Origin of the sequence: Aeromonas sp. s11 (genome assembly GCF_040907945.1) — a bacterium.
Lineage (GTDB): Bacteria > Pseudomonadota > Gammaproteobacteria > Enterobacterales > Aeromonadaceae > Aeromonas > Aeromonas veronii.
The window spans coordinates 1-42,694 of record NZ_JBFOCU010000013.1 but is presented as its reverse complement, the minus strand read 5'-3'; the positions used below and the strand labels follow the sequence as shown (position 1 = coordinate 42,694).

Annotated in this window: 37 protein-coding genes, 1 tRNA gene and 1 riboswitch; of the genes, 14 read left to right on the top strand and 24 right to left on the bottom strand. The window is 60.1% G+C overall.

Annotated features, from left to right (window positions below; all coding sequences use genetic code 11):
* The first annotated feature begins 176 nt into the window (after positions 1-176).
* On the top strand, positions 177-554 hold the full coding sequence (locus tag AB5Y84_RS02905) for a CesT family type III secretion system chaperone (RefSeq protein WP_019446305.1): 378 nt from the start codon (positions 177-179) through the stop codon (positions 552-554).
* 126 nt (positions 555-680) lie between these two features.
* The gene (locus AB5Y84_RS02900) at positions 681-1,175 is read left to right on the top strand and encodes a DM13 domain-containing protein (protein WP_236354627.1); all 495 of its coding nucleotides are present in this window, start codon (positions 681-683) and stop codon (positions 1,173-1,175) included.
* Positions 1,176-1,249: 74 nt separating this feature from the next.
* Here AB5Y84_RS02900 and AB5Y84_RS02895 read toward each other — a convergent pair whose 3' ends face one another.
* On the bottom strand, positions 1,250-3,514 hold the full coding sequence (locus tag AB5Y84_RS02895; RefSeq protein ID WP_349930912.1) for a methyl-accepting chemotaxis protein: 2,265 nt from the start codon (positions 3,512-3,514) through the stop codon (positions 1,250-1,252).
* A 251-nt stretch (positions 3,515-3,765) separates the two neighbouring features.
* Positions 3,766-4,770, bottom strand: a complete 1,005-nt coding sequence (locus AB5Y84_RS02890; protein ID WP_005355925.1) for a substrate-binding domain-containing protein — start codon at positions 4,768-4,770, stop codon at positions 3,766-3,768.
* Positions 4,771-5,204: 434 nt separating this feature from the next.
* Here AB5Y84_RS02890 and AB5Y84_RS02885 point away from each other — a divergent pair, with 434 nt between their 5' ends.
* The 7 genes from AB5Y84_RS02885 to glpG all read left to right on the top strand — a co-directional run bounded on the left by AB5Y84_RS02885 (position 5,205) and on the right by glpG (position 11,345).
* Positions 5,205-6,326, top strand: coding sequence for a branched-chain amino acid ABC transporter substrate-binding protein (locus AB5Y84_RS02885; RefSeq protein ID WP_021229257.1), 1,122 nt, complete (start codon positions 5,205-5,207; stop codon positions 6,324-6,326).
* 66 nt (positions 6,327-6,392) lie between these two features.
* Complete coding sequence (gene livH / locus AB5Y84_RS02880) at positions 6,393-7,319, top strand: high-affinity branched-chain amino acid ABC transporter permease LivH (RefSeq protein ID WP_005339439.1); 927 nt, start codon at positions 6,393-6,395, stop codon at positions 7,317-7,319.
* Positions 7,319-8,587, top strand: coding sequence for a high-affinity branched-chain amino acid ABC transporter permease LivM (locus tag AB5Y84_RS02875; RefSeq protein ID WP_064339037.1), 1,269 nt, complete (start codon positions 7,319-7,321; stop codon positions 8,585-8,587). The genes livH and AB5Y84_RS02875 overlap by 1 nt, the downstream gene beginning before the upstream one ends.
* Positions 8,584-9,357, top strand: a complete 774-nt coding sequence (gene livG, locus AB5Y84_RS02870) for a high-affinity branched-chain amino acid ABC transporter ATP-binding protein LivG (RefSeq protein ID WP_368176325.1) — start codon at positions 8,584-8,586, stop codon at positions 9,355-9,357. The genes AB5Y84_RS02875 and livG overlap by 4 nt, the downstream gene beginning before the upstream one ends.
* A 10-nt stretch (positions 9,358-9,367) precedes the next feature.
* A complete protein-coding gene (locus AB5Y84_RS02865; RefSeq protein ID WP_005339433.1) occupies positions 9,368-10,069 on the top strand; it encodes an ABC transporter ATP-binding protein in 702 nt (233 codons plus the stop codon).
* A gap of 122 nt (positions 10,070-10,191) precedes the next feature.
* Entirely contained in the window at positions 10,192-10,515 is a 324-nt protein-coding gene (gene glpE / locus AB5Y84_RS02860; RefSeq protein WP_368176324.1) for a thiosulfate sulfurtransferase GlpE, read from the top strand.
* Positions 10,512-11,345 (top strand): rhomboid family intramembrane serine protease GlpG, encoded by an 834-nt coding sequence (gene glpG / locus AB5Y84_RS02855; RefSeq protein WP_021229252.1) that lies wholly within the window; start codon positions 10,512-10,514, stop codon positions 11,343-11,345. The genes glpE and glpG overlap by 4 nt, the downstream gene beginning before the upstream one ends.
* A 66-nt stretch (positions 11,346-11,411) precedes the next feature.
* Here glpG and AB5Y84_RS02850 read toward each other — a convergent pair whose 3' ends face one another.
* The gene (locus AB5Y84_RS02850) at positions 11,412-13,856 is read right to left on the bottom strand and encodes a VolA/Pla-1 family phospholipase (protein ID WP_368176323.1); all 2,445 of its coding nucleotides are present in this window, start codon (positions 13,854-13,856) and stop codon (positions 11,412-11,414) included.
* Positions 13,857-14,156: 300 nt separating this feature from the next.
* Between AB5Y84_RS02850 and AB5Y84_RS02845 the strand changes: the two genes are divergently transcribed.
* Complete coding sequence (locus tag AB5Y84_RS02845) at positions 14,157-14,414, top strand: accessory factor UbiK family protein (protein ID WP_005339429.1); 258 nt, start codon at positions 14,157-14,159, stop codon at positions 14,412-14,414.
* A 54-nt stretch (positions 14,415-14,468) separates the two neighbouring features.
* Here the strand turns inward: AB5Y84_RS02845 and AB5Y84_RS02840 are convergent, their stop codons facing one another.
* The 6 genes from AB5Y84_RS02840 to trxA all read right to left on the bottom strand — a co-directional run bounded on the left by AB5Y84_RS02840 (position 14,469) and on the right by trxA (position 20,947).
* Positions 14,469-15,482: a sensor domain-containing diguanylate cyclase gene (locus tag AB5Y84_RS02840; protein ID WP_216954706.1), complete on the bottom strand. Its 1,014-nt coding sequence runs from the start codon at positions 15,480-15,482 to the stop codon at positions 14,469-14,471.
* Positions 15,483-15,701: 219 nt separating this feature from the next.
* Positions 15,702-16,400 carry an NAD(P)H-flavin reductase gene (fre, locus tag AB5Y84_RS02835; RefSeq protein ID WP_042054686.1) on the bottom strand — a complete coding sequence of 233 codons (699 nt, stop codon included), beginning with the start codon at positions 16,398-16,400 and terminating at the stop codon, positions 15,702-15,704.
* A 146-nt stretch (positions 16,401-16,546) separates the two neighbouring features.
* On the bottom strand, positions 16,547-18,016 hold the full coding sequence (ubiD, locus tag AB5Y84_RS02830) for a 4-hydroxy-3-polyprenylbenzoate decarboxylase (RefSeq protein WP_005339421.1): 1,470 nt from the start codon (positions 18,014-18,016) through the stop codon (positions 16,547-16,549).
* A 33-nt stretch (positions 18,017-18,049) separates the two neighbouring features.
* Positions 18,050-19,042, bottom strand: a complete 993-nt coding sequence (locus AB5Y84_RS02825) for a hypothetical protein (protein WP_368176322.1) — start codon at positions 19,040-19,042, stop codon at positions 18,050-18,052.
* 108 nt (positions 19,043-19,150) lie between these two features.
* Complete coding sequence (gene rho / locus AB5Y84_RS02820) at positions 19,151-20,416, bottom strand: transcription termination factor Rho (protein WP_005339417.1); 1,266 nt, start codon at positions 20,414-20,416, stop codon at positions 19,151-19,153.
* Between the two features lie 204 nt (positions 20,417-20,620).
* On the bottom strand, positions 20,621-20,947 hold the full coding sequence (gene trxA, locus AB5Y84_RS02815; protein ID WP_005339416.1) for a thioredoxin TrxA: 327 nt from the start codon (positions 20,945-20,947) through the stop codon (positions 20,621-20,623).
* A 113-nt stretch (positions 20,948-21,060) separates the two neighbouring features.
* Between trxA and rhlB the strand changes: the two genes are divergently transcribed.
* From rhlB to AB5Y84_RS02800, 3 genes are read left to right on the top strand one after another with little or no spacing between them, the layout of a single operon-like run.
* Positions 21,061-22,350, top strand: coding sequence for an ATP-dependent RNA helicase RhlB (gene rhlB / locus AB5Y84_RS02810; protein ID WP_005339414.1), 1,290 nt, complete (start codon positions 21,061-21,063; stop codon positions 22,348-22,350).
* An 11-nt stretch (positions 22,351-22,361) separates the two neighbouring features.
* Positions 22,362-23,852, top strand: coding sequence for a guanosine-5'-triphosphate,3'-diphosphate diphosphatase (gppA, locus tag AB5Y84_RS02805; RefSeq protein ID WP_005355894.1), 1,491 nt, complete (start codon positions 22,362-22,364; stop codon positions 23,850-23,852).
* A gap of 30 nt (positions 23,853-23,882) precedes the next feature.
* Positions 23,883-24,137: a Rho-binding antiterminator gene (locus tag AB5Y84_RS02800; protein WP_279497177.1), complete on the top strand. Its 255-nt coding sequence runs from the start codon at positions 23,883-23,885 to the stop codon at positions 24,135-24,137.
* Between the two features lie 70 nt (positions 24,138-24,207).
* On the opposite strand, the gene AB5Y84_RS02795 is transcribed toward AB5Y84_RS02800, so the two are convergent.
* The 3 genes from AB5Y84_RS02795 to prlC all read right to left on the bottom strand — a co-directional run bounded on the left by AB5Y84_RS02795 (position 24,208) and on the right by prlC (position 29,822).
* Positions 24,208-24,960, bottom strand: a complete 753-nt coding sequence (locus tag AB5Y84_RS02795; RefSeq protein WP_236323282.1) for a class I SAM-dependent methyltransferase — start codon at positions 24,958-24,960, stop codon at positions 24,208-24,210.
* Between the two features lie 62 nt (positions 24,961-25,022).
* Positions 25,023-27,572, bottom strand: a complete 2,550-nt coding sequence (locus AB5Y84_RS02790) for a putative bifunctional diguanylate cyclase/phosphodiesterase (RefSeq protein ID WP_368176321.1) — start codon at positions 27,570-27,572, stop codon at positions 25,023-25,025.
* Between the two features lie 207 nt (positions 27,573-27,779).
* Complete coding sequence (prlC, locus tag AB5Y84_RS02785) at positions 27,780-29,822, bottom strand: oligopeptidase A (protein WP_042054692.1); 2,043 nt, start codon at positions 29,820-29,822, stop codon at positions 27,780-27,782.
* A 437-nt stretch (positions 29,823-30,259) separates the two neighbouring features.
* Positions 30,260-30,345, top strand: a riboswitch (cyclic di-GMP riboswitch).
* A gap of 50 nt (positions 30,346-30,395) precedes the next feature.
* Between prlC and AB5Y84_RS02780 the strand changes: the two genes are divergently transcribed.
* Positions 30,396-32,588 (top strand): immunoglobulin-like domain-containing protein, encoded by a 2,193-nt coding sequence (locus AB5Y84_RS02780; RefSeq protein ID WP_368176320.1) that lies wholly within the window; start codon positions 30,396-30,398, stop codon positions 32,586-32,588.
* A gap of 83 nt (positions 32,589-32,671) precedes the next feature.
* Here the strand turns inward: AB5Y84_RS02780 and hemB are convergent, their stop codons facing one another.
* From hemB to AB5Y84_RS02720, 12 genes are all read right to left on the bottom strand, one after another.
* Complete coding sequence (hemB, locus tag AB5Y84_RS02775; protein ID WP_005357271.1) at positions 32,672-33,688, bottom strand: porphobilinogen synthase; 1,017 nt, start codon at positions 33,686-33,688, stop codon at positions 32,672-32,674.
* A 3-nt stretch (positions 33,689-33,691) separates the two neighbouring features.
* On the bottom strand, positions 33,692-34,477 hold the full coding sequence (locus tag AB5Y84_RS02770) for a TatD family hydrolase (RefSeq protein WP_266135495.1): 786 nt from the start codon (positions 34,475-34,477) through the stop codon (positions 33,692-33,694).
* Positions 34,478-34,665: 188 nt separating this feature from the next.
* On the bottom strand, positions 34,666-35,421 hold the full coding sequence (gene tatC, locus AB5Y84_RS02765; protein WP_368176319.1) for a twin-arginine translocase subunit TatC: 756 nt from the start codon (positions 35,419-35,421) through the stop codon (positions 34,666-34,668).
* The gene (gene tatB / locus AB5Y84_RS02760) at positions 35,418-35,882 is read right to left on the bottom strand and encodes a Sec-independent protein translocase protein TatB (RefSeq protein WP_113740661.1); all 465 of its coding nucleotides are present in this window, start codon (positions 35,880-35,882) and stop codon (positions 35,418-35,420) included. Before tatB ends, tatC begins: the two co-directional genes overlap by 4 nt.
* A gap of 3 nt (positions 35,883-35,885) precedes the next feature.
* Entirely contained in the window at positions 35,886-36,137 is a 252-nt protein-coding gene (gene tatA, locus AB5Y84_RS02755) for a Sec-independent protein translocase subunit TatA (RefSeq protein ID WP_103251634.1), read from the bottom strand.
* Between the two features lie 42 nt (positions 36,138-36,179).
* Positions 36,180-37,820, bottom strand: a complete 1,641-nt coding sequence (ubiB, locus tag AB5Y84_RS02750) for a ubiquinone biosynthesis regulatory protein kinase UbiB (protein WP_005339383.1) — start codon at positions 37,818-37,820, stop codon at positions 36,180-36,182.
* Complete coding sequence (locus AB5Y84_RS02745; RefSeq protein WP_368176318.1) at positions 37,820-38,428, bottom strand: SCP2 domain-containing protein; 609 nt, start codon at positions 38,426-38,428, stop codon at positions 37,820-37,822. Before AB5Y84_RS02745 ends, ubiB begins: the two co-directional genes overlap by 1 nt.
* Positions 38,429-38,436: 8 nt before the next feature.
* Positions 38,437-39,189, bottom strand: coding sequence for a bifunctional demethylmenaquinone methyltransferase/2-methoxy-6-polyprenyl-1,4-benzoquinol methylase UbiE (ubiE, locus tag AB5Y84_RS02740; RefSeq protein WP_368176317.1), 753 nt, complete (start codon positions 39,187-39,189; stop codon positions 38,437-38,439).
* A 65-nt stretch (positions 39,190-39,254) separates the two neighbouring features.
* Positions 39,255-39,632, bottom strand: a complete 378-nt coding sequence (crcB, locus tag AB5Y84_RS02735; RefSeq protein WP_005339378.1) for a fluoride efflux transporter CrcB — start codon at positions 39,630-39,632, stop codon at positions 39,255-39,257.
* 95 nt (positions 39,633-39,727) lie between these two features.
* A complete protein-coding gene (locus tag AB5Y84_RS02730) occupies positions 39,728-40,993 on the bottom strand; it encodes a cytosine deaminase (protein WP_368176316.1) in 1,266 nt (421 codons plus the stop codon).
* Positions 40,987-42,231 (bottom strand): cytosine permease, encoded by a 1,245-nt coding sequence (codB, locus tag AB5Y84_RS02725; protein WP_069556499.1) that lies wholly within the window; start codon positions 42,229-42,231, stop codon positions 40,987-40,989. Before codB ends, AB5Y84_RS02730 begins: the two co-directional genes overlap by 7 nt.
* Before the next feature lie 254 nt (positions 42,232-42,485).
* A tRNA-Thr gene (locus AB5Y84_RS02720) sits at positions 42,486-42,561 on the bottom strand.
* Positions 42,562-42,694 lie beyond the last annotated feature (133 nt).

Below are 42,694 nucleotides of genomic sequence, written 5' to 3'. Positions count from 1 at the left end.
TTCGCCGCCAGTCTAGGAGAGGCCATCAACAGGGACTATCGGGATTGGTCGCGATTTTTGTACTGAGCGCGGCGTGCTATCTCGCTGACCGAAAAGCTAAAAAAAGAGAGCCACCATTAACAGTGCCGCTGGCGGTGACCTGCTCTAATGGCGCCATCATCAATCTGGAGCCATCAATGAACTCTCTTTATCACGCCGCCATCCACCAGCTGTTTCTCTCCCTCTCCCTGCCTGCGCCGCAACAGGAGGAGAGCGTCACCAGCCTGCAGATCGGCGAACTGACCTGTCACCTGACCGAACACCCGGCCGACTATCTGCTGATGTTTACCCGCCTCGATGCGGCCACCAGCGCCCAGGCCGCAGCCCAAAACCTGTTCAGTCAGGACCCGTGCAAACCGGTACTGGGTTTCGATACCGAGAGCCTGACACCGGTACTGTGGAGTCGCCAGCCCTTGCAGCAACTGGATCGCACCCAGATCCACCACCAGCTGGAACAGCTGGTACACGCCGCTAGCGAGATCAACAAAGGCCAGGACGGCACTATCCGGCCTTGAGCCATTGGTGTGACCACACCCCACGTCACCATAGAGGGGTAACTACACCTCTAGCATGAGCAAACTGGGCAGCGGGCCCCCGGACTGGTATGGTTTTGCCATCAATTCATCAACGACCGAGATATCATGAAACGCAAAACCATGGCCCTGCTGCTGGGCACCCATCTGCTGGTCGCGGCGGCAGGCTTTGCCGCCGGTGTCTACACCCTGCCGATCCTGATCGCGCCACCCGCCCCTGATACCGAGCAGGTAGCGGCCAGCCAGCAGCAAGCGAGATTCCACGGCACCTTTCGCCGGGATCTGAAAGACAGCGATCGGCTGCACTGGGGGGAAGGCAAGGTGAGCATAGGGCCGGATGCCATCAGTCTGATGGGCAAGCTGGCCCCCGGACCGGACTACCAGCTCTACCTCTCCCCCGAGTTTGTCGAGACCGAAGCCGATTTTGCCCGCCTCAAGGATCAGATGGTGCAAGTAGGGCCGGTGAAGACCTTCGACAACTTTATTGTGCCGCTGCCCGCCACGATCGACCCGGCCCGCTACAGCAGCGTGATCGTCTGGTGTGAAACCTTCAGCCAGTTCATCACCGCCGCCCGTTATCAGGATCTTCGTCCGGAGCAGTAACCTCGCCCCTGATCCGCACCATGAAAAAGGGCTGGCATCGCTGTCAGCCCTTTGGCTATACGATCCGCTCGTCATTAACGCTCCGGCTTGGTCATCTCCCGCAGCAACTGATCGATGCAGCCCACTACCTGCTCTGAGTTCTGCTCGATCTCGCGGTAGAGCGCCTCCGCCTCTTCATGCTTGTGCTGATTTTTCAGCTCGATAACCTGCTGGATCACCTGATGCAATCTGGCGTGCGGGGCGGCCATCGCCCTGAAGGCCGGTTGATCGCCGCAGCATGCCTGCCCTTCACTGAAGTACCAGTGACCAAGGCGGCACTCCTTGTCACTGACCGCCTCGCTGCGCGACAGCCCCTCCTGCCCATCCAGATAGGCTCGGACACGGGTCTTCCAGCCCATGTGAGCGGCACGGGCGCGACTCAGCACCATCCGCACGTTGGAGCCATCCTGGAACTGTCCGGCCAGATCCCCCAGCTTGTCCACCAGGGTCGCCACATGGCTGGCGATATGGGCGGTATCCCGCGCCACCAGCGTGGTGGCCTGGGAGATCTCGTGGACGCTGACGATATTGCGGGTGATCTCGTCGCTCACCGAGGATTGCTCCTCCGAGGCAGCGGCGATCTGGGTGTTCATGTCGCGAATGCTGTTGACCGCCCCCTTGATCCGGCCGAGGGCTTCTCCTGCCTGATTGGCCCGCTCCACCGACTCCCCCGCTCGCGAGACGCTGTGTTCGATCATGGTCACCGTGGTGCCCACCGCCCGTTGCAACTGCTCTATGGTGCCGCGGATCTCGGCGGTGGAGTGCTGGGTGCGCCCGGCCAGCGAGCGCACCTCGTCGGCCACCACCGCAAAACCGCGCCCCTGTTCCCCGGCCCGGGCCGCCTCTATGGCGGCGTTGAGGGCCAGCAGGTTGGTCTGCTCGGCGATGGACTGGATCACCGCAAGCACCGAGCCAATCTGCTCGCTGGCCTTGGCAACCTCTTTCACCGTGTTGCCCGCGCTGGCGATCTCCACGGCCAGCTGTTCGATCATGTTGACGCTCTGCTGCACCACCTCATCACCGGTGACCGCCTGATTGTCCGCTTCGTTGGCCGCTTCGGCCGCCTGCGCCGTGTTGTTGGCCACCTCGTGTACCGTGCTGGTCATCTCGGTCATGGCGGTGGCGAGCTGGGTGGTCTGCTCCTGCTGGCGCGTCATGCTGCCAAGATTGCCGGCCGCACTGCGCGACAACCGCTCACTCTCGCCAGCCAGTTCGCCCAGTGTCGCGGTGAGCTGGCTGATGGTGTCGCGGATCTTGGCAACAAAGCCATTGAACGCCGACCCGAGGCGGCGGATCTCCTCCGGCCCCGCCACCGGCAGCTTGCTGCCGAGATCGCCGGAGCCATTGGCCAGCGCCTCCAGCGCCTTGACGCTGTCGAGCAGCGGTCGATTGATGCGATTGAGTGCAAACGCCATCACCATGGCAATCACCAGAGCCCCTATCAGAGAGATGATCGCCATCTGCCAGCCCTGACGCGCCAGATCGGCCGCGACCAGACTGTGATCCCGGGTCAACTCGATGATACCGACCGCCTTGCCGGAGTAATCGCGCAGGGGGGCCGCCATCACCAGCAAATCACTTCCCTGCTGCGTCATATTGACGAAGCGTTCCTCACCGGCCAGTACCGGCTGATACCACTCCATCGCCTCACCAAGCCGGGATGTGCCAACCAGCGTCACCAGTTTGCCCTGCTCAAACAGATAGATGGCGAGCTGCACCTGCTTGTCCAGCAGTTGGCCAAACAGCTTTTCATCTAGGGCACGACCAAACTCCACCGAACCGACCGGCTGCCCGTTGAAGGTGACCGGCACGACCCCGCGCAAACCGGTACCAGCCACGCCAATCTCCAGCCCGCCAACGGCATGATGCTCGCGATTCACCTCAACCACAGTGGGGCGAATGGCAGATAGGTCATCACCGTTTTTTTCAGGCTTGTGTACCCGATAGAGGGAAGTGGCTGGCGGCAAGTGGAACTGGAACTGCTCGATCCCCTGCGCCTTGATAGCGGGCCAGAGCGGATCAAACAGATTGGCGAGGGTCTGCCAATCCTTGTCGGCCACCGCCTTTGCTGCATCCGCCCGCTGGGCGATCAGGGTCGCCGCCAGCACGGTTTCATGGCTGGTGTTTTTGATCACCGCTTCCACGTTCTGGAGCTGACTCCGCAGTGCAGCCTGCTCGGCCGCGAGCGCCCGCTGGCGATTTTCAAACAGATTAAAGGTAAGCAGCACCACGGCGAGCAATACGATGCCGCCGATTGCCAGCAGCGTGATCTGGTGACCCAGCTTGCGAGGGGGGAACATAAGACACCATCCTTGACAGTCATACCCAACCTACAGGATGGAACGGTTAAGTCGGGAGTCCATCAGAACTTAACCCTTTGTTGATATTGATCAAACGATTAACAAGCAAAATGCGAGGTGGGTCAAACGGGGGGGATATTCACTCACAAGGCCGAGATCGGCACTGCGAGCCACAGGTTGAAAGTAAACCGCCCATAAACAAAAACCCCCTCGTGACAGAGGGGGTTTTTCGTGTTGGCAACGGGTGCGGATTAACGCAACGGTTTGACCGAGCGACGGACGATCAGCTCGGGCTGTACTGTCATCGATTCCACTTCCAGCTCCTTGTTGCGGATCCGGCTGACCAGATGCTTCACCGCCAGCTGGCCCAGTTCGGCCTTCGGGTGACGGATGGTGGTCAGCGGCGGGCTGGAGAAGCGCGCCATCTCCACATCGTCGTAGCCGATGATGGAGATATCGTCCGGCACCTTGACTCCCGCTTCCCAGGCAGCGCAAATCGCGCCGATCGCCATGGGGTCGTCGAAGGCAAAGACCGCGGTCGGACGAGGCTGCAGGGCCAGGATACGCTGCATGGCATCGAAGCCGCTCTGGCTCTCGTAGTCCCCTTCGAAGACCTGTTCATCTTTAAGGGTCAGACCGTGCTCGCCCAGCGCATCACGTACCCCGTCCAGTCGCTGCTGGGTGGTCGGCTTGGAGAGCTGGCCAGTGATGCAGACGATGTCGCGGTGCCCCAGCTCCAGCAGATGGCGTACGGCCATGCGGGCGCCGATGCGGGCGTTGTCGTTGATGACGTTGGCGAAATCGCACTCCGTGCCCCAATCCAGTACCACCTGCGGCACGTTCTTGTGGATGCGCAGCATGTCGCGCAACGGGGTGTCGATATCGGTACCCAATACCAGCAGTCCATCCACCCGTTTTTCCATCAGCATTCTCAGGTAATGCTGTTGGCGAGGCGGCTGGTTTTCGGTGTTGCAGAGGATCAGGCTGTAGCCCTGTTCGAAGCAGTACGCTTCAACCCCTTGCACCACTTCTGCGAAGAAGGGGTTTACGCTGGTGGTGACCAGCATACCAATGGTCTTGGTCGAATTTATTTTAAGACTGCGCGCTACCGAGTTGGGCGCGTAGTTGAGTTCTGCCACCGCCTCAATCACTTTCTGGGTCGCGTCTTCGCTGACCCGCCGAGTGTGGTTGAGCACATGTGAGACGGTGGAGATGGATACGCCTGCGCGCGAGGCGACATCCTTGATAGTGGCCATCTCTGTCTCCTGACTGTCAAAGGCGGAACATTAGCAGATTTCCCGAATAAAGGCTTGGTTTTAACGAGCTCTGCCACGGAATTGTCAATGCCGGCTAATTTAGGCGCTCATTTCTGTTTGCGCAAATGGATTGTGGTCAAAATGGGAGCGCTGTCAGAGTAAAATATCGCCAGATTAATCCTCTGGCGTTTGTCAGAATCGCATCTCGTTACCAAGATGTTAAGTCAACAAATCAAAATTAAGCTCTGATTAGCTGAAAATAACAGGTCATTTATTTCAAAATCCGCCCATCCAACCCCCTCTGGTTAGTATCTTTAACAGCTTGTTATTGCCCCGTGAGGAATGATAGAACCATACCTATAGCCGGATGCACGGGATGTAGATCCGGAATGGTACACGGAAATGAAACAATCCACTGATTAAGGGACGAATCAATGCATAAGTTGAGCAAAATCACAGTTGGCGCAGCGGTTTCTTTGGCTCTGTTTGGATCGATCTCCATCGCCCACGCGGCAGACACCATCAAGATAGGTATCGCAGGCCCGGTTACCGGCCCGGTTGCCCAGTACGGGGACATGCAGTTCACCGGCGGCAAGATGGCGGTAGAGCAGATCAACAAGGCTGGCGGCCTCAATGGCAAGCAGATCGAAGCAGTCGTCTATGACGATGCCTGCGATCCCAAACAGGCGGTGGCCGTTGCCAACAAGGTGGTGAACGATGGCGTCAAGTTCGTGGTCGGCCACCTCTGCTCCGACAACACCCTGCCCGCCTCCGACATCTATGAAGACGAGGGGATCCTGATGGTCACCCCCGCCTCCACCAACCCCAAGATCACCGAGCGCGGTTACCAGCTGACCCTGCGCACCATCGGCCTGGATAGCGATCAGGGCCCAACTGCCGCCAAGTACATCATCGAGCAGGTCAAACCCCAGCGCGTCGCCGTTATCCATGACAAGAAGCAGTACGGTGAAGGGATCGCCTCCAGCGTCAAAGCGGCGCTCGACAAGGCTGGCGTGAAAGTGGTGGCCTTTGAAGGGATCACCGCCGGTGACAAGGACTTCTCCGCCCTGATCGCCAAACTGCAGAAAGAGAACGTCGATTTCGTCTACTACGGCGGCTATCACCCTGAGCTGGGTCTGATCCTGCGTCAGGCTGGCGAGAAGGGGCTGAAAGCCAAGTTCATGGGCCCGGAAGGGGTGGGTAACAAGGATATCTCCGCCATTGGTGGCCCGGCTTCCGAAGGCCTGCTGGTGACCCTGCCGAACAAATACGATCTGGTGCCTGCCAACGCCCCGCTGGTAGCGGCGTTCAAGGCCAAGGGTCAGGACTCCTCCGGCCCGTTCGTCTGGACTACCTATGCCGCGGTGCAAACCCTGGCAGCCGGTATCGCCAAGGCGGGTGAAGATGACCCGGCTGCCGTTGCCGCCGCCATCAAGGCTGCGCCGATCGATACCGTGATGGGCCCCCTGACCTGGGCACCGAACGGTGACCTGAAAGGCTTCGAATTCGGTGTGTTCCAGTGGCACGCTGACGGTACTTCCAGCCAAGTCAAATAATCTGCCGATCGGGGGTGAGTACGCTCACCCCCTCCTCTCTTTGCGGGCAAGTACAGGGAACGCAGTATGTCCGAACACCTCCTCTATCTGGTTCAGCAACTGCTGAACGGATTAACCATAGGCAGCACCTATGCGTTGATCGCCATTGGCTACACCATGGTCTATGGCATCATCGGCATGATCAACTTCGCCCACGGCGAGGTGTACATGATCGGCTCCTATGTCGCTTTTATGGTGATGGCGGGGCTCATGATGATGGGCATCGACAGCACCTTTCTACTGCTGGGAGGCGCCTTCCTGGTCAGTATCATCATCACCGGCACCTATGGCTGGAGCATCGAGCGGGTCGCCTACCGGCCACTGCGTGGTGGCAACCGGCTGATCCCCCTCATCTCCGCCATCGGCATGTCGATCTTCTTGCAGAACATGATGCGGATGGCACAGGGCTCGCGGGATATTGCCATGCCCAGCCTGATCTCCGGTGGCTGGACCCTGGGGGGTGAGGATGGTTTTCAGGCCAGCCTCTCTTATATGCAGCTGATCATCTTCGTGGTGACTTTCATCACCATGCTGGCGCTGACCCAGTTCATCGGCCGCTCCCGCATGGGCCGCGCCTGCCGCGCCTGTTCGGAAGATATCAAGATGGCCAACCTGCTGGGCATCGACACCCACGTGGTCATCTCCATCACCTTCGTGCTGGGGGCCGCGCTGGCCGCCGTCGCCGGGGTGCTGCTCGGCATGTATTACGGCGTCATCAACCCCTACCTCGGCTTTATGGCCGGTCTGAAGGCCTTCACTGCCGCTGTATTGGGTGGTATCGGCAGCATTCCGGGCGCCGTACTGGGCGGCCTGCTGCTCGGCGTGGTTGAAGCGCTCACCGCCGGTTATCTCAGCACCGAGTACAAGGATGTGATGGCGTTTGCCCTGCTCATTTTTGTGCTGCTCTTTATGCCGACCGGCATTCTGGGCCGTCCGGAAGTGGAGAAAGTGTGATGAAACATCAATTTATCCACGCCTGTATCGCCAGCCTGGTGTTGCTGGTGCTCTCTTTCTGGCTGCTCGGCTTCAAGCTGGAGACCGATGGCTCCAGCCTGCAGGTAGTGAGCCGCCTCGATGTGTCGCTGGCCTGGCTGCTGGGGGGCGCCACCCTCGTTTTCTGGTTCCAGATGCTGCGCGGCCAGATTGCCAAGCTGTTTCAGGCCTCCATCAGCGGCTTCTCGGTCGGCTTTACCAAGCTGGTGCTGCCGAGCCCGGAAGAGGCGCCCAAGCTCTATAACCTCACCGCCGTGCTGGTGCTGCTGTTCGCGGTGAGCTGGCCCTTTATGGCTTCTCGCGGCGCCATCGATCTCGCCACCCTCACCCTGATTTACATCATGCTGGGGCTGGGGCTGAACGTGGTGGTCGGCCTCGCCGGCCTGCTCGATCTCGGCTATGTCGGCTTCTACGCGGTCGGTGCCTACAGCTATGCCCTGCTCAACACCTACTTCGGACTGAGCTTCTGGGAGTGCCTGCCCATCGCCGGTGGTCTGGCGGCCCTGTTCGGCTTCCTGCTCGGCTTCCCGGTGCTGCGGCTGCGGGGAGACTATCTGGCCATCGTCACCCTGGGTTTTGGCGAGATCATCCGGATTCTGCTCAACAACATGACCAGCCTGACCGGCGGCCCCAACGGTATCTCCGGCATTCCCAAACCGACCCTGGGGGGTCTGGAGTTCAACCGCACCGTCAAGGATGGGGGCTTTGATACCTTCCACAACTTCTTCGGCATTACCTACAACGCCAACCACAAGGTGATCTTCCTCTACCTGATGGCGCTGGTGCTGGTGGTGGTGACTCTGTTCGTCATCAACCGCCTGCTGCGCATGCCACTGGGCCGCGCCTGGGAAGCGCTGCGGGAGGACGAGATCGCCTGCAAATCGCTGGGGCTCAACCCCACCATCATCAAGCTGACCGCCTTCACCATAGGCGCTACCTTCGCCGGTTTTGCGGGTAGTTTCTTTGCCTCCCGGCAGGGCTTTATCAGCCCGGAATCCTTCGTCTTTATCGAGTCGGCCATCGTGCTGGCGATTGTGGTGCTGGGTGGCATGGGCTCCCAGATCGGGGTGGTGCTGGCTGCCATCGTGATGACGGTGCTGCCGGAGCTGGCCCGCGAATTCAACGAGTACCGCATGCTGATGTTCGGCCTCTTGATGGTGTTCATGATGATCTGGCGGCCACAGGGATTGCTGCCGATGACCCGTCCGCATCTGGAGTTGAAGAAATGAGTACACATCAGAAGTTAATGGAAGTCTCTGATTTGTCGATGCGCTTCGGGGGCCTGCTAGCCATCAACGGGGTCAAACTGGATATCGACAAGGGCGAGGTGATCTCCATCATCGGCCCCAACGGCGCGGGCAAGACCACCATCTTCAACTGCCTGACCGGCTTCTACAACCCGAGCGGCGGCACCATCCGCTACAAGGGTGAGGAGATCCAGGGGCTGCCCGGCCACCTCATCGCCCGCAAGGGGATTGTGCGCACCTTCCAGCACGTGCGGCTGTTCAAGGAGATGACAGCGGTGGAGAACCTGCTGGTTGCCCAACACCAGCATCTCAACACCAGCTTTATCGCCGGTCTGTTCAAGACCCCGGCCTTTCGCCGTGCCGAGCAGGAGGGGCTGGAGCGGGCCGCCTTCTGGCTGGATAAAGTGGGCCTCAAGGATCTTGCCAACCGCGCCGCCGGTAATCTGGCCTACGGTCAGCAGCGCCGCCTCGAGATCGCCCGCTGCATGGCGACCCGTCCCGAGCTGCTGATGCTGGACGAACCGGCTGCCGGCCTCAACCCGAAGGAGACCGACGAGCTGGACGAGCTCATCATGGGCCTGCGGGACGAATTCGGGGTCTCGGTGCTGCTGATCGAGCACGATATGAAGCTGGTGATGGGCATCTCCAACCGCATCTTCGTGGTCAGCCAGGGCACCCCGCTGGCCCACGGCAAGCCGGATGAAATCCGCAACAACCCGGCAGTGATCAAGGCCTATCTGGGCGAGTCGTAAGGACAAAAAGATGTTAGAACTTCGCAACGTATCGACCCACTACGGCAAAATTCAGGCACTGCACGATGTCAGCGTCGAGGTGAAAGAGGGGGAAATCGTCACCCTGATCGGCGCCAACGGCGCAGGCAAGACCACCCTGCTGATGACACTCTGCGGCGAACCCAAGCCCAGCAGTGGCTCAATCTGGTTTGAGGGGGAACAGATCAGCTCCCTCACCACCGCCCGCATCATGCGCAAGGATATCGCCGTAGTGCCGGAGGGGCGCCGTATCTTCGCCCGCCTGACAGTGGAGGAGAACCTGCTGATGGGCGCCTTCTTCGTCGACAAGGCCGAGCAGCATGGCCTGCTGGATCAGGTGTTTACCCTGTTCCCGCGCCTGCACGAACGGCTGGAACAGCGGGCAGGCACCATGTCCGGCGGCGAGCAGCAGATGCTGGCCATCGGCCGTGCCCTGATGAGCAAACCGCGCCTGCTGCTGCTGGATGAACCCTCGCTGGGGCTGGCCCCCATCGTCATTCAGCAGATCTTCGACACCATCGAACAGTTGCGGCAGAAGGGGATGACCATCTTTCTGGTGGAGCAGAACGCCAACCAGGCGCTCAAGCTGGCCGACCGCGGTTATGTGCTGGAGAACGGCCACGTGGTGCTGCAAGATACGGGCGCCGCCCTGCTGGCCAACCCGGCAGTGCGGCAGGCCTATCTGGGCGGTTAACCCACTGCCCCGCATGCCATATCAACAAGGGAGCCGCTGGCTCCCTTATCTTTTGTGGGGTTAGTTTGCGCCCAAGCTTGCGGTACACTGGCCCGTAATCAACCTATTCGCAGGACATCCCGATGGACCAGTTTGCCCATATCAATGCCCATGATGCCTACCAGAAACTGAGCTCGGGTGAAGCCCGTCTGGTGGATATTCGCGACCCGCAATCCTTTGAAGCGGCCCACGCGGTCGGCGCCTTCCACCTTACCAACGGCACGCTGGTGCGCTTTATGAATGAAGTGGATTTCGATACCCCGGTCATCGTGATGTGCTATCACGGCAACAGCAGTCAGGGGGCGGCCCAATACCTGCTGCAACAGGGTTATGACGAGGTCTACAGTCTGGATGGCGGCTTCGAGGCGTGGCGCCGGGAGTTTCCCATCAAGGCAGGCGAGGCATGATCCAGCTGCTGGTGCTCGACAACGCCCGCATGGCGCAGGCGCTGGTGGACTATCTGGCGACCCTGGGCATCTCCTGCGAGCTGACCCAGTCCGAGCTGGGGGTCACCATCTGGCTGGCGGACGAGCTACGCCTTGCCCAGGCCCAGCTGGAGGTGAAGCGCTTTCTGGCCGAGCCGGGCCACCCGCGCTACATGGAGGCCTCCTGGCAATCCGGCCGCGCCGATGCCCGCATCGACTACAGCAAGGGGATGACGGATCCCATCACCGACTTCCTCCATCAGGCAGGGCCACTGACGCTGGTGGTCATCATCGCCTGTCTCGCCATCTACGGGATCGAGGCCATCGGCCTGCCCATTTTTGATCAACTGGCATTCCACCCGACGCTGGCCCAGTTCACCGACTGGCAGGCATGGCGCTATTTCACCCCCGCCCTGATCCACTTCTCGGTGCTCCATCTGGTGTTCAACTTGCTCTGGTGGTGGTATCTGGGAGGCCAGATCGAGCAGCGCCTCGGCAGCGGCAAGCTGCTGATCCTGCTGCTGGTGGGCGCCGCCCTGCCCAATATCGCCGAGTTCTTTGCCAGCGGCCCGCTGTTTGGCGGCCTCTCCGGCGTGGTCTATGCCCTGCTCGGCTACTGCTGGCTGCGCAGCAAGCTGCAACCGGCCTGTGGCCTGACTCTGCCACCGGCACTGATGGGCTTTATGCTGTTCTGGATGGTGCTCGGCTTCTTCGACATGCTCGGCACCAGCACCGCCAACATCGCCCACCTGACCGGTCTGCTGGTCGGCCTGCTGCAAGGCTGGCTGGATCGCAACCACCAGCCGACCTGATTTTTCAGCAGCCGCAGAAACGAGAACGCCGCCCCGAAGGGCGGCGTTTTTTTACGCGATAGGCAGTTACTGCTTGATCAGGGTGTCATCGGTTACCTTGACCGCCGCACCGCCACTCATAAAGAAGCTGGCGAACTGGGTCTGGATCTCGGTGGTGACCGCGCCAGCCTGATCGAAGTTCTCGTCAGGAGCCAGCAGCGAGCTATGGCCCCCTTTCAGGAAGCGCGCAGCATGGTGACCCGCCGGGAGCACGCCGGACCCCTTCAGCTCTTGCAAACCCAGCACCCGGAACAGCGGCTCGGTGCCACCCAACGGTGCAGAGGCGATGCTGTTGGGGATCACCTGATCCGGCAGATTGAGGGCGCCATCACCCACAATTTCGGTGGCGAACAGCGGGAAGCTCTTGGCGACGCCACTGCCCAGATTGATCGGGTCGGCAGAGTCCAGCACTGACTGGGCGGCAAAGGTATAGCTCTGCAAGGTGCTCGCCGCACCCGCCTGCGTGGCAGCATCCAGGCTGGGCAGGAACTCGTTGACGAAGCAAGTGGCGGCAGCTGTTTTGCAATTCGGTGCATAGGCAGTAAAGCCCGCTTTCAGCGCCGGACTGCCCGAGGTAAGCACGCTCATCTTGATGGTCGGCCCGAAGCTAGGCGAGTTGAGCAACAACGGCGCGATGCCGCCACCCGGCATCGCCAGACCACCGGTATCGAACTTGAACAGGGCATCAGCCTGAGCACTGCCGGTGGTCTGGTTGGCGACAGCCAGCAGATTGGACCCGGTAATGGCACCAAGTGAGTGACCGAGGAAATGCACCTTCAGACCGGCACCACCCAATTGGCCACCCAATCCCTGGGTGTTGGCCAGACCGACAGCCAGTCGCAGCCCCAGCAGATCCGCCACGCTCTGTTTCAGATTGTCCCGCGCCACCGTCAGATAGTTGAGGTTCAGATAGGGGAGCGGGTTCTCCGATGTGGTCACCGTCGCCATGCTGTTGCTCAGGGCATAACCACGCTCGCCGTGCAGCGGATGATCGATCACTACCACAGCGACATTTTTGGCTGTTGGTGTGACTTGCAGACCAGCACCAATCTGGCCCAGCGCCAGCGCATAGGCGTTCTCCTTGATGGAGGTAACCCCGTGTTGATAGATGATCACATCGGTAATGGTATTGAGCGGTGCAGCGGCGAAGATCCGCAGCGGTACCGATTGTACTTCGCTCAGGGTCGGCAACGGGTTGAAACGGCCGATATTGCGCTCGGCATCCAGCGGCTTGCCACCAGAGGTGAGAGTCACCCCGATCAGCTTGCTCGCCTCGGTCAGCAGTTCACTCTGACGGCTCGGGTCGGTGATCAGCTCACCCAGCAATGCCGGGTCCACGCCCGCCCCGACCAGTCCACCGATCACCTCGGTATCGCCCGCTTTCAGCGCGTTGGCGATGGCATAGAGGCTGGGAATGGCGCCGTGCCAGGATTGGGTCTTGGCCTTGTCCCAGGAGCCTGCTATCGCTGGAGTAGAGAGGAAGTAAGGGAGCTTGACGGTACCGGTATACACCTTGGTCACCGCTGCGACCCCGTTTAGGATGCCATTAGCCGCCACAGCGGCAGCAATCGCATCACGATCTTTCTGCGGCAAGAATTGCTCATTCGCCAGCTGGGTCAGAAAATCCACCCCGCCATTAAGACCGTTGATGGTATAGGTTGCCGGCAGGCTGGTGTTGCCTCTGGCATCCTGTTTCCACAGCGCCGCGGCGTCCAGACTCGGGCTCTTCAGCACGGAAGCGGCGGCACTCTTCACCGCCAGCAGCACATCGGCACCAGATTGGGTGGCAAACCAGTCGGAGAAGATCACCCGATCGCTGGTGATCCCGGTGGCCGCTTTGAACAGACCTTCCTGCATCGAGATCAGGCCGTTGATGGTCTGCTCCTGAGTAGTTGCGCCAGCTGTCGATTTGAAGCTGCTGTAATCGCCGCCCGCCTTGAGCGGTGTGCCACGACTGTCCTTGAGGGCATCGGTCGCCACGATCATGTAGTAAGAAGAGGGATTGAGCGGCTTGAGCGGAACCAGATTGAGCTTGCCGTCCCCGCCAGTGACCACAAAGTCGGTCCCATAAACCAGTGGCTTGCCGCCCTTGACTCCGTTGGGTTGCAGAGTGACAGGATCCAGCGTGAGCTCGAGCAGGTAGAGGGGCGCAACGGCAGAGGCATACTCGCTGGCCGCCGGTGCCGGCACAGAGACACCGGTCACGGTCGCCGGTACCAGCTGGACGGGTTGGGTGGTTGACCAGCCATCAAGGGTTGAGAGGGCAGATACCGGGTTCGACAGATCAGCCGTTTCTGTCGAAAACTTCAGGGTACCATCGCTGGCACGGGGGGCCAGCACGCTCGGTCGAATACCGCTGGCGCCACTCAAGGCATAATCGAGGGAGCTGGTGGTGTCTCCCTTGTTGTCATCTCCACCACATCCGGCCAGCAGGGCGCTGACAACAGCTGCATAAATTAGCTTCTTCTTCATTTTTTATTCTCTTTTTATAAGGTTGTTATCCATCACAAGCCAACGGGGTCATCACGACCTCGACTGCAAAACGTTAACATAAAACCAACACCAAATAAGACTCATGCCGGACAGTTCTGGCTCAGCTTTGTGGTGCATGTCATGGTTTCAGGTTAACAAAGGGGCGCAAGGGTAGCAGTTGTGGCCCCATCACCAGACCCGACCAGCCAGCGGGCACCATCACGACTAAAAAGCCGCCGCGATCTCGGCAAAGTGAGGGAATTGTCGGTAGAATGTTCGCCAACGCTTAAGGAGGACATCATGATCGACCCGAAGAAACTGGAAGAGATCGCCAAGCAGGTGCACAACTCCCTGCCACCCGGCATTCGCAGCATGGGTGAAGAGGCCGAGAAGAAGATGCGTCAGGTACTGCAAGCCCAGCTGGGCAAGCTGGATCTGGTCAGCCGCGAAGAGTTCGACGTGCAGACCAAGGTGCTGCTGCGTACCCGTGAAAAACTGGCCGCCCTCGAAAGCAAGCTGGCTCAGCTCGAGCAGCAGCTCGGCGCCAAAGGCGAATAACGAAAACCCCAGCTCGGCTGGGGTTTTTGCTTTGGATTGAACCTGTAAAAAGCATCACACCTGAAGCAGATACCAGGCTCGCTTGCCGCGCGCCTTGGCCTCATACATGGCCCTGTCGGCCACCTCCAGCGCCTGTCGGAAGCTCAATGGCTCCTCCTCCCACAGGGCGATGCCGATACTCAGCCCCACCCGTTGCGGGCAACCGGGTTTGGGCACATAGCCATGCATCCGGCTGATCAGGGCGTCAGCCAGCTGCGCCAGGCCATGGCTCGATACATCCCGGTGCAGATGCACCACAAACTCGTCGCCGCCGTAACGGCCACATAGCGCCGAGCCAGGCATAATAAGGCGCAGCCAGTCCGCCATCTGCTGCAACACCAGATCGCCGCAGGCGTGGCCCAGCTGGTCATTGATCCCCTTGAAATCATCCAGATCGATAAAGAGCAGCGCCCCCGCTCCTTGTGGCTGCAGCTGGGCAAACGCCTTGCCAAACCCCTGCCGATTGAGCAAGCCGGTCAGCGCGTCGCTGTTGGCACGCTCCGCCAGTCGCTGCTCATAGGCCTTGCGCTGGGTGATATCGATATGGGAGCCCATGATCCGCAGCGGCTTGCCATCGCCATCCCGATCGACGACCCGCCCCCTATCCCACAGCCAGGTAACCTCCCCTTGCGGATTGATGGTGCGGTATTCGGCTTCATAGAAGGGGGTTTTGCCCTCAAGGTGGGCAAAGTAGCTGCCCATGGCATGGGCGCGATCGTCGGGATGGAGCTTGGCGCTCCACTGATCGAAATGAGGGGCCATGTCACCGGCCTGAAAGTTCTGCAGATTGAAGACCCGCAGCTCGCCGGTGGGAATGGTGCCCTGCCAGAGACAGATGCCGGTGCCATCGAGGGCGGCATTGAGCTTCTCCTGCAACAGGCCGTTTTCATGCTTCAAAGCGGCGATCTCTGCCTGCAAACGGGCTATTTCACCGCCATGAGGGGACGGGATCAGCGTTGCGACCCGCTCGACAGAACCGGTCTCTCCCCTGTCATCCTCCGCAGATGCCCTGCCCTCTTCACTCAACACTGCGCCTCCTTGTGCTTGCTCTATGGATGCTCTTGTCAATCCCCCACAAAGATGCCATCAGCTAGGCTCGATTAGTAGCCACTCATAGCCAAAATATTGAAAAATAATGGGATAACGCCGCGATAATCCAACCATTCGGTACGATCAGGTACTGCGGCAGCCACAAAAACAAAAGCCCCCGGCAAAACCGGGGGCTGCGTCATCCAGACGGGGATCCCGTCAGATAAATTCGTAGGCATCACCGAAGATGCGCTCCGGCTCGGCGCCGAGGATCTTGAACTCCTCACGCGCGGCACCCGCCATCTCGAAACGGCCGGCGACATAGATGTCGTAGTCGTGGAGGCTGACGAAGTCATCCATGATCGCCTTGTGTACCAGCCCGCTCTTGCCAGTCCAGTCAGCGTCAGGCTCCTGCACCACCGGAATGAAGGTGAGCGGTGCATAGTCACGCTCCCACTGCTGCATCTGCTCCAGTTCGTAGAGCCAGTGAGCCTGACGCACACCCCAGTAGAAGAACACCGGACGCTTGCTGCCCGTGTCAATCAGGTACTCCAGAATGGAGCGAGCGTAAGAGAAGCCGGTGCCGCCCGCCATCAGGATCAGCGGACGGGGAGACTCATCGCGCAGGAACGCCTTGCCAGCGGGCAATTCGACCTCGATCTCCCCCTGCTCGCGCATGCGGGCCAGCACCTGACCGGCGTAGGCGTTCTCGGGAGTGGCACCGATTTGCAGCTCCAGCACGCCAGGGCGGGTCGGCGAGTTGGCGATGGAGAAGGGGCGCTTGTCCGAATCGCTCATCACCACCAGCAGATACTGGCCCGGCTTGAAGCTGATCGCTTGCTGCGGCGTCAGGGCCACATGCCAGATGGTGTCGACATATTCGCGCAGTTCCTCTACGCGGCATTTGATACGTTGCATTCTTGTCCTTGTGGCGGGCTCGCTCGGCCCGCTTCGCTCATTGTTTCACTATGGAGTGACGACCAGCAGCCCTGGCCCCGTCAGTCGAGAATACTCAAATCAGTGCGGATCGCATCACTTTTTGCAGCAAAGCTGTCATGTTTGCCTCATCCGAGGATATTGAGCTCATCCCAGATGGCATCAACCTTCTGCTTCACCGCCTCATCCTGCACTATGGGCTGACCCCACTCCCGATTGGTCTCGCCCGGCCACTTGTTGGTGGCATCCAGCCCCATCTTGGAGCCGAGGCCGGAGACCGGCGAGGCGAAGTCCAGATAGTCGATCGGCGTATGCTCGATCAAGGTGGTGTCCCGTGCCGGGTCCATCCGGGTGGTGATGGCCCAGATCACATCCTTCCAGTCGCGAGCGTTGACGTCATCGTCACACACCACCACAAACTTGGTGTACATGAACTGGCGCAGGAAGGACCAGACCCCCAGCATCACCCGCTTGGCGTGGCCCGGGTAGCGTTTCTTGATGGTCACCACCGCCATCCGGTAGGAGCAGCCCTCCGGCGGCAGATAGAAGTCCACAATCTCGGGGAACTGCTTCTGCAGCAGCGGCACGAACACCTCGTTCAGCGCCAGACCCAGCACCGCCGGTTCATCGGGCGGACGGCCGGTGTAGGTGCTGTGATAGATAGCATCGCGCCGCTTGGTGATGTGGGTGATGGTGAAGACCGGGAACTCGTCCACCTCGTTGTAGTAGCCGGTGTGGTCGCCATAAGGGCCTTCCGGCGCCATCTCACCCGGCTCAAGATAGCCTTCCAGCACGATCTCGGCGCTGGCGGGCACCTCCAGATCGCAGCTGATGGCCTTGATCACCTCGGTACGACTGCCGCGCAGCAGACCGGCAAAGGCATATTCGGAGAGAGTATCCGGCACCGGCGTCACCGCGCCGAGAATGGTCGCCGGATCGGCACCGAGCGCCACCACCACCGGGAATCGCTCACCGGGATGGGCCTCCTGCCACTCGCGAAAATCGATGGCACCGCCACGGTGATCCAGCCAGCGCATGATCAGCTTGTTTTTGGCGATCTTCTGCTGGCGATAGATGCCGAGGTTCTGCCGCTTCTTGTAGGGGCCGCGGGTGATGGTGAGGCCCCAGGTGACCAGCGGCGCCACATCGCCGGGCCAGCAGTGCTGGATCGGGATCTGGTCGAGATCGACCGCATCGCCCTCCTGCACCACCTGCTGGCAGGGGGCGGAAGAGAGGCGCTTGGTCGGCATATTGAGCACCTGCTTGAAGATCGGCAGCTTCTCCATCAGCTCCTTGAATCCCTTGGGCGGCTCGGGCTCCTTGAGATAGGAGAGCCAGACCCCGACTTGACGCAGGGCGCCCACATCGGGCTGCCCCATGCCCATGGCAACCCGATCCGGGGTACCGAACAGGTTGGTCAGCACCGGCATGGTGTAGCCTTTGGGATTTTCGAATAGCAGAGCCGGGCCACCCGCACGCAGGGTGCGGTCGCTGATCTCGGTCATCTCCAGATAGGGATCTATCTCGCGGGTGATCCGCTTGAGTTGTCCGTTTTGTTCCAGCTGCGCGATGAAATCACGCAAATCCTTGTATTTCATGCAAGTTCCCAACCGGGTTCAGGAGGTCACGCATTATAACCCTGGCTGCCCATCGGGTGTACCCGAATCGGGTAGCAGACTCGGTGCAATGGGTGGCACGTCACGCTGGCCGAGGCGTCTGGCCAGCGCAGAGAGCAGCTGGGGCTCGTCCAACTCCATCAACAGACCGGCCACCAGCGCCCCGTATTGGCGGTTGGAGAGTTCCGCCAGCAGGTATTTCTGGGCCTGCGGCGGCAAGGGGGAGAGTGCGCTCAGTTGGCGCAGGGCGGCCCCCTTCAATCCCTCATTGCCACTGGCGGCAATCAGCAAATCGCTGGCAGCACTGCCGTGATGAAAGCGGTTAATGGTAGAGAGTGCACGCAGCGCATCCTGATCTGCCGGCCGCCGCCACAGCATGCTATAGAGCGCCGGTTCCCCGGTGCGCTGCAACAGATGGAACAACAGGTGATTGTCGGGCAGATAGATATTCTGGCTGGCCAGCGCTTGCGCCTCCCGCATCCAGATCGGTTGCGGCAAGGTGTCGAGGGCCAGCAACAGGGCTTGCTGCTGCATGGCGAGATCGGGGTTACTGCTGTAGTAGATGGACTTTAGCTGGAAGCTGCCCTGAGCAAGCTGCAGCCGATAGCGCTGCACCAGTGATTGCAATTGCCACGCCCCCAGCAACTGACGGGCACGCGCGGCAAAATCATAAACCGGTTGCTGCACCAGAAAACCGTCGACCTGCTGCTCCATGAGCCACTCGGGGGCCTTGTCGGCCTGAGCCTCGACCCACTGTTGCAACGCAGGGGATGCAGGGGTGGTAGCGGGAATATCCCGCAGCAGTTGCAACAGCAGGAACTCCCGCCGCTCGCGACTCAGGGTCGCCAGCAGAGAGTCGATGGCTGCAAATTGCCCCTCCTGCAGACGGCCCGCCAGATAGCGCTGGTGAGTCTGCAACGTCTCGGCTGTCACCGCGACCGGAGCACTCTGCGCGCAGGCTGGCATTGCACTCAGCAACCCCAGCAATAACCAGAAAACAGGCTTCATGACGTCTCCATCCATGTGACATCGGGATCTCATACTACTAGGGCGACCGGAAAACAGATAAACAAAAACCGCGACCAGGGCCGCGGTTTCGTCATTTTCTGACCGGACTTACTTCTGCTGGCGCCGCATGGCGTCGAAGAACTCGTCGTTGGTCTTGGTCATCGCCAGCTTGTCGATGAGGAATTCGATACCGTCGATCTCGCCCATCGGGTGGACAATCTTGCGCAGGATCCACATCTTCTGCAGCTCGTCACCTGAGGTGAGCAGCTCTTCTTTACGAGTACCTGAGCGGGTGATGTCGATGGCCGGATAGACACGTTTCTCGGCAATCTTGCGCGAGAGGTGCAGTTCCATGTTGCCGGTCCCCTTGAACTCTTCGTAGATAACCTCGTCCATCTTGGAGCCGGTATCGATCAGCGCGGTGGCGATGATGGTCAGGCTGCCGCCCTCTTCAACATTACGCGCGGCGCCGAAGAAGCGCTTGGGACGGTGCAGGGCGTTGGCATCCACACCACCGGTCAGTACCTTGCCGGATGACGGGATGACGGTGTTGTAGGCACGTGCCAGACGGGTGATGGAGTCCAGCAGGATCACCACATCTTTCTTGTGCTCGACCAGACGCTTGGCCTTCTCGATCACCATCTCGGCAACCTGAACGTGACGGGAAGCAGGTTCGTCAAAGGTGGAAGCGATCACTTCACCTTTCACCATCCGCTGCATCTCGGTCACTTCTTCCGGGCGCTCGTCGATCAGCAGAACGATCAGTTCACAGTCCGGGTGGTTGTAGGCGATGCTCTGGGCGATGTTCTGCAGCAGCATGGTCTTACCGGCCTTGGGCGGCGCCACGATCAGGCCACGCTGACCTTTACCGATGGGGGAAGCCAGGTCCAGTACACGGGCGGTGATATCTTCGGTAGAGCCATTACCCCGTTCCATACGCAGACGTTCGTTGGCATGCAGGGGGGTAAGGTTTTCAAACAGGATCTTGTTGCGGGAGTTTTCCGGACGGTCGTAGTTGACCTCGTTGACCTTGAGCAGTGCGAAGTAGCGTTCGCCCTCTTTCGGTGGCCGGATCTTGCCGGAGATGGTATCGCCGGTACGCAGGTTGAAGCGGCGGATCTGGCTCGGGGAGACGTAGATATCGTCAGGGCCTGCCAGATAGGAGCCGTCTGCACTGCGCAGGAAGCCGAAACCATCGGTCAGGATTTCCAGCACACCGTCGCCAAAGATATCTTCACCACCCTTGGCGTGCGCCTTGAGGATTGCAAAAATAATATCTTTCTTGTGCGCCCGAGCCAGATTTTCCAACCCCATGGATTCGCCAAGCTTGACCAGCTCGGACACAGGAGTGTTCTTTAATTCAGTCAGATTCATAGTGGTGAAAGTCTGTAAGCAAGGATTGAAATGAGGAGACAGTCTGCTGGATTGATGCTGATCGGATTTGATTGCCAGGCTGTGGTTAGCAAAGAGTCAGGCAAAAAGGTTAGCAAACGAGCGATAAACTAGCACCAATCGGGATGAGCGTCTAGGTGATAAAACACAAGGAGCGCATTATTGCAATGCGCTCCTCTTTAATTATTACAGGTTGCCGTCCAGGAACTCTTTCAGCTGAGTCTTGGACAGTGCACCGACCTTGGTCGCTGCCACTTCGCCATTCTTGAACAGCAAGAGGGTCGGGATACCACGAATGCCGTACTTGGGCGGAGTATCAGAGTTATGGTCGATGTTCAGTTTGGCTACGGTCACGCGACCTTCGTACTCTTGGGCAACTTCTTCCAGGATCGGGGCAATCATCTTGCACGGACCACACCACTCGGCCCAGAAGTCGACCAGAACGGCGCCATCGGCTTTGATTACATCTGCCTCGAAGCTGGCATCGCTCAGCTGAACAATCTTGTCACTCATCTCCAACTCCAGTCAGTAATTAAGGCTTTATTGACATATCAACAAAGGCAATAGTTGCCCTATTTGAAATGATCCTGTTTATTATTGCAAGCCTAACCTGATAACCTACCGCCATGAGCAAAACACACTTAACGACCGACAAATTCGCCCAAATGGGCCTCGAACCCGAAGTTCTGGCTGGTCTGGAATCAAAGGGATTTCACTATTGCACGCCCATCCAGGCACTGTCTCTGCCACTGCTGGTAGAAGGTCATGACCTCGCCGGTCAGGCCCAGACAGGAACCGGCAAGACCATTGCCTTCCTGGCCGCGACATTCAACTATTTGCTGACTCACCCGCTGACCAAGCCCCGTCTGGTTAACCAACCCAGAGCCATCATCATGGCACCCACCCGGGAACTGGCAGTACAGATCTATAACGATGCCGACAGCATCGCCGCCTCTACCGGCCTGAAACTCGGCCTCGCCTACGGTGGCGAAGGTTACGACAAGCAGCTGGCTGTGCTGGAGCAGGGCGTCGACATCCTGATCGGCACCACTGGCCGCATCATCGACTACTTCAAGTCCAAGGTGATCGATCTGAGCAACATTCAGGTCGTGGTACTGGACGAAGCTGATCGCATGTTCGATCTGGGCTTCATCAAGGACATCCGCTTCCTGTTCCGCCGCATGCCGCCCGCGACCGAGCGTCTGAGCATGCTGTTCTCCGCCACCCTCTCCCTGCGTGTGCAGGAGCTGGCCTACGAACACATGAACCATCCGGAACATGTGCAGGTAGAGCCGGAGCAGATGACCGGCGTGCGGATCAAGGAGGAGCTGTTCTACCCCTCCAATGAAGACAAGATGTTGCTGCTGCTCTCCCTGATGGAAGAGGAGTGGCCGGAAAAAGCGATCGTCTTCGCCAACACCAAGCATGTCTGTGAAGACGTCCATGCCTGGCTGGAAAACGACGGCCACCGCGTCGGTCTGCTGACCGGTGACGTGCCGCAGAAAAAGCGGATGAAGATCCTCGAGGATTTCACCAAGGGTGCGCTCGATATTCTGGTCGCCACCGACGTGGCCGCCCGTGGTCTGCACATCCCTGACGTGACCCACGTCTTCAACTATGACCTGCCCGACGACGCCGAAGACTATGTACACCGCATCGGTCGTACCGGTCGTGCCGGCAAGAGCGGTCACTCCATCAGCCTGGCCTGTGAAGACTATGCCTTCAACCTGCCGGCCATCGAGGAGTACATCCACCACGCCATTCCGGTCAGCAAATATGATCGCGAAGCGCTGCTGGATGACGTGACCCCGCCGAAACGGGTGTTCCGCAACCGTCAGCCAGTGAACCGCAACATGCGGGATCGCCAGGGCGGTGGCAACAGCAACAACCGTCGTCGTCCGCCGCGCAAAAGCTAAGGACAGGCCCGTTGCACAACTCGCCTCTCTATGCCGCCATCGACCTCGGCTCCAACAGCTTTCATATGCTGGTGGTGCGCGAGGTCGCCGGTGCCCTGCGCACCGTCGCCAAGGTCAAGCGCAAGGTTCGCCTCGCAGCCGGGCTAGATCCGGAATTTCGTCTCAGCCGTGCCGCCATGGAGCGGGGCTGGGACTGTTTGCGTCTCTTCTCCGAACAGTTGCAGGACATTCCGGCCGACAACATCCGGGTGGTGGGTACCGCCACCTTGCGGCTTGCCACCAACGTCGATGAGTTCCTCAGCGAAGCGGAACGGGTACTCAACCACAGCATCGAGATCATCTCGGGCGAGGAAGAGGCCAAGACCATCTATGAAGGGGTCTCCTGGACCTCTGCCGGGGAAGGCAACCGGCTGGTGATCGACATCGGCGGTGCCAGTACCGAACTGGTGATCGGCGAACATAGCGAAGCAAAACTGCTCAACAGCCTGCACATGGGCTGCGTCACCTGGCTCAACAATCACTTCGGTGATGGCGAGCTCTCTGAAGCCCGTTTCGAGCAGGCGATTGCTGCCGCCAAGGCGGTGCTGGAGAAGGTGGCGGAAGATTACCGCGCCCTCGGCTGGCGCACCTGCGTCGGCGCCTCCGGCACGGTACAGGCGCTGCAGGAGATCATGCTGGCACAGGGGAAGAGCGAGCGGGTCACCCTGCCCAAGCTCCAGGAGCTGATGGGTCAGGCCATCGCCTGCGGCAAGCTCGACCGGCTGCAACTGGAAGGGCTGGCGGCCGAGCGGCTGACCGTGTTCCCCTCCGGCCTCGCCATCCTGATCGCCATCTTCGAAACACTCGATATCGAGAGCATGACCCTCGCGGGGGGCGCCCTGCGTGAAGGACTGATCTACGGTCTGCTTGGCAACAATCACGACTGTGATGCCCGGGATCGCACCGCCGACAGCCTGATCAGCCGCTATCAGCTGGATAAAGAGCACGCCGAACGGGTGCGCGATACCGCCGTCGAGGCGTTCAACCAGCTGCAACCGGCCTGGCGACTCTCCAAACGCTACGGTCGCCCGATTTTGCGTTATGCCGCCCTGCTGCACGAGATCGGCCTCTGTATCGAATACAAGAAGGCGCCGCAACACGCCGCCTACATCATCGACAACATCGACATGCCGGGCTTTACCCCTGCGCAAAAGAAGCTGTTGTCGGCCCTGCTGTTCAACCAGCGGGACGAATTCAAGCTGGAACCACTGGAGAAACAGGGTGCCGTCACCGGTCGTCAGGCGATCCGGCTGGCCCGTATCCTGCGCATCGCGCTTATCCTCTGCATGCGCCGTACCCAGGGCACAGTGCCCAGCTTCACCCTGCAGGCAGAAGAGGAGTCACTGACCCTGACCCTGCCCAAGGGCTGGATGGATGAACACTACCTGCGCGCCAGCGAGCTGCGCTTTGAAGTGGAACGCCAGCAGAAGATGGGCTGGCCGACCCGCGTACAGGAAGCCTGACTCAGCAACCTGCCTGTTTTGGAGCCGATCATGCCGGATTATCAACCCATCAGCTGCGATCTCTACGACTGGCTCGAAATTGCTGCCAGCTGGCAACTGCCGGTGACCCTCACCAGCCGCGATGATCGCCAGCGGGATGACAAGATCCGCACTATCGAAGCCAGCGAAGGGGTCGAGTATCTGCTGCTGCACAGTGGCGAGCGGCTCAGTCTGGCGGATCTGGCGACCCTGCGCCTGAACTGGCAAGGGGAAGAAAAGCTGATCCGCTTCGCGCCAACCAACTGAATCCAATACGAAAAAGGAGGGCCAACATGACGTTGGCCCTCCTTTTTGCATCTGCGGCTCACACCGGCTGTTAACCCGCTGCCAGCGCCGCCATCACATAGACATCGAAGCGGTTGCTCTTGGTCTCGATAGCCATGCTGGGCTTCTGTTCGTTGAGCCAGCCGGCATAATCGGGGCGTTTCACCACCACCCGCTTCTCAGCCATCTTGAGCGCGGCAGGCAACAAGGCATCCGCATCGAGATCCGGCCCTACCAGCGACTGGAACACCCGCATCTCTTTTTTTACCAGCGCCGACTTCTGCTTGTGGGGGAACATGGGGTCGAGATAGATCACCTCGGGCCGCTCCGGCAGCGCCAGCAGATTGTCCACGGCAGGCCCGTGCAGCAGTTGCATCCGCTCGCGCACCCAGGGGCCAATCTCGGGATCTTGCGCCGCCCGTGCCAGCCCGTCCTGCAACAGAGCTGCCACCACAGGGCTGCGCTCGATCAGGGTCACCTTGCAACCGAGGGAGGCTAGCACGAAGGCATCGCGCCCCAGACCGGCAGTGGCATCCACCACGGTCGGTGTGGCACCAGCTTTGAGCCCCACCGCCTTGGCGATGGACTGACCGCGACCACCGCCAAACTTGCGTCTATGGGCCACCGCCCCTTCCACGAAGTCCACATAGACGGCACCCAGCTTGGGCTCATCCAGCTTGCACAGCTCCAGTCTCTCTTCAGTCAGTACCAGCGCAAACGGAGCCGGAAACTCCACGTCGGCAAGGCGTAAACGCAGGGCGTCGAGCTCGCCATCACGGGCGGGGACTTCACTGAAAACCTGAATATGGGGCATAGGAGGCAGACTCATGGCACGTACAGAAGCGGCCATGATAACAGAAGCGGTGGTCAGCTCACGACAGTGAGGTTCATCCCCTGACGGTTGAGAGCGAGGTAATCGATGAGATCGTCATAGGCCAGCGGGCGGCTGAGCAGATAACCCTGGGTGAAGGCACACCCCTTCTGGCAGAGGAAGTTGAGCTGCTCGCGGGTCTCTACCCCCTCGATCACCACCTGCATGCCGAGGTTGTGCACTATGTTGATGATGCCGTCGAGCAGCATCCGATCCTGCTCGTTGAAGGGGATATGGCGCACGAAGGAGCGATCTATCTTGACCAGATCGACCGGGAAGGTGCGCAGATAGTTGAGGGCCGAGTAGCCAGTACCGAAATCGTCGATGGCCAGCTTGCAACCTGCCTCGCGCAGGGCATCGATCCGCACCCTGTGCTGATCGCTGCTCTCCATCAGCAGAGATTCGGTGATTTCGATGACGATGTCGGCAGGATCGAGTCCGAAATGCTGGATCACCTTGAGCCACTCGCTCGCCTCTGGGTCGATGGTCTGGAACTCCATGGTGGAACGGTTGATCGACATCTGCAGATCCGGGAAGCCGGATTGCTGCAACCGCGCCAGATCCCGGCACGACTGCCACAATACCAGCGCACCCAGCCCCTGAATCAATCCCGCCTCTTCCGCCAGCGGAATAAACTCGGCAGGGGATACCTGCCCCCAGTGGGGGTGATACCAGCGCACCAGCGCCTCCAGCTTGGCGACCCGTCCGCTGCGATTGTCCCAGATGGGCTGGTAGGCCATGGTCAGCTGCTCCAGCTTGATCGCTTCGGCCAAATCCTGCTGCATCTGGTGGCGCTGGCGCACCTCTTCTCGCATGGATGAGCAGTAGGCACCGAGCAACCGTCCCTGCCGCTTGGCCGCAAACAGCGCCTGTTCGGCATTGCGCAGCAGCTCGTCGCTCTCGCTGCCATCGACCGGACAGAGAGTCATGCCGATGGTCGCGGTCACATAGAGATGCTGGTTGGCCAGCATAAAGGGGCGGGCGAAGCTGCCGATCACCTGCTTGGCAAACACCTCGGCCTGACGGCGGGTGACGATGCCGGGCACCAGGAACGCGAACTCATCGCCACCGATGCGGGCCACCAGATCTTCGGTGCGCACCCGGCTCACCAGTCGATCCGACACCTCCCGCAACAGGGCATCGCCAGCATGGTGATCCATGCTGTTGTTGACCGCCTTGAAGTTGTTGAGGTCGAGCACCATGAGCGCGAAGCGCTCGCCCCGCTCGCAGAAGCGGGTAAGGCAGCGGCCAAACAGCCAGCGGTTGGGCAGGCTGGTGAGGTTGTCGTAGTTGGCCTGGGTCGCGATCTTCTGCTCGGCCACCTTGGTCTGGGAAAGATCGCTGAAAATGGCGATATATTGCTGAATTTTGCCAGCTTCGCGCAGGGTGCTGATCATCAGCTGCTGCGGATAGAGCTTGCCGTTCTTGCGCTTGTTCCACACTTCGCCACGCCACACCCCCACCCGCTCCAGCGCATGGTACATGTCGGCATAGAAGGTCTGATCGTGCAGCCCGGACTTGAGCATGCTGGGACGCTGGCCCCGCACCTCGTCGCTGCTGTAGCCGGTGATCTGCTCGAAGGCCGGGTTGACCGAGATGATGCGGCTGTCGGCATCGCACACCAGAATCGCCTCGGAGAGGTTGTCGTAGACCCGGTGAGAGAGCTTGAGCTGCTCCGCATGGCGCTTGAGGGGATCGATATTCTCCAGCAGCACCATCAGGTAGTCCGGCTGCTGCTGCTCGTCGCGGATCAGGGTGACAGTTACCCGCCCCCACAGGATCTCGCCCCCCTTGCAGAAGTAGCGCTTCTCCTGGGTGAAACTGCTGCGCTCGCCGCGCCGGATCTCTTCGTAGCACTCAAGGCTGCGCTGCCAATCCTCCGGGTGATTGATGTCGGAGATGGAGCGATGAAGCAGCTCGTCGAGGGGATAGCCCAGCATCTTCTCGATAGCCGGATTGGCCCAGAGAATGCGGCCGGTGAGATCGAGCTTGCCGATCCCCACCGGGGCCTGAAACAGCATGCTCTGCAGCACATGGGGGGTATCAGGCAAGAGTTGCGGCAGCTGGCGTTGCAGCATCAGCGCCAGTTCGCGACCGGCCAGCGGCCCCAGCAACCGGAGCAGCCCCATCACCTTGGTCATATTGGCCTGCGGCTGACGATAGAGCAGGCAGCAGATACCTATGGTCTCGCCATCCACATCCTTGAGGGCGATCCCGGCGTAGGCCTGGGCTTGCCACGCATCGGCAAGCGGCATCGCGGGGAACAGCTGCAACAGACGATCGCTGAACCAGGCTTCCCCCTCCTGCCAGGTAATGGCATCAGGAGAGTCAGTCAGTGGCAGCGTCAGGGTATCGGGGTCAAGAGAGGAGGGATGGGCAGCCTGAACCGTCAGGTGGGTAGCATTTGATTCCCTGCTGGCGATAAGGACGACATCAGCCATCACAGCAGCGGCGATTTCACTCACAAAGGTATCGAAATATCCCTGGCCGCTCGAATGAGCCAGACTTGAGATGATTTGATAGACGGAATCGAGTGCTCGCCTCATGGCAAGTGGCTTTCTCTCCTTGAAGGTTAGAACACGACTCTACTGAAGAGCCGTGGGCAGTGCAAATATGCAATCAGCAAGATATTAAAAAGCCTTGAAAAAAGGGACCAAAAGGTCCCTTTTTGTCGCAGAAATCACGACTCGATCCCACTATGCCGCAAAACAGTGTACCTGGTTGAAGCTCACACTGGCTGCGGGTCAGGAATCTCAGGCAGCGATCCCGCTATGTCGCAGCAGTGCATCCACCTTGGGCTCACGACCACGGAAGGCTCGGAACAGCTCCATCGGCTCCTTCGAGCCTCCCTTCTCCAGAATATTCTTCAGGAAAGATTGGCCGGTCGCCGGGTTGAAGATCCCCTCCTCCTCGAAGCGGGAGAAGGCATCGGCAGAGAGAACCTCGGCCCACTTGTAGCTGTAGTAGCCCGCCGCATAGCCACCCGCGAAGATGTGGGAGAAGCTGTGCTGGAAGCGATTGAACGCCGGTGGCGTCATCACGGCTACCTGACTGCGCACCTCGTCCAGCAGCGCCGGAAGCTGCGCCGGATTGGCCGGATCAAACTCCTGATGCAGGCGGAAGTCGAACAGGGCGAACTCCAGCTGGCGCAGCATCTGCATGGCGGCCTGGAAGTTGCGGGCGGTCAGCATCTTCTCCAGCAGATCGGCAGGCAGCGGCTCGCCGGTCTCGTAGTGGCCGGAGATAAAGGCCAGCGCCTCGGACTCCCAGCACCAGTTCTCGAGGAACTGGCTCGGCAGCTCCACCGCATCCCAAGCCACGCCGTTGATACCGGCGACACCGGCCACGTCGATGCGGGTCAGCATGTGGTGAATGCCGTGGCCAAACTCATGGAACAGGGTGACCACTTCGTTGTGGGTGAACAGCGCAGGCTTGCCATCCACCGGGCCGTTGAAGTTGCAAGTCAGGTAGGCCACCGGCTTTTGCAGCGAGCCATCCTGACGGTAGCGACGACCCAGACAGACATCCATCCAGGCCCCACCTTGCTTGTGCTCGCGGGCGTAGAGGTCGAGATAGAAGCTGCCGCGCAGCTCGTCGTCGGCATCGAAGATGTCGTAGAAGCGCACGTCCGGGTGCCAGGTGTCGATGCCGAGGCGCTCGCGCACCTTCATGCCGAACACCCGCTTCACCACCTCGAACAACCCCTTCACCACCTTGCTGGCGGGGAAGTAGGGGCGCAGCTGCTCGTCGGAGATGGAGAACTTGTGCTGCTTGAGCTTCTCGGCGTAGTAGGCGAGATCCCAGGCGGCCAGCTCGCTCTGACCATGCTGCTCGGCGGCGAAGGCGCGGATCTCCTCCAGCTCGGCCTTGCCTTGTGGCAGGGATTTGGCCGCCAGATCGGTGAGGAAGCTCACCACCTGTTCGGTCTTGTCCGCCATCTTGGTGGCCAGGGAGAGCTCGGCATAGTTGGCGAACCCCAGCAACTGAGCCAGTTCGCGGCGCAGGGTGAGCAGCTCGCTCATGATGGCGGAGTTGTCCCACTTGCCCGCATTGGGGCCCTGATCGGAGGCGCGGGTGGTGAAGGCCTCATACATCTCGGCGCGCAGCTCGCGGTTGTCCGCGTACATCATCACCGGCAGGTAGGAAGGGATATCCAGCGTGAACAACCACCCCTCTTTGCCTTTAAGTTCAGCCATCTGACGGGCAGCGGCACGCACGCTGTCGGGCAGACCGGCCAATTCGGCTTCATCGGCCACCAGCTTGTGCCAGCCCTGGGTCGCATCCAGCACGTTGTTGCTGAAACGGGAGGCCAGCTCGGAGAGGCGGGCCTGAATCTCGCCGTAACGCTGCTGCGCCTCGGCAGGCAGACCGATGCCGGAGAGGCGGAAGTCACGCAGGGTATTCTGGATCTCCTTGCGTTGGGCGCCGCTCAGCAGCGGGAAATCATCGCTCTGGGAGAGGGCCAGATAGGCCTGATAGAGCCCTTCATGCTGACCAACATAGGTCTGGAACTCGGAGAGCAGCGGCAGGCAGGCGTCATGGGCCTCGCGCAGCGCTTCGCTGTTGAGTACGGAGTTGAGGTGGCTGACCGGTGACCAGATCCGTGACAGGCGGTCATTTACCTCTTCCAGCGGGGCAATCAGGCTATCCCAGGTATGGGGATCACGCTGGGCCAGCACATCGCTGATCTTCTGCTTGCAGTCAGCAATCGCCTGAATCACGGCAGGCTGAACCTGCTCCGGCTTGATCTGGCTAAAAGGGGGCAGTGAATCCATTGTCAGCAAAGGGTTATTCATCCCGGTTACCTCTTGTTTGGTCTTGAACAGACCGCTTTAGCAGCTCTGTATGGCTTTCTAACATGTGGCCAAGCCACGCAATAATCAAGCGGGAATCCGCCGCAACCCTGTACTTTTCCAGCCATTGCGACCCGGCTCTCTGCCGTTGCTGCAGTTTTGCCATCAACAGCCAGTAACAGAATGAATCTGTGGGCCTTTTTTGGCTCTTACCGCTACTTTCAAGGGGCAAAAAGTCGCCATTTACCGGCGCCAGAGCTGCCAGCCAAGTACCGTCATGCTCAATCATGGAAACGGACAAAATGTGGTAGCCGTAACAAATTATCAATATTTTTCAGTTAATTAGAATCAAAACCAACTATTGATTAATTTATTTTCAAGCATCTATCATAGGCAACCTGCCATGCAGGTCACTTGATTCTCTGTGCTGCACAGAAATCGGGGGAAAAAGGCAAAGTGACCCGAAAGGGCGCGACGCAAAGCCACCGGTCTAAGGGAAAACACCTATGACAGCGGGGCTGCCCCCGGGGACGTCCGGTCACAACCGACGCCCCATCTGCACCGTACGGAGAGACGATGAACAAACTCAAATTATCCCTGCTTGGCTGCCTGCTCGGCATGGGCGCCCCCATGGCATATGCCGCCAGTGCCGGTCAGGCGATGGTCAACCCCCAGTCCGGCGTAGTGGTCGGCTATTGGCACAACTGGTGTGACGGCTCGGGCTACAAGGGCGGTATCGCCCCCTGCGTCAAGCTCGATCAGGTCAACCCGCAATACAACGTGGTCGATGTCTCCTTCATGAAGGTCTATGGCAGCGATCCCATCCCCACCTTTAAGCTCGACCCGGCCATCGGCATGAGCGAAAGCCAGTTTATCGAGCAGATCGCCGAGCTGAACCGTCAGGGCCGTGCCGTGCTGCTGGCGCTGGGCGGTGCCGATGCGCACATCGAGCTGCGCAAGGGTCAGGAGCAGGCCTTTGCCGACGAGATCATCCGTCTGGTGGAGACCTATGGCTTCGACGGGCTGGATATCGACCTGGAACAGGCCGCCATCACCGCCGCCGACAACCAGACCGTGATCCCGGCGGCCCTGCGTCTGGTCAAGGATCACTACCGCGCCCAGGGGAAAAACTTCCTCATCACCATGGCGCCGGAGTTCCCCTATCTGACCCAGACTGGCGCCTACATCCCCTATATCCGCAATCTGGAAGGGTACTACGACTGGATCAACCCCCAGTTCTACAACCAGGGTGGCGATGGTATCTACATCGATGGCATCGGCTGGATTGCCCAGAACAACGATGCCCTGAAAGAAGAGTTCATCTACTACATGGCGGATTCGCTGAGCAACGGAACCCGCGGCTTCTACAAGATCCCCCATGACAAGCTGGTGTTCGGCATTCCGACCAACATCGACGCCGCCGCCACCGGCTATGTGCAGGATCCGCAGAAGCTCTACAACGCCTTCAACCGCCTGAAGAGCGAGGGGCAACCACTGCGCGGCGTGATGACCTGGTCCATCAACTGGGACATGGGCCGCAACGCCGCCGGTCAGTCCTACAACGAATCCTTCATCAAGAGCTACGGCCCCTTCATCCACGATCAGGAGATCACGCCGCCGGTAGACAACGGCAAGCCGGTGTTCAGCGGCCTGAGCGATACCCGCATCAAGCAGGGTACCGCCTTTGATCCGCTGGCAGGTGTCAGCGCCAACGACAAGGAAGATGGCGACCTGACTGGCCAGATCCAGGTGGAAGGCTCGGTAGACAGCCAGCGCATCGGCCTCTACCCCCTCACCTACAAGGTGAGCGATCGCGACAACAACGTCACCGAGCAGGTACGTACCATCGAAGTCTACAGCATGAAGCCGGTGTTCAGCGGTGTCACCGACACCACGCTGGAACTGGGTACCGCTTTCGATCCGATGACCGGCGTCAGCGCCCATGATGAAGAAGATGGCGACCTGACCGCCCAAATCAAGGTCAGCGGCAACGTCGACAGCAGCAAGGTCGGCCGCTACACCCTCACCTATCAGGTGAGCGACAGCGCCGGTCAGCAGGTAACCCAGCAGCGCAACGTGACCGTCAGGGAGCAGGGCGCCGTCTGTGAAAACAGCTGGGATGCCAAGAAGGTCTACGTGGGCGGCGACATCGTCAGCCACAACGGCAAGAACTGGCTGGCAGGCTGGTGGACCCAGAACGAAGAGCCGGGCACCACGGGTGACTGGGGCGTCTGGCGCGTACAAGGCGACAGCGACTGCGGCGGCACAACGCCCCCCGCAGAAGGCAGCAGCGACTTCACCGTCAGCGCCATGGCGAGCGAGTACACCATAGTCAACGGTCAGGTCAGCATCCGCTTCAACCTGACCACCGCCAACCCGGTCCAAATCACCGCGACTCTGGAGCAGAGCGGCCACAGCCACGGCACCACCAGCAGCCAGGTGAACGGCACCAGCACCCTGGTACTGCAGGGCAGCAACGTCACCGATGGCAGCTACGACGTGGTCATCACCGGTCTGGCTGACGGCCAGCAGCCGGTGGTGCAACGCTTCCCGGTCACCCTGACCGAAGAGAGCGACAACGGCGGCAGCGATGGCGACTACCCGGCCTATGCCCCCAACACCGGCTATCAGGCCGGTGATCGGGTCAGCAATGCCGGTGGCAACTATGAGTGCAAACCCTGGCCTTACAGCGGCTGGTGTGGCGGCTCGACCAGCCACTATGCACCGGGTACCGGCAGCCACTGGAGCGATGCTTGGACCAAGCTGTAATCAGCCGCTCGTGACCAAAAGAGAGCCATAACGACAGAGGGGGAGCCATCGGCTCCCCCTCTCGTTTCTCTCTTCAACCCGGCTTAACGGGCATCTTCCTTCAACCACTGCGCCACGCGCTTGGCGAAGTAGGTGAGGATGCCATCGGCCCCGGCCCGCTTGAAGCAGAGTAGAGACTCCATGATGGTCTCCTTCTCTTTCAGCCAGCCGTTCTGGATCGCCGCCATGTGCATGGCGTACTCGCCGCTCACCTGATAGGCGAAAGTCGGCACGCCGAACTGATCCTTCACCTGACGAACCACGTCCAGATAGGGCATGCCCGGCTTGACCATCACGCTGTCGGCCCCTTCCTGAATATCCAGCGCCACTTCGTGCAGGGCTTCGTTACTGTTGGCCGGATCCATCTGATAGGTGGCCTTGTTGCTCTTGCCGAGGTTGCCGGCAGAACCAACCGCGTCGCGGAACGGGCCGTAGTAGCAGGAGGCGTACTTGGCGGAGTAGGCCATGATCTGGGTGTTGATGAAGCCGTTCTCTTCCAGTGCGGCACGGATGGCACCGATGCGGCCATCCATCATGTCGGACGGCGCGACTATATCGACCCCGGCTTCGGCGTGGGAGAGTGCCTGCTTGATCAGGATCTCGGTGGTGATGTCGTTCAGCACATAGCCTTCGTCATCTATGATGCCATCCTGCCCGTGGGTGGTGAACGGGTCGAGTGCCACGTCGGTGATCACCCCGAGCTCCGGGAAGCGAGCCTTGAGAGCGCGCACGGTGCGCTGGGCCAGCCCGTTCGGGTTGTAGGCCTCCTCCGCCATCAGGCTCTTGCTCTCCAGCGGAGTGACCGGGAACAAGGCGATGGCAGGTACGCCCAGCTCCACCAGCTCGGCTGCCTCTTCCAACAGCAGATCGATGGAGAGACGCTCCACCCCCGGCATGGAGGGAACGGCTTCCCGACGGTTCTCCCCCTCCAGCACGAACACCGGATAGATGAGATCGTTGACGGTCAGTACGTTCTCGCGCACCAGACGACGGCTGAAATCATGTTTGCGCAGACGGCGCAGGCGGCGGCCCGGAAAGGCGCCCGGAAGAGTTGTAGCCATGAATCACTCCTGGAGAGGAAGTTGGAAGAACGCGGCGGAGGTGGCCCGGGTATGGGCCAGCAAGGCCTCGGGCGCTTCACCACGACAGGCCGCCACCACCTGGGCGATGTGCGGCAAAAAAGCAGGTTCGTTGCGTTTCGGGCGCGGTTTCAGATCCCGCGGCACCAGATAGGGGGCATCGGTCTCGATCATCAGCCGGCCGGCTGGAATGCGGGCCACCTGCTCGCGCAGCAGCTGGCCGCGGCGCTCGTCGCAGAGCCAGCCGGTCACCCCGATATGCAGCCCCAACGCCAGACACTCGTCCAGCTCTTCATCGGAGCCTGTGAAGCAGTGCAGCACGGCTCCCGGTAGTTTCGGCAACCAGGGACGGAGGATCTCGATAAAACGAGCGTGCGCATCGCGGCAGTGGAGAAACACCGGCATCCCGAGTTCGGCAGCCAGTGCCAGCTGGGCGTCGAACACAGCGTCCTGCACCGGACGGGGGGAGAAGTCGCGGTTGTAGTCGAGGCCGCACTCGCCGATGGCCACCACCTGCGGCAAGGCTGCCAGCTCGCGCAAGGCGGGCAGGGTCGCCTCATCGACACTCTTGGCATCGTGAGGATGCACCCCGGCGGTGGAGAAGCAGTAGCCCGGCCAGCGGGCGGCCAACTCGGCGCTCTCGCGGCTGCCAGTCAGATCGGTACCGGTGAGGATCAGCGCCTCCACTCCGGCGGCACGGGCACGGGCCACCAGCTCAGGCTGTTCACCGGCGAACTGGCTGCTGGTCAGGTTTAAACCGATATCGATCATGGAATGAGACGTTCCGAACAAAAGGAATACATATCAGGTATTTGAAAACCATCTACCGAATGGGGTCTTACCATACGCCTCGAACGGGAGCATGAAAAGAGGAAGGGAGCCTCAGCTCCCCTCGTTCTGCTATTCCTGCGGACTTCGTCATCCTCTCGCCGTCCGGCAAACAGGTGACGAACAGAGCCTCAGCTCTCCACATCCGGTTGTTCCTGTTGCTCTTCATCCTCTTTCTTCACGTAGAAGTGGGCGAAGAACAGACCTATCTCCCACAGCGCCCACATCGGGATGGCGAGCAGGGTCTGGGAGAAGACATCAGGCGGCGTCAGCAGCATGCCGACCACAAACACCCCGACAACGACGTAGGGACGTTTCTCCTTCAGGTTTTGCGGTGTGGTCACGCCGGTCCAGCAGAGCAGTATGGTAGCCACCGGAATTTCGAACGCCACCCCGAACGCGAAGAACAGGGTCAGTACGAAGTCCAGATAGCTGGCTATGTCGGTCGCCACCGTCACCCCGGCAGGGGCGGTACTGGTGAAGAAACCGAACACCAGCGGGAACACCACGTAGTAGGCGAACGCCATCCCCGCATAGAACAGTAGGGCACTGGAGACCACCAACGGCATGATCAGGCGCCGCTCATGCTGGTACAGACCGGGGGCGATAAAGGCCCAGGCCTGATAGAGCAGATAGGGGATCGCCACGAAGAAGGAGACCACCAGGGTCAGCTTGATCGGCGTCAGGAAGGGGGTCGCCACATCCGTCGCTATCATGCTGGTCCCTTCCGGCAGCTGGCTGAGCAGCGGCTGGGCCACGAAGTCGTAGATGTTGTTGGAGAAGTAGATCAGCGCCAGAAACACCACGAGGATGGCGGTAATGGAGCGCAGCAAACGGGTTCTCAGCTCAACCAGATGGCTGATCAGGGGTTGTTCGGCCTGACTCATGGCTTCACCTCCCCTTTTACTGCGGAGTCGCTGACCGGCACCGGCTCACTCTCCCGCTGGCTGTTGACCGGCGGCACGTCGTGGCTCAGCTGCACCGCAGGCTCCACCGGCGTGGCAGGCTCAGCCTGGACGACCGGCTCGGGGCGCGGCGGACGGATCTCGTTCTCCACCTGATAGGGGCGATTGACCGACTGGGCCGCCGCTTTGAGCTGTTCGATGGACTCCTGCAGCTCGGGGCTCAGGTTGCTCATCTGCAACTGTTCGGCCTTCTTGAGGTCGTTATGCAGCTCTTGCAACTTGAGCTCCTGCTCCAGCTCGGACTTGACCGAGTTCGCGGTCGAACGAATGAGGCGGATCCAGTGGGTAGCCGTGCGGATGGCAACCGGCAGCCGCTCGGGCCCCAGTACCACCAGTGCTACCACACCGATAACGACCAGCTCCCAAAAACCGATATCGAACATGGCTTAGGCCTGGTCTTTGTCTTTCTGCTTGGCGGTCTCACTGCTCTGAGCGGCCGCTTCGTTCAGCTGTTTCGGGGGAAACTCGGCATCTTTCTGCTCGGCCTTGGCATCAGCCGGCTCGTCGGAGAGGGCTTTCTTGAACCCTTTGACCGCCGCGCCCAGATCACCGCCAATGCCGCGCAGTTTCTTGGTACCGAACAGCAGCACGACGATGACTGCAATGATCAACAATTGCCAAATACTGATACCACCCATGATTTTCTCTCCAGAACAGGCGCCTGACGGCGCGGTTGTTGATTAATGGGAACGGGTTCGCAACCAGCCGACCAGCCAGCAGAGGGCTGCACCGGCGAGACTGGCTTGTCCCCACTCAATGTGTTGTTTTTGGGTCAGCAAGAATACACCCGCCAATAGCAGGCTGGCTCCAACCCCTAAGAGGTAGCGGGCCTGCCCCTGCCGACGGCTGTGACGGCGGAACTCGGCAAACATCTGGTCGAAATGACGCTGCTGATGACGGGTCTGACGCAGGGTCTCATAGACCAGCTCCGGCAGCTCCGGCAGCTTCTCCGCCCAGAATGGCGCCTTCTCCTTGATGGCGTTCAATACCGACTTGGGCCCGACCTGTTCGTGCATCCAGTTCTCGAGGAACGGCTTGGCGGTCTGCCACAAATCGAGCTGCGGGTAGAGCTGACGCCCCAACCCTTCCACATAGAGCAGGGTCTTTTGCAGCAGCACCAGCTGCGGCTGCACCGTCATATGGAAGCGACGCGCGGTGTTGAACAGGTTGAGCAGCACGTGACCGAACGAGATCTCGGAGAGCGGCTTCTCGAAGATGGGCTCCAGCACGGTGCGGATGGCGAACTCGAACTCGTCCACCTTGGTGTCTGCCGGTACCCAGCCCGACTCCACGTGCAGCTCTGCCACCCGACGATAGTCGCGGTTGAAGAAGGCGAGGAAGTTCTCAGCCAGATAGCGTTTATCTTCCCGATTGAGGGTACCGACGATGCCGCAGTCGATGCCGATCCAGAGCGGGTTTTCCGGGTGTTCGTAAGAGACGAAGATGTTGCCCGGGTGCATATCGGCGTGGAAAAAGCTGTCGCGGAACACCTGAGTGAAGAAGACCTCTACCCCGCGCTCGGCCAGCAGCTTCATGTTGGTGCCGTTGGCTTCCAGCGCCGGGATATCGGAGACCGGAATACCGTAGATGCGCTCCATCACCAGCACCTGCTCGCGGCAGAGATCGGTGATGATTTCAGGCACATAGAGCGCCTCGGAGCCGGTGAAGTTGCGGCGTAGCTGGATGGCGTTGGCCGCTTCGCGCATCAAATTCAGCTCGTCGAGGATGGTCTTGCGATACTCCTCCACCACCTCGATGGGGCGCAGCCGCGCGCTCTGGGGCACGAAGCGGGCCACCAGACGGGCCAGCGCCTGCATCAGTCTCAGGTCTGCCTCGATAACCGGCTCGATGTCGGGACGGATCACCTTGATGACGATCTCGCGGCCACTCTCCTTCAGGCGGGCAGTATGCACCTGCGCGATGGAGGCCGACGCCAGCGGCGTCTCGTCGAAGTCGTCAAACAGGGTTTCGATGGGACAACCCAGGCTCAGCTCGATCTGCTGGCGCGCCGCCTGACCACAGAAGGGGGGCACCCTGTCCTGCAGCAGGGCCAGCTCTTCGGCGATATCCGGCGGCAGCAGGTCGCGGCGGGTCGAGAGCATCTGGCCAAACTTGATGAAGATGGGGCCAAGAGCCTCGAAGGCGAGGCGAATGCGGGCACCGCGGCTGAGATCCGGTTGCTTGTTCTTGAGCCAGAACAGGGAGCGACGGGCCAGACGACCCGGCCAGGGTTGATAACGGGCGGGCACCAGTTCGTCGATGCCCTGCTCCAGCAGGATGGTAATGATGCGATAGAGGCGTTTGAACTCCTTCGGGGTCATCAGGTCACCTGCTGTTCGAAGCGGGCCAGCCGCAGTTCGACGGCCTTGAGCTGTTGGGCCAGCACCTCGACGTCATCGTTGAAACTCGCCACTTCCAGCGGTCCGGGGGCGAGGCGGGCCTCTTCGGTCAGATATTCCGCCAGCTGGCTGCGGGTGCGGCACAGTTCGCGGCCGACCAGACGACGCGCGTGACGGGCACAGCTGAACAAGGTGTGGGCCAGCACGTCGCCGGTATAGCGCGACAGCTCCTCTTCCCAGTCGATATCCAGCTCACCCAGCAGCACGCTGAATGCCTGTACCAGCTGGGGATCACCGCTCAGATCCAGTTTCTCCTCGCGGATATAACGGGTCAGGGCGGACGGGTCTTTCAGCAGACCGAGGGCGGTCAGGGAGAGACTGAGCACCGCATCGGCCTCCCCTTCATGCTGGGCCAGCACATCCAGCCGACGCTCGGAGAAGACGAACCAGAGCGGCTTGAGTTCACGCAGCTCCAGCTTGAGCACCTTGCCCACCAGTTTGCGCAGCCGCTCCGGACTCTGTTTGTCCAGTGCCAGCAACTGGTTGAGGCTGGTTTCGATCACCGCGGTGACCATGGCATCCATCGGCATAGGCAACCTTAAAACTTGTAACCGCGGTGCAGGGCGACCACACCCTGAGTCAGATTGAAGTACTCCACCTGCTCGAACCCGACACTTTCCATCATGCCAGCCAGGGTCTGCTGATCCGGGTGCATGCGGATGGACTCTGCCAGATATTTGTAGCTTTCACTGTCGTTCGCGACGATTTCGCCCATTTTCGGCAGCAGTTTGAAGGAGTAGAGGTCATAGAGCTTGGCGATCACTTCGCTGACCGGCTTGGAGAACTCCAGCACCAGCAGACGGCCACCCGGCTTGAGCACCCGGAACATGGAGGCGAGCGCCTTGTCCTTGTCGGTGACGTTGCGCAGACCGAAGCCGATGGTGATGACGTCGAAGTGGTTATCCGGGAAGGGGAGCGCCTCGGCATTGGCCTGCACGTAGGAGACGTTGTTGGCGACCCCCAGATTGCGCAGCTTGTCGCGGCCCACTTTCAGCATGGAGTCGTTGATATCCGCCAGCACCACCTGACCGGTCTCGCCGACGATACGGGAGAACTTGGCGGTCAAGTCACCGGTACCACCGGCCAGATCCAGCACCTTCTGGCCCTTGCGCACACCGGAACAGTCGATGGTGAAGCGCTTCCACAGGCGGTGGATGCCGAACGACATCAGATCGTTCATCAGATCATACTTGGCTGCCACCGAATGGAAGACACCTGCTACCAGAGTTTCCTTCTCGGTCGCGGCCACGGTTTTAAAGCCAAAATGCGTTGTCGTTGCTTGTTCTGACATCCCTTAAACACCCATAGAGCAAAGAATGGCCGCCAGTTTACCAGAGCCACTGGCGTCCGGACACCTTAAACCCGGCTCGCAACCAACTGCATGCCCAGCACCACCATGGCCAGACAGAGGAAGAGATTGAGACCGATATTGAGCAGCGCTTTCAGATAGGCCCCATGTTGAGCCAGCACTACCGTATCGAGGGCAAAGGAAGAGAAAGTAGTCAGGGCTCCGAGGATCCCCACCATCAGCAGCGGCTTCATCGGGTGTTCTACCACATGACCATGACTGATGAGGGCGAACGCCACCCCCATGATGAAAGAGCCCACCACGTTGACCACCAGAGTCCCGTAAGGAAAGTGGCGCCCAAGCAGCAAGGCCATCAGTTCGGCAATCCCAAAACGAAGGCAGGCGCCGATGGCGCCCCCTGCAGCAACATAGAACCAGGTTTGCATGGTGTCACTCCCTCAGGGTCAGGCCGCCATTATGTCGCAATGGCGGCCCTTGTGCCCAGAGGCGGAACTAATCGTCATCCAGCCTGATTGAAATCTCAGCGGCGAAAATCGATAGACTCGGGCTGACCCAGCACGATCTCGGTCTGGGCCGGGCGGGTCTGGGCAATCACCTTGCCGTGACGGATCGAGTAACGCACCGGCACCTGACGGCGCACCGCATCGAAGCCGTTCTCGGCGGGCAGGACCAACAGGTTGGCCGGTTTGCCCACCTCGATACCATAGCGATCCTGCACGTTCAGGGTGCGGGCGCTGTGGCTGCTGATCAGCTTCAGACCGTCGTTGATCTGCTCGTAACCCATGATCTGGCAGACATGCAGCCCCATGTGCAGCACCTGCAACATGTTGGCAGTGCCCATGGGATACCAGGGATCGAACACGTCGTCGTGACCGAAGCAGACGTTGATGTTCGCCTCCAGCATCTCCTTCACCCGGGTAATACCGCGACGTTTGGGATAGGTATCGAACCGTCCCTGCAGGTGAATGTTCACCAGCGGATTGGCCACGAAGTTGATGTCCGCCATCTTCAGCAGCCGGAACAGGCGGGAAGTATAAGCGCCGTTGTAAGAGTGCATGGCGGTGGTGTGACTGGCCGTCACCCGATGGCCGATACCCCGCTCGTAGGCCAGGGTTGCCAGCGTCTCGATAAAGCGGGACTGCTCGTCATCGATCTCGTCGCAGTGCACATCGACCAGAACCTGATACTTCTCCGCAAGATCGAAGATGTAATGCAGACTTTCGACCCCATATTCCCGGGTAAACTCGAAATGGGGAATAGCACCGATCACATCGGCCCCCAGCTTGAGCGCCTCCTCCAGCAGTGCCTTGCCGTTGGGGTAGGAGAGGATCCCCTCCTGCGGGAAGGCGACGATCTGCAGCTCCACCCACTCCTTCATCTCCTCCCGCACTTCCAGCATCGCCTTGAGCGCGACCAGATTGGGATCGGAGACATCGACGTGAGTACGGACGAACTGGATGCCGTTGGCGATCTGCCACTTCAGCGTCTGGATAGCGCGCTGTTTCACATCCTCATGGGTCAGCAGCGCCTTGCGCTCGGCCCAGCGCTCGATCCCCTCGAACAGAGTGCCGGAGAGATTCCAGCCCGGCTCACCGGCCGTCTGGGTGGTATCGAGGTGAATGTGGGGTTCGATAAAGGGGGCGATCGCCAGACCGCCCTCCCCGTCCAGCACCCGACCGGCGACGGCATGTTCGTCATGGGGTTCGATGGCGGTGATGACCCCATCCTGACAGCGGATCTGCCACAACCCTTCCCGACCGGCCAAACGAATATGTTGAATCAGCATTTGTTAGCTTCCTGTACCAGAACCGGCCGCTGGGTGAGGCGAACCAGAATGAAATAGGTGAAGGCGGCGCCCAATACCGCGTTGAGTGGCACTATGCCCGGCAGCCACTTGCCGACAGCCACCCCGACTGCCGTGGCGACCAGCGCCTGCCAGCGCACCGTCTCGAACTGCTGATCGGCAAATTGACGGTAACGCTCACGATTGAGCAGGAAATCCATGATGATAATGCCACCGATCGGCGGAATTGCCGTACTCAAAAAGGCCAGCCAGCCGACAAAGTTGTTGTAAAGCCAGAGGGCACAGGCGGTACCGATGAGGCCGTTGATCACGCTGAGGGGCTTGCTCTTGAGACCGGTAATATTGGCAAAACCGAGGCCGGAGGCGTAGAGCGCGTTGTCGTTGGTGGTCCAGATATTGAGGCCCAGCACCAGAATGGCGGGGATTAGCAACCCCTGCATCAGCATCACTTCCGAGATATCGGCCTGCCCCGTTACCGCCGCACCAGCTGCACCGAAGACGAACATTAGCGTGTTGCCCAAAAAAAACGCCACCATGGTAATCATGACGGCGCCCCAGGGTTTGCGACCAAAGCGGACAAAGTCGGCGGTCAGGGTTCCTGCACTGATAAAGGAACCGACCACCATGGTCAGCGCCGTAGTGAACTCGATGGGATTGCTTGGTTGTACCTGCTGCAGTGCCGCCATGCCACCGGTCGAGGTCACCGCCAGCCAGACCGAGTAGCCACCGAGCAGGGCGATAGCCGGCACGGCCACAAAGCTCAGCACCATCAAGGCGGAGATGCCGAAGTAGACGGTCACCGTCATCAAAATGCCCGAAATGGCGATCAGCCAGTTCACATCTATGCCGGTCGCCTTCTGCACCGGCAGGGCAAACATCGCCACGCCAACGCCAAACCAGCCGACCTGAGTACCGCCCAGCAGCAGGGATGGCAGCCAGGAACCTTTGACGCCGAAGGAGTATCGCGCAAGCAGATGGGTAGAGAGACCGGTTGAAGCACCGATATAACCGAGACAGGCGGTATAGATCCCCAGCAGCAAGTTGCCGAGCAGTACCGCCTTGATGAAGTCATCAAACACCAGCCCGGTGCCCAGCGCACCACCGGTCCACATGCTGGCAGAGAAGAAGGTCAGGCCGAGCATCACCAGCATCAGCGACAGCACACCTTTGCGCCCCTTGGCGGGAACCGCCCCCAAACAGTATTCGTTATCCTGCGCCATGCTCTCTCTCCACGTAATAGGCAAAACGCGCCGGATTTTACATGTAAAACGTTTTACTTCAATCAATCATGGTTAAATCTCTGGATAAAACCATCAATAGCAGTCAAATGAGTAACACATTAGGACTCAAACCAGCAGATAAAACAGTGTCGGCTGCAAGCAGAGGGGGGTTGCGGGAATAGGGAATGTAGGGGGATATAAGAAAACTGACAGATGCAAAAAAGCCTCCCTTTTCAGGGAGGCTTTTTATTTAATGGTGCTGATACCCAGAATCGAACTGGGGACCTCATCCTTACCAAGGATGCGCTCTACCGACTGAGCCATATCAGCACACTAACCGGTAAAGACCACGCTGGGCGTAATCTTGAAATTGGGTGCCTGGCAGTGTCCTACTCTCGCATGGCGAATGCCACACTACCATCGGCGCTACCGCGTTTCACTTCTGAGTTCGGCATGGGATCAG

What these genes read in the sequence shown, in the direction of transcription:
- AB5Y84_RS02905 (WP_019446305.1), top strand. Translation starts at nt 177, where the DNA reads ATGAACTCTCTTTATCACGCCGCCATCCACCAGCTGTTTCTCTCCCTC.
- AB5Y84_RS02900 (WP_236354627.1), top strand. Translation starts at nt 681, where the DNA reads ATGAAACGCAAAACCATGGCCCTGCTGCTGGGCACCCATCTGCTGGTC.
- AB5Y84_RS02895 (WP_349930912.1), bottom strand. Translation starts at nt 3,514, where the DNA reads ATGTTCCCCCCTCGCAAGCTGGGTCACCAGATCACGCTGCTGGCAATC.
- AB5Y84_RS02890 (WP_005355925.1), bottom strand. Translation starts at nt 4,770, where the DNA reads ATGGCCACTATCAAGGATGTCGCCTCGCGCGCAGGCGTATCCATCTCC.
- AB5Y84_RS02885 (WP_021229257.1), top strand. Translation starts at nt 5,205, where the DNA reads ATGCATAAGTTGAGCAAAATCACAGTTGGCGCAGCGGTTTCTTTGGCT.
- livH (WP_005339439.1), top strand. Translation starts at nt 6,393, where the DNA reads ATGTCCGAACACCTCCTCTATCTGGTTCAGCAACTGCTGAACGGATTA.
- AB5Y84_RS02875 (WP_064339037.1), top strand. Translation starts at nt 7,319, where the DNA reads ATGAAACATCAATTTATCCACGCCTGTATCGCCAGCCTGGTGTTGCTG.
- livG (WP_368176325.1), top strand. Translation starts at nt 8,584, where the DNA reads ATGAGTACACATCAGAAGTTAATGGAAGTCTCTGATTTGTCGATGCGC.
- AB5Y84_RS02865 (WP_005339433.1), top strand. Translation starts at nt 9,368, where the DNA reads ATGTTAGAACTTCGCAACGTATCGACCCACTACGGCAAAATTCAGGCA.
- glpE (WP_368176324.1), top strand. Translation starts at nt 10,192, where the DNA reads ATGGACCAGTTTGCCCATATCAATGCCCATGATGCCTACCAGAAACTG.
- glpG (WP_021229252.1), top strand. Translation starts at nt 10,512, where the DNA reads ATGATCCAGCTGCTGGTGCTCGACAACGCCCGCATGGCGCAGGCGCTG.
- AB5Y84_RS02850 (WP_368176323.1), bottom strand. Translation starts at nt 13,856, where the DNA reads ATGAAGAAGAAGCTAATTTATGCAGCTGTTGTCAGCGCCCTGCTGGCC.
- AB5Y84_RS02845 (WP_005339429.1), top strand. Translation starts at nt 14,157, where the DNA reads ATGATCGACCCGAAGAAACTGGAAGAGATCGCCAAGCAGGTGCACAAC.
- fre (WP_042054686.1), bottom strand. Translation starts at nt 16,400, where the DNA reads ATGCAACGTATCAAATGCCGCGTAGAGGAACTGCGCGAATATGTCGAC.
- ubiD (WP_005339421.1), bottom strand. Translation starts at nt 18,016, where the DNA reads ATGAAATACAAGGATTTGCGTGATTTCATCGCGCAGCTGGAACAAAAC.
- AB5Y84_RS02825 (WP_368176322.1), bottom strand. Translation starts at nt 19,042, where the DNA reads ATGAAGCCTGTTTTCTGGTTATTGCTGGGGTTGCTGAGTGCAATGCCA.
- rho (WP_005339417.1), bottom strand. Translation starts at nt 20,416, where the DNA reads ATGAATCTGACTGAATTAAAGAACACTCCTGTGTCCGAGCTGGTCAAG.
- trxA (WP_005339416.1), bottom strand. Translation starts at nt 20,947, where the DNA reads ATGAGTGACAAGATTGTTCAGCTGAGCGATGCCAGCTTCGAGGCAGAT.
- rhlB (WP_005339414.1), top strand. Translation starts at nt 21,061, where the DNA reads ATGAGCAAAACACACTTAACGACCGACAAATTCGCCCAAATGGGCCTC.
- AB5Y84_RS02800 (WP_279497177.1), top strand. Translation starts at nt 23,883, where the DNA reads ATGCCGGATTATCAACCCATCAGCTGCGATCTCTACGACTGGCTCGAA.
- AB5Y84_RS02790 (WP_368176321.1), bottom strand. Translation starts at nt 27,572, where the DNA reads ATGAGGCGAGCACTCGATTCCGTCTATCAAATCATCTCAAGTCTGGCT.
- prlC (WP_042054692.1), bottom strand. Translation starts at nt 29,822, where the DNA reads ATGAATAACCCTTTGCTGACAATGGATTCACTGCCCCCTTTTAGCCAG.
- AB5Y84_RS02780 (WP_368176320.1), top strand. Translation starts at nt 30,396, where the DNA reads ATGAACAAACTCAAATTATCCCTGCTTGGCTGCCTGCTCGGCATGGGC.
- hemB (WP_005357271.1), bottom strand. Translation starts at nt 33,688, where the DNA reads ATGGCTACAACTCTTCCGGGCGCCTTTCCGGGCCGCCGCCTGCGCCGT.
- AB5Y84_RS02770 (WP_266135495.1), bottom strand. Translation starts at nt 34,477, where the DNA reads ATGATCGATATCGGTTTAAACCTGACCAGCAGCCAGTTCGCCGGTGAA.
- tatC (WP_368176319.1), bottom strand. Translation starts at nt 35,421, where the DNA reads ATGAGTCAGGCCGAACAACCCCTGATCAGCCATCTGGTTGAGCTGAGA.
- tatB (WP_113740661.1), bottom strand. Translation starts at nt 35,882, where the DNA reads ATGTTCGATATCGGTTTTTGGGAGCTGGTCGTTATCGGTGTGGTAGCA.
- tatA (WP_103251634.1), bottom strand. Translation starts at nt 36,137, where the DNA reads ATGGGTGGTATCAGTATTTGGCAATTGTTGATCATTGCAGTCATCGTC.
- ubiB (WP_005339383.1), bottom strand. Translation starts at nt 37,820, where the DNA reads ATGACCCCGAAGGAGTTCAAACGCCTCTATCGCATCATTACCATCCTG.
- AB5Y84_RS02745 (WP_368176318.1), bottom strand. Translation starts at nt 38,428, where the DNA reads ATGCCGATGGATGCCATGGTCACCGCGGTGATCGAAACCAGCCTCAAC.
- ubiE (WP_368176317.1), bottom strand. Translation starts at nt 39,189, where the DNA reads ATGTCAGAACAAGCAACGACAACGCATTTTGGCTTTAAAACCGTGGCC.
- crcB (WP_005339378.1), bottom strand. Translation starts at nt 39,632, where the DNA reads ATGCAAACCTGGTTCTATGTTGCTGCAGGGGGCGCCATCGGCGCCTGC.
- AB5Y84_RS02730 (WP_368176316.1), bottom strand. Translation starts at nt 40,993, where the DNA reads ATGCTGATTCAACATATTCGTTTGGCCGGTCGGGAAGGGTTGTGGCAG.
- codB (WP_069556499.1), bottom strand. Translation starts at nt 42,231, where the DNA reads ATGGCGCAGGATAACGAATACTGTTTGGGGGCGGTTCCCGCCAAGGGG.